47 protein-coding genes, 1 other RNA gene and 1 riboswitch (1 of these 49 running past the window's edge) are annotated in these 50,635 nt (G+C 63.7%); of the genes, 22 read left to right on the top strand and 26 right to left on the bottom strand.

Annotated elements, in window-relative coordinates:
• Positions 1-279 precede the first annotated feature (279 nt).
• From cobT to yacG, 18 genes are all read left to right on the top strand, one after another.
• Positions 280-1,320, top strand: a complete 1,041-nt coding sequence (cobT, locus tag AC1RDJ_RS20795) for a nicotinate-nucleotide--dimethylbenzimidazole phosphoribosyltransferase (protein ID WP_071325253.1) — start codon at positions 280-282, stop codon at positions 1,318-1,320.
• Between the two features lie 4 nt (positions 1,321-1,324).
• Complete coding sequence (locus AC1RDJ_RS20790) at positions 1,325-2,131, top strand: adenosylcobinamide-GDP ribazoletransferase (protein WP_493028548.1); 807 nt, start codon at positions 1,325-1,327, stop codon at positions 2,129-2,131.
• Between the two features lie 6 nt (positions 2,132-2,137).
• Positions 2,138-2,692, top strand: a complete 555-nt coding sequence (locus AC1RDJ_RS20785; RefSeq protein WP_493028547.1) for a histidine phosphatase family protein — start codon at positions 2,138-2,140, stop codon at positions 2,690-2,692.
• 44 nt (positions 2,693-2,736) lie between these two features.
• A riboswitch (cobalamin riboswitch) is annotated at positions 2,737-2,978 on the top strand.
• A gap of 83 nt (positions 2,979-3,061) precedes the next feature.
• Positions 3,062-5,056 carry a TonB-dependent receptor gene (locus AC1RDJ_RS20780; RefSeq protein ID WP_493028545.1) on the top strand — a complete coding sequence of 665 codons (1,995 nt, stop codon included), beginning with the start codon at positions 3,062-3,064 and terminating at the stop codon, positions 5,054-5,056.
• Between the two features lie 132 nt (positions 5,057-5,188).
• A complete protein-coding gene (locus AC1RDJ_RS20775) occupies positions 5,189-6,214 on the top strand; it encodes a FecCD family ABC transporter permease (RefSeq protein ID WP_493028544.1) in 1,026 nt (341 codons plus the stop codon).
• Positions 6,215-6,221: 7 nt separating this feature from the next.
• Positions 6,222-6,989: an ABC transporter ATP-binding protein gene (locus AC1RDJ_RS20770; RefSeq protein WP_071325257.1), complete on the top strand. Its 768-nt coding sequence runs from the start codon at positions 6,222-6,224 to the stop codon at positions 6,987-6,989.
• 1 nt (position 6,990) lies between these two features.
• Positions 6,991-7,623: a cob(I)yrinic acid a,c-diamide adenosyltransferase gene (cobO, locus tag AC1RDJ_RS20765; RefSeq protein WP_493028543.1), complete on the top strand. Its 633-nt coding sequence runs from the start codon at positions 6,991-6,993 to the stop codon at positions 7,621-7,623.
• Between the two features lie 7 nt (positions 7,624-7,630).
• Entirely contained in the window at positions 7,631-8,197 is a 567-nt protein-coding gene (gene cobU / locus AC1RDJ_RS20760) for a bifunctional adenosylcobinamide kinase/adenosylcobinamide-phosphate guanylyltransferase (RefSeq protein ID WP_493028542.1), read from the top strand.
• Entirely contained in the window at positions 8,191-9,144 is a 954-nt protein-coding gene (gene cbiB, locus AC1RDJ_RS20755; RefSeq protein ID WP_493028541.1) for an adenosylcobinamide-phosphate synthase CbiB, read from the top strand. Before cobU ends, cbiB begins: the two co-directional genes overlap by 7 nt.
• Entirely contained in the window at positions 9,137-10,123 is a 987-nt protein-coding gene (gene cobD, locus AC1RDJ_RS20750; protein ID WP_493028540.1) for a threonine-phosphate decarboxylase CobD, read from the top strand. The genes cbiB and cobD overlap by 8 nt, the downstream gene beginning before the upstream one ends.
• Positions 10,120-11,019: a cobalamin-binding protein gene (locus tag AC1RDJ_RS20745; RefSeq protein WP_493028539.1), complete on the top strand. Its 900-nt coding sequence runs from the start codon at positions 10,120-10,122 to the stop codon at positions 11,017-11,019. The genes cobD and AC1RDJ_RS20745 overlap by 4 nt, the downstream gene beginning before the upstream one ends.
• Positions 11,016-12,491, top strand: a complete 1,476-nt coding sequence (locus AC1RDJ_RS20740) for a cobyric acid synthase (protein WP_493028538.1) — start codon at positions 11,016-11,018, stop codon at positions 12,489-12,491. The genes AC1RDJ_RS20745 and AC1RDJ_RS20740 overlap by 4 nt, the downstream gene beginning before the upstream one ends.
• A 99-nt stretch (positions 12,492-12,590) precedes the next feature.
• Positions 12,591-14,063, top strand: coding sequence for a DHA2 family efflux MFS transporter permease subunit (locus AC1RDJ_RS20735; RefSeq protein ID WP_493028537.1), 1,473 nt, complete (start codon positions 12,591-12,593; stop codon positions 14,061-14,063).
• A gap of 73 nt (positions 14,064-14,136) precedes the next feature.
• Complete coding sequence (locus AC1RDJ_RS20730) at positions 14,137-15,333, top strand: type II secretion system F family protein (protein ID WP_493028536.1); 1,197 nt, start codon at positions 14,137-14,139, stop codon at positions 15,331-15,333.
• A gap of 105 nt (positions 15,334-15,438) precedes the next feature.
• Complete coding sequence (locus tag AC1RDJ_RS20725) at positions 15,439-16,308, top strand: prepilin peptidase (protein WP_071325266.1); 870 nt, start codon at positions 15,439-15,441, stop codon at positions 16,306-16,308.
• Positions 16,309-16,350: 42 nt separating this feature from the next.
• Positions 16,351-16,998: a dephospho-CoA kinase gene (coaE, locus tag AC1RDJ_RS20720; protein WP_071325267.1), complete on the top strand. Its 648-nt coding sequence runs from the start codon at positions 16,351-16,353 to the stop codon at positions 16,996-16,998.
• Positions 16,999-17,060: 62 nt separating this feature from the next.
• Positions 17,061-17,816 (top strand): cell division protein ZapD, encoded by a 756-nt coding sequence (gene zapD / locus AC1RDJ_RS20715; protein ID WP_071325268.1) that lies wholly within the window; start codon positions 17,061-17,063, stop codon positions 17,814-17,816.
• Positions 17,817-17,827: 11 nt separating this feature from the next.
• On the top strand, positions 17,828-18,016 hold the full coding sequence (gene yacG, locus AC1RDJ_RS20710) for a DNA gyrase inhibitor YacG (RefSeq protein WP_071325269.1): 189 nt from the start codon (positions 17,828-17,830) through the stop codon (positions 18,014-18,016).
• A gap of 123 nt (positions 18,017-18,139) precedes the next feature.
• On the opposite strand, the gene AC1RDJ_RS20705 is transcribed toward yacG, so the two are convergent.
• From AC1RDJ_RS20705 to argJ, 5 genes are all read right to left on the bottom strand, one after another.
• On the bottom strand, positions 18,140-18,562 hold the full coding sequence (locus AC1RDJ_RS20705) for a PIN domain-containing protein (protein WP_071325270.1): 423 nt from the start codon (positions 18,560-18,562) through the stop codon (positions 18,140-18,142).
• Positions 18,562-18,771: a FitA-like ribbon-helix-helix domain-containing protein gene (locus tag AC1RDJ_RS20700; RefSeq protein WP_493028535.1), complete on the bottom strand. Its 210-nt coding sequence runs from the start codon at positions 18,769-18,771 to the stop codon at positions 18,562-18,564. The genes AC1RDJ_RS20705 and AC1RDJ_RS20700 overlap by 1 nt, the downstream gene beginning before the upstream one ends.
• A gap of 120 nt (positions 18,772-18,891) precedes the next feature.
• The gene (locus tag AC1RDJ_RS20695) at positions 18,892-19,329 is read right to left on the bottom strand and encodes an NUDIX domain-containing protein (protein WP_071325272.1); all 438 of its coding nucleotides are present in this window, start codon (positions 19,327-19,329) and stop codon (positions 18,892-18,894) included.
• Complete coding sequence (locus tag AC1RDJ_RS20690) at positions 19,326-20,192, bottom strand: ATP-binding protein (RefSeq protein WP_493028534.1); 867 nt, start codon at positions 20,190-20,192, stop codon at positions 19,326-19,328. Before AC1RDJ_RS20690 ends, AC1RDJ_RS20695 begins: the two co-directional genes overlap by 4 nt.
• Entirely contained in the window at positions 20,189-21,427 is a 1,239-nt protein-coding gene (gene argJ, locus AC1RDJ_RS20685; RefSeq protein ID WP_493028533.1) for a bifunctional glutamate N-acetyltransferase/amino-acid acetyltransferase ArgJ, read from the bottom strand. Before argJ ends, AC1RDJ_RS20690 begins: the two co-directional genes overlap by 4 nt.
• Before the next feature lie 421 nt (positions 21,428-21,848).
• Here argJ and AC1RDJ_RS20680 point away from each other — a divergent pair, with 421 nt between their 5' ends.
• Positions 21,849-22,979 (top strand): alpha/beta hydrolase, encoded by a 1,131-nt coding sequence (locus AC1RDJ_RS20680; RefSeq protein ID WP_493028532.1) that lies wholly within the window; start codon positions 21,849-21,851, stop codon positions 22,977-22,979.
• 74 nt (positions 22,980-23,053) lie between these two features.
• Here the strand turns inward: AC1RDJ_RS20680 and secA are convergent, their stop codons facing one another.
• The gene (gene secA / locus AC1RDJ_RS20675) at positions 23,054-25,822 is read right to left on the bottom strand and encodes a preprotein translocase subunit SecA (protein ID WP_289889494.1); all 2,769 of its coding nucleotides are present in this window, start codon (positions 25,820-25,822) and stop codon (positions 23,054-23,056) included.
• 279 nt (positions 25,823-26,101) lie between these two features.
• Here secA and AC1RDJ_RS20670 point away from each other — a divergent pair, with 279 nt between their 5' ends.
• Positions 26,102-26,611: a DciA family protein gene (locus AC1RDJ_RS20670; RefSeq protein WP_071325276.1), complete on the top strand. Its 510-nt coding sequence runs from the start codon at positions 26,102-26,104 to the stop codon at positions 26,609-26,611.
• Positions 26,612-26,770: 159 nt separating this feature from the next.
• Here AC1RDJ_RS20670 and lpxC read toward each other — a convergent pair whose 3' ends face one another.
• The 3 genes from lpxC to AC1RDJ_RS20655 form a co-directional block, all read right to left on the bottom strand.
• Positions 26,771-27,706 carry a UDP-3-O-acyl-N-acetylglucosamine deacetylase gene (lpxC, locus tag AC1RDJ_RS20665; protein WP_071325277.1) on the bottom strand — a complete coding sequence of 312 codons (936 nt, stop codon included), beginning with the start codon at positions 27,704-27,706 and terminating at the stop codon, positions 26,771-26,773.
• A 75-nt stretch (positions 27,707-27,781) separates the two neighbouring features.
• Complete coding sequence (locus AC1RDJ_RS20660) at positions 27,782-28,624, bottom strand: DMT family transporter (RefSeq protein WP_071326693.1); 843 nt, start codon at positions 28,622-28,624, stop codon at positions 27,782-27,784.
• 192 nt (positions 28,625-28,816) lie between these two features.
• Positions 28,817-29,587, bottom strand: coding sequence for a helix-turn-helix transcriptional regulator (locus tag AC1RDJ_RS20655; RefSeq protein ID WP_493028531.1), 771 nt, complete (start codon positions 29,585-29,587; stop codon positions 28,817-28,819).
• Positions 29,588-29,705: 118 nt separating this feature from the next.
• Here AC1RDJ_RS20655 and AC1RDJ_RS20650 point away from each other — a divergent pair, with 118 nt between their 5' ends.
• A complete protein-coding gene (locus AC1RDJ_RS20650) occupies positions 29,706-30,473 on the top strand; it encodes a class I SAM-dependent methyltransferase (RefSeq protein ID WP_493028559.1) in 768 nt (255 codons plus the stop codon).
• A 48-nt stretch (positions 30,474-30,521) separates the two neighbouring features.
• Here AC1RDJ_RS20650 and AC1RDJ_RS20645 read toward each other — a convergent pair whose 3' ends face one another.
• From AC1RDJ_RS20645 to rnpB, 17 genes are all read right to left on the bottom strand, one after another.
• Positions 30,522-31,028: a peroxiredoxin gene (locus AC1RDJ_RS20645; RefSeq protein ID WP_071325280.1), complete on the bottom strand. Its 507-nt coding sequence runs from the start codon at positions 31,026-31,028 to the stop codon at positions 30,522-30,524.
• 267 nt (positions 31,029-31,295) lie between these two features.
• Complete coding sequence (gene ftsZ / locus AC1RDJ_RS20640) at positions 31,296-32,504, bottom strand: cell division protein FtsZ (protein ID WP_436501024.1); 1,209 nt, start codon at positions 32,502-32,504, stop codon at positions 31,296-31,298.
• 155 nt (positions 32,505-32,659) lie between these two features.
• On the bottom strand, positions 32,660-33,892 hold the full coding sequence (gene ftsA / locus AC1RDJ_RS20635) for a cell division protein FtsA (protein ID WP_010394955.1): 1,233 nt from the start codon (positions 33,890-33,892) through the stop codon (positions 32,660-32,662).
• 44 nt (positions 33,893-33,936) lie between these two features.
• Positions 33,937-34,755 carry a cell division protein FtsQ/DivIB gene (locus AC1RDJ_RS20630; protein WP_071325281.1) on the bottom strand — a complete coding sequence of 273 codons (819 nt, stop codon included), beginning with the start codon at positions 34,753-34,755 and terminating at the stop codon, positions 33,937-33,939.
• Position 34,756: 1 nt separating this feature from the next.
• Positions 34,757-35,725 (bottom strand): D-alanine--D-alanine ligase, encoded by a 969-nt coding sequence (locus tag AC1RDJ_RS20625; protein ID WP_493028530.1) that lies wholly within the window; start codon positions 35,723-35,725, stop codon positions 34,757-34,759.
• A gap of 1 nt (position 35,726) precedes the next feature.
• A complete protein-coding gene (murC, locus tag AC1RDJ_RS20620) occupies positions 35,727-37,130 on the bottom strand; it encodes a UDP-N-acetylmuramate--L-alanine ligase (RefSeq protein ID WP_071325283.1) in 1,404 nt (467 codons plus the stop codon).
• Positions 37,131-37,140: 10 nt separating this feature from the next.
• Positions 37,141-38,196, bottom strand: coding sequence for an undecaprenyldiphospho-muramoylpentapeptide beta-N-acetylglucosaminyltransferase (gene murG / locus AC1RDJ_RS20615; RefSeq protein ID WP_071326694.1), 1,056 nt, complete (start codon positions 38,194-38,196; stop codon positions 37,141-37,143).
• A gap of 35 nt (positions 38,197-38,231) precedes the next feature.
• On the bottom strand, positions 38,232-39,443 hold the full coding sequence (gene ftsW, locus AC1RDJ_RS20610) for a putative lipid II flippase FtsW (RefSeq protein ID WP_071325284.1): 1,212 nt from the start codon (positions 39,441-39,443) through the stop codon (positions 38,232-38,234).
• Entirely contained in the window at positions 39,443-41,020 is a 1,578-nt protein-coding gene (gene murD, locus AC1RDJ_RS20605) for a UDP-N-acetylmuramoyl-L-alanine--D-glutamate ligase (protein WP_493028529.1), read from the bottom strand. Before murD ends, ftsW begins: the two co-directional genes overlap by 1 nt.
• Complete coding sequence (gene mraY, locus AC1RDJ_RS20600; protein ID WP_071325286.1) at positions 41,020-42,195, bottom strand: phospho-N-acetylmuramoyl-pentapeptide-transferase; 1,176 nt, start codon at positions 42,193-42,195, stop codon at positions 41,020-41,022. The genes murD and mraY overlap by 1 nt, the downstream gene beginning before the upstream one ends.
• A gap of 2 nt (positions 42,196-42,197) precedes the next feature.
• Positions 42,198-43,628: a UDP-N-acetylmuramoyl-tripeptide--D-alanyl-D-alanine ligase gene (locus AC1RDJ_RS20595; RefSeq protein WP_493028558.1), complete on the bottom strand. Its 1,431-nt coding sequence runs from the start codon at positions 43,626-43,628 to the stop codon at positions 42,198-42,200.
• An 11-nt stretch (positions 43,629-43,639) separates the two neighbouring features.
• Entirely contained in the window at positions 43,640-45,148 is a 1,509-nt protein-coding gene (locus AC1RDJ_RS20590; RefSeq protein ID WP_493028528.1) for a UDP-N-acetylmuramoyl-L-alanyl-D-glutamate--2,6-diaminopimelate ligase, read from the bottom strand.
• 8 nt (positions 45,149-45,156) lie between these two features.
• On the bottom strand, positions 45,157-46,935 hold the full coding sequence (locus AC1RDJ_RS20585) for a peptidoglycan D,D-transpeptidase FtsI family protein (RefSeq protein ID WP_071325288.1): 1,779 nt from the start codon (positions 46,933-46,935) through the stop codon (positions 45,157-45,159).
• On the bottom strand, positions 46,935-47,204 hold the full coding sequence (gene ftsL / locus AC1RDJ_RS20580) for a cell division protein FtsL (RefSeq protein WP_071325289.1): 270 nt from the start codon (positions 47,202-47,204) through the stop codon (positions 46,935-46,937). The genes AC1RDJ_RS20585 and ftsL overlap by 1 nt, the downstream gene beginning before the upstream one ends.
• A complete protein-coding gene (rsmH, locus tag AC1RDJ_RS20575) occupies positions 47,201-48,178 on the bottom strand; it encodes a 16S rRNA (cytosine(1402)-N(4))-methyltransferase RsmH (RefSeq protein WP_071325290.1) in 978 nt (325 codons plus the stop codon). The genes ftsL and rsmH overlap by 4 nt, the downstream gene beginning before the upstream one ends.
• A gap of 9 nt (positions 48,179-48,187) precedes the next feature.
• Positions 48,188-48,616: a division/cell wall cluster transcriptional repressor MraZ gene (mraZ, locus tag AC1RDJ_RS20570; RefSeq protein ID WP_071325291.1), complete on the bottom strand. Its 429-nt coding sequence runs from the start codon at positions 48,614-48,616 to the stop codon at positions 48,188-48,190.
• A gap of 663 nt (positions 48,617-49,279) precedes the next feature.
• Positions 49,280-49,641, bottom strand: an RNA gene (gene rnpB / locus AC1RDJ_RS20565) — RNase P RNA component class A.
• A gap of 243 nt (positions 49,642-49,884) precedes the next feature.
• On the opposite strand from rnpB, the gene AC1RDJ_RS20560 reads away from it, so the two are divergent.
• Positions 49,885-50,635, top strand: the start of a protein-coding gene (locus AC1RDJ_RS20560; protein WP_493028527.1) for a thiamine pyrophosphate-binding protein. 953 nt of this gene lie beyond the right edge of the window; 751 of the gene's 1,704 nt are visible here — the first part of the coding sequence; its start codon is at positions 49,885-49,887; the stop codon falls past the right edge of the window.

The raw sequence follows: 50,635 nt of genomic DNA, 5'->3' as shown, positions 1-50,635 counted from the left end.
CTGTATTCGGTTACTGCTTTCGCGCCATCGACAAAGCGTTGTGTTTGTCAGCTGCGAAGAAGGAAGAGTATGAAGCAATTTGCTACGTCCGTCAACTCCTTCTTTTTACTGCATCGCCGTTTCCGGCGATCCTCAAAGCTGCATTTGACTGCGTCTCATTGGGGAGGCGAACTATAGCAAAGCACCGCACGTCCCGCAAGCGCTATTTTGCAGTTGGGCAAATATTGCCGTGTGATATCGTAGCGCCGACCGCACTCTGCCTCATCCACATAGATTCCCATGCCTATCCCACACATCTCCCCCACCGCCCATCCTGCCCTGGCCAGCGCACTCGACCATGCCATCAATAGCAAAACCAAGCCATTGGGCAGCCTCGGCATGCTGGAAACCCTGGCCCGTCAGATCGGCCTGATCCAGCAAAGCACGCAACTGGCGCTGCACCAGCCTGCCATCATCGTTTTCGCAGCCGACCATGGCGTCGTCGCCGAAGGTATTTCCGCCTACCCACAAAGCGTGACCTGGCAAATGGTGGAGAACTTCCTCGGTAACGGCGCCGCCATCAATGTCTTCGCCCGCCAGGCCGATTGCGCCCTCTATATAGTAGACGCGGGCGTGAACCACGATTTCGGTGTGCGCGATGGCTTGCTCGACCGCAAGCAAGGCCCTGGCACACGCAACTTCGCCACGGAACCGGCCATGAGCCAGGAGCAATGCCTGGCCGCCATGCAGGCCGGGATGGACCTGGTCGCCACCTTGGACGGCAACGTGCTGGGCTTTGGCGAAATGGGCATCGGCAACACCACGGCCGCTGCCGCACTGATGCACAAGCTGACCGGCACGCCCGTCGCCGATTGCGTCGGCGCCGGCACGGGCCTCTCGAAAGAAGGCGTACTACATAAACAGCAGGTGATCGAAGCGGCTGTCGCGCATCATGCGGCAGCCAATGAGCCGCTCGATGTGCTGGCCACCTTTGGCGGCTTCGAAATCGCCATGATGGCGGGCGCCATGCTGAAAGCGGCCGAACGGCGCATGATATTGCTGATCGACGGCTTCATCGTCAGCAGCGCCCTGCTGGTGGCGGCCCGTTTGCAGCCGGCCATCCTCGATTACTGCGTGTTTTCGCACTGCTCCGATGAAAACGGCCACCGCCAGCTGCTGGCCAGCCTGGGCGCGCGTCCGCTGCTGCAGCTTGATTTGCGCCTCGGTGAAGGCACGGGGTCCGCGCTGGCCTTGCCGCTGCTGCACGCGGCCGTCAATTTCATGCGCGAGATGGCCACCTTCGCCTCGGCCCAGGTCAGCGAAAAGTCCACGCCGGACTAAGATCATGGCCAATCCCCTTGCCGCCGCAGTCCACCAGTGCCGCCTGTTCTTTATCGCGCTGCAGTTCTTCACGCGCCTGCCCATCCCGCGCTGGGTGGGGTTCGAACCAGCCTGGCTGCAGCACGCCTCGCGCTACTTCCCCCTGGTCGGCGTAGTGGTGGCAGCCATATCCGGCGCCGTGTATCTGCTGGCCAGCTGGCTGCTGCCGTCGCCAGTGGCCGTGCTGCTGGCCGTCGCCGCCGGCATCTACCTGACGGGCGCCTTCCATGAAGACGGCTTCGCCGACATGTGCGACGGCTTCGGTGGCGGCTTGACGCGTGATCGCGTGCTGGAAATCATGAAGGATTCGCGCATCGGCGCCTATGGCGCCATCGGCATCCTCTGTTTGCTGGCCATCAAATGCGCGGCACTGGCCTCGCTGCCGCCAGCCGTCGTCGTGGCGACCCTGTTCATCGCCCATCCGCTCTCGCGCCTGGCCGCCGTCTCGCTGATCCGGTTCATGGACTACGCGCGCGACGAAGGCAAGGCCAAGCCGATGGCGCAGGAAATGCGCACGGGTGAATTCATCATCGCCACCGTCTGCGGCCTGCTGCCGGCCGCTGCCTGCGGCGTACTGGGAATATTTGACTGGGGCGCGCTGACCTTTGCCATCGTGGCGGCGGCCACCTGCGCATTCTGGCTGGGCCGCAAATGCCAGCGCCGCCTGCAAGGCTACACGGGCGACTGCCTGGGCGCCGTGCAGCAGGTGGCGGAAGTGGCTGCCTACCTGGCCATCCTCTCCAGCTTCCAGCCTCCCGTGCGCTTCTATTAAACACGCATGCGCCTGATCCTCGTCCGCCACCCCGCGCCGCAAGTCGCCAGCGGCACCTGCTATGGCCGCAGCGACGTGGCGGTGGCGCCGCATGACATGGCTGCCGTGCGCGCCAACCTGCAAGCAAGCCTGCCGGCACATGTGCCGCTCTACGCCAGCCCGCTGCGCCGCTGCGCCGACCTGGCGACGGCATTGGCGCAAGACCTGCCTGCCAGCGCCCTGCGCTTTGACGACCGGCTAGCCGAAATGGATTTCGGCTCCTGGGAAATGCGTCCCTGGCACGCCATCGAGCGCGCCGAGATCGACGCCTGGGCGGCCGACCTGGCCCACTACCGCCCCGGCGGCGGTGAAAATGTGCTGGCAATGGCCGCCCGCATCGATGCATTTCTGCATGACCTGTTGCGCGAACAACACGAAACGGCGGTCATCATCTGCCATGCGGGCACCATCCGCCTGCTCTGCGCATTGCAAGCCGGGCTGCCATTGGAGGAAACGGCCCTGCTGGCAGCCAATTCGGCCCATAAAATCGGCTACGGTGCGACGGTCGTCGTCGATTTCTGATATTGAATTGCCCAGCCAACCATGTCAGTCCATGCCTGCTGCACGTATAATGGCGGGGTTTTGGTGCCCGCGCTCATGTCCATGAGCGCAGTTAAACGGGAAACACGATGCCGCGATCGCGGCGAGCGTGTGCTGCCCCCGCAACGGTAAGCAAGTGTCGCCCCTCCCTACAGGAAGCGGGCGACAAGCTATCTCTGACAACCACTGTGCTTGCAATCATCGAGCATGGGAAGGTGGGATAGCTCTACTTGCCAGCCCGGATACCGGCCAGGACAGGTGGAAGTGCGGGCCTTGCCGGGCGCCGCGCCTTCCGTTGAATCTGGCTTGCGGGGACGCGAGCCGGGTGCTTTTTCCGAAGAAAACGATATCATGACTGCTCCCGTATTACACCGCCGCGCGCCGGCAATGGCGCCGCGCGCCCTGGTTTCCGCCATTTCCCTGTGCTTCATCGCCGCCGCTCCAGCATTCGCGCAAACCGCGAACAACACGCTGGACCAGATCGTTGTCACCGGCTCCCGCTTCAATAGCGACCCGGCATTGCAACCGATCGGCGCCACCGTCATCACGGCCGATGAAATCCGCCGCGCGGGCATCAGCGACGTGAACCAGGCCATCCGCAAGATCGGCGGCATCTATGGCCGCCAAAGCCTCACCGGCAGTCCTGATTTCACCCTCGACCTGCGCGGCTTCGGCGCCACCGCCAGCCAGAACACGGTCGTGGTCCTCGATGGCGTGCGCCTGTCGGAAAATGAACTGACCGATCCAGTCCTGGCCAGCATCCCCATCGACAGCGTCGAACGCATCGAAATCACGCGCGGCGGCAGCAGCGTCCTGTATGGCGACGGCGCCACGAGCGGTGTGATCAATATCGTCACCAAACGTCCAGGCAAGCAGGCTGGCCGCGGTACCGTCTTTGCCGAAGTCGGCCAACTGGGCCAGCGCGAAGTGCGCGGCTCCGTAGCCCAGACCTGGAATAACGTCACTCTCGATGCCGCTGTCGGCAAGCAGGAAACCGACAACTATCGCGACAATAACGAATACAAGCAGACCAACTTCGGCGGCGGCGCGCAATGGCAGGACAAGAATGTCCGCGCAGGTGTGCGTATCGACAGCACGCGTCAGGACAGCCGCCTCCCTGGCTCGATCACATTGGCCCAATTTGAAGACAATCCGCGTCAGGCGAAGACTCCGAAAGATTTCGGTTCAGTCGACAGCGACCGCTACACCGCCTTCGCCGAAGGCCGCCTGGGTGCCGTTGATCTGGCAGCCGAATTGTCGCACCGTGAAAAGACGGCCAAGTCCACCTATTTCAGCAGCTTCGGTCCTTCCGCCTCGGAACGCAAGGTCAAACAAAACCAGTTCTCGCCACGACTGCGCCACCTGGGCCAGTTCGACGGCATGCTCAATGAGATCGTCGCTGGCGCCGACTTCATCAAGTGGGACCTGCAGGTTGACGCTTCGTATTCCCAAGCCAAGGCAAAGCAGAAATCGCAGGCATTCTATGTGCGCGACGAATTGAAGTTCGCTGGCCCGCAAAACGTCCGCATTGCTGCGGGCGTGCGTCACGAAACCTTCGACAAGGACTTCAACGACCCTCTCGGATACTTGACGACAGCCTACAATCTCAAGCAAAACTTCAATGCATGGGATGTACAAGGCAGCTTCGATATCGTCTCGCAGGTGAATCTGTACGCCAAGGCCGGACAAAGCTATCGCGTCGCTAATGCCGATGAAAATGGCTTCACCCCTATCGCTAACAAACCATTGCAAGGCCAGACCTCGCACGACCTGGAACTGGGCGCAACCTACGACAACAGCATCATGAAGCTCGATGCCCGCATCTTCCGTCACAAGCTGACCAACGAGATCTATTACGATCCGACGGCAGGTCAATTTGGCGGGGGTGCCAACACCAACCTGGACCCGACCAAACACCAGGGTTTCGAACTCGATGCCAGCGCGAATATCGCGGCTGACTGGCGCGTCAGCGGCCACTACCAGCACGTGAAGGCCACCTTTACCGAAGGCGTCAACTCGGGCAAGGAACTGACGCTGATCCCGAAAAACACCCTGTCGGCCCGTCTGTCGTGGGTACCGAAAAACGGCCAGAGCGCGGACATCGGCGCGCAATGGGTGGATAGCCAGCGCTATGGCAGCGATTTTGCCAATACCTGCGCTGCCAAGATCCCGTCGTTCACCACCTTCGACGCCCGCTATGCACGCAAGTTCGGCGCCTGGGAAGTGGCTGTGAACGCCTTGAACCTGACGGACAAGCAGTACTTCACCAACGCCTTCAGCTGCAAAGGCGGCATCTATCCTAGCAATGGCCGCCAGATGAAACTCTCGGCACGCTACGATTTCTAAAGTGGCCAGGAGTTGATTACAATGGCCCGTACGCGCAATCGCATGCGGGCCATTTTTTTGTATACGCCCCACCAACGCATCCGAGGAAGTCCGCAGCCACTTGCACCGCTCCCGTTTCACCTAAGGCAGTACATGCACCCATTTTTCCGCAATATGCGCCACCGCGCCACCGTGATCCTCACGGTGCTGGTCGCGTGCGCAGTTGCCAGCCTGATTTTCTCCGGCATGATCGGTTCGATCGCGATTCCGCTCGCCGACCTGCCCTCCGCCCTGTTCCATGTCGCACAGGGCAAGACCGACACCCTCGCCGCCACCCTGCTCGACCTGCGCATGGGCCGCGCGCTGACCGCGTTTGTCACCGGCGCGGCACTGTCGCTGGCCGGCGTGATGATGCAGGCGCTGCTGCGCAATCCGTTGGCCGACCCGTACGTGCTGGGCATTTCCGCCGGCGCCTCCGTCGGCGCCCTGGCCGCGCTGCTGTTCATGTGCGCGCTGTGGGTGGTCGACGCGGCGGCGTTCGCTGGCGCCGTCGGCGTCTCCATGCTGCTGTACCTGTTTGCGCGGCGCGACCTGCGCGGCGGCACGGCGGCCGAAGGCGGCGCCTCGCTATTGCTGCTGACGGGCGTGATCCTGGCTTCGGCCTGCATGGCCATCGTCACCCTGATGCTGTCGATCGCGCCGGAAAGCCGCTTGCGCAGCATGGTGTTCTGGATGATCGGCGACCTGTCCGGCGCGCCGGCGCGGCTGATGCCCTGGCTGGTCCTGGGCGGCGCCATGGTCTTCGCGCTGCGCTGCGCGCGTTCGCTCAACGTCATGGCCCTGCACGCGGAAGCGGCCAGCACGCTGGGCGTGCGCGTGGGCGCCCTGCGCAAGGGCCTGTTCTTCTGTTCCGGCCTGCTCACGGCCAGCGCCGTCACCAGCGCCGGCAGCGTGGGCTTCGTCGGCCTGATCGTGCCGCATGCGCTGCGCTTCGCCTGCGGTCCCGATCACCGCCTGCTGATTCCCGCCGCCGCCCTGGCCGGCGGCACCTTCCTGGTGCTGGCCGATACACTGGCGCGCACCGTGCTGGCACCGTTGCAGCTGCCCGTCGGCGTCGTCACGGCGATGATAGGCGCGCCCGTCTTCCTGTACCAGCTGCATCGATTGCGCAGGGGATGAAACAAACATGATCCGCACCTATCAACTGGGCCTGAAGGCCGGCGCGCGCTGCCTCGTGGAAAACCTCACCTGGCGCATCCAGGAGGGCGAATGCTGGAGCGTCATCGGCCGCAACGGCGCCGGCAAGAGCACCCTGCTACGCGCACTGGCCGGATTGCGCGAACCGGATGCTGGCCACGTGACGATACAGGGCCGCGCCCTGATCGACTGGCCGCTCGACGAGCTGGCGCGCGAACGGGCGTTCCTGGCGCAGGCGCGCCACGACGCGTTCTCCTACCGCGTCATCGAAACGGTGCTGTCGGCGCGCCACCCGTATCACGACAACCACTATTGGGAAGGCAGCGACGACCAGCGCATCGCCCTGGCGGCGCTGGCGTCGATGGAAGTCGAGCACTTGGCCGAACGTGACGTGCGCAGCCTGTCCGGCGGCGAGCGCCAGCGCGTGGCCATCGCCGCGATGCTGGCGCAGGATACGCCCTTGCTGCTGCTCGACGAACCGGCCAACGCGCTGGACCTGGCACACCAGGTCAGCGTCATGGGATTGCTGGCCAAACTCTGCCGCGAACAGAATAAAACCGTCGTCATGGTAGGGCATGACCTGAACCTGGCGCACAGCGTCTCGACCCATGCGCTGCTGCTGATGGGCGATGGCGGCTGGCTGGCCGGCCCCGTGGCCGAAGTCATGCAGGCGCCAACCCTGAGCGACTACCTGGGCCACCCGATCGAAATCATCGCCCACGGCAAACGCAAGATATTCATACCGAAAGAGGACTGACATGAGCGACAACAAGAACATTGACGCGGACACCGCCGCCATCAACGAACGCCACCGCGTGCGCATGGAGAGAAAAAAGGCCATCATCGACGCGGCCATCGCCAAGGCCGACAAGGAAATCGGCATCATCATCGTCAACACGGGCAATGGCAAGGGCAAGAGTTCGAGCGGCTTCGGCATGGCCATCCGCGCCATGGGCCACGGCATGAAAGTGGGCGTGGTGCAGTTCATCAAGGGCGCCATGTCGACGGGCGAAGAGAAATTCCTGCGCCGCTTCCCCGACGAAATCAGCTTCCACGCGATGGGCGAAGGCTATACCTGGGAAACCCAGAACCGTGAACGCGACATCGAGAAAGCGGAACTGGCGTGGGAACAGGCAAAGACCTTCCTGGCCGATCCAGCCTATGGCCTGGTACTGTTTGATGAACTCAATATCGCCCTCAAGTACAAATACCTGGACGTGCACCAGGTGATTGCCGACCTGCTCGAACGCCCGGCCATGCAGCACGTGGTCATCACGGGCCGCGGCGCGCCCGATGAACTGATCGCCATCGCCGACACCGTCACGGAAATGGCCGTCGTCAAGCATGCGTATGCGGCCGGCATTGGCGCGCAACTCGGCACCGAGTGGTGACAGCGCCATGACGCGCACCCTGGTCTTCGGTGGCGCCCGTTCCGGCAAGAGCGCCTACGCCGAGCAACTGGCACGAGCGTCCGGCAAGGAGGTCATCTACATCGCCACCGCGCAGGCGGGCGACGGCGAAATGGCCACGCGCATCGCGCATCACCGGGCGCAGCGCCCGGCAGACTGGCCCACCGTGGAAGAACCGCTGCGCCTGGGCGACGCCATCCTGCGGCAGGCGCTGCCCGGCCGCCTGCTGCTGGTCGACTGCCTGACCCTGTGGCTGACGAACCTGATGTTTTCCACCGGCGAGACCTATCCGGACGTGGGTGACATCACCCTGCCCGAACTGTTTCACAGCGAGCGCGCGCACCTGCTGTACGCGCTGGCCGAAATCGAGGAAACGGGCTGCGACCTCGTGCTGGTATCGAACGAAGTGGGCATGGGCATCGTGCCGTATGGCGCCATCTCGCGCTGCTTCACCGACGAAGCGGGCCGCTTGAACCAGGCCGTCGCGGCCCTCTGCGACAGGGCCGTTTTTGTCGCCGCCGGCCTGCCGCTGCACCTGAAGGGCGGCCCATGCTGAGCGGCTTGTCGCTGCCCATGCTGGCAGGCCTGATGACGGCCGGCGTGCTGCTCGACATGCTGCTGGGCGAGACGCGCCGCTGGCATCCGCTGGTCGGTTTTGGCCGCCTCGCCAATGCGCTCGAGCGCCTGCTGAACCGGGGCCGCGGGCGCTTCGTGCGCGGCGCGCTGGCATGGATGCTCGCCGTGCTGCCGATCAGCTATGCCGCCTATTGGCTGTGCGGCCTGGCCGGTGCCGCCCTCCACGTCTTCCTTTTATATCTATGCCTCGGCTTGCGCAGCCTGCGCGACCATAACCAGCCGATCGCCGACGCGCTGGCCGCCGGGGATCTGGACAACGCGCGCCTGCTGACGGCGCGCATCGTCAGCCGCGACACGGCCAACGCCGATGCGGCCAGCCTGGCCAAGGCCAGCACGGAATCCTTGCTGGAAAACGGCAACGACGCCGTCTTCGGCACCCTGTTCTGGTTTGCCGTGGCCGGCGGCCCCGGCGCCGTGCTATTCCGGCTGGCGAATACCCTCGACGCCATGTGGGGCTACCGCAACGCACGCTACGACTGGTTCGGCTGCTGCGCCGCGCGCATCGACGACATATTGAACTACCTGCCGGCGCGCCTGACGGCCCTGTCGTATGTCTTGCTGGGCAAGCGCATGGCCGACAAGCAGCGCGCCTGGCACTGCTGGCGCAGTCAGGCGCCGCACTGGGGCAGCCCGAATGCGGGCCCCGTCATGGCCAGCGGCGCCGGCGCTCTGGGCCTGGCCCTGGGCGGCGACGCCATCTACGACGGCAAGCTGGAACGCCGCCCGCCTCTGGGCAGCGGACACCCGGCCGAAGCGCACGATATCGACCGCGCCTGGCGCCTGGTCGCCGAAACGGCCGTGCTGTGGCTGATCTGGGTGGCGCTGCTGGCGGGCCTGTCTTACCTGCGGGAGACCTATCTTGCTTGAACACGGCGGCAACCTGCGCGATGCGGTGAGCGAATATGGCCGGCCGCTGGCCGACTGGATCGACCTGTCGACCGGCATCAACCCGCACTGGTATGCGGCGCCAGCACCGGACGCCAACGCCTGGCACCGGCTGCCGGAAGCCGATCCGGCGCTGGCCGCTGCCGCCTGCGCCTACTACGGCGCACCGGCCATGCTGCCCGTGGCGGGCACGCAAGCCGCCATCCAGGCCCTGCCCCGGCTGCGCGCGCCATCGCGCGTGGTGGTGGCCGCGCCGTCGTATGCGGAACACGCGCACCATTGGGGCCAGCATGGCCACCAATTGCGCCAGATGCCGTATGCGCAACTGGCCGGCGCCGTGGACCACTGCGACGTGCTCGTCGTCTGCAATCCGAACAATCCCACGGGCGAACGCATCGCCCCCGAACTGCTGCGGGAGTGGGCCGCCAGGCTGGCCGCGCGCGGCGGCTGGCTGGTGGTCGACGAAGCGTTTGGCGATACGGAATCGCACGCCAGCCTGGGCCGCCATACGCAGCAGCCGGGACTCATCGTGCTGCGTTCGGTGGGCAAATTCTTTGGCCTGGCGGGCCTGCGCCTGGGCTTTGTCGCCGCCCAGCCCGCGCTGCTGGCACAACTGGCTGACCTGCTGGGCCCGTGGACCGTCAGCGGTCCGGCCCAGCAAGTGGCGCTGGCCGCCCTGAACGACACGCACTGGCAGCAGGCGATGCGCGCACGCCTGCAAGCACAAGGCGAACGTCTGCGGCAGCTGCTGGCGGCCCACGGCATCGCCAGCAACGGCACGGCGCTGTTTCAATGGTGGCCGGAAGAACGCGCCGACGCCTTCTGGCGCCACATGGCGGAATCCGGTATCTGGGTGCGCCTGTTCCGCCACGCCGCCCACGGCATCCGCCTGGGCCTGCCCCCCGACGAACCTGCCTGGCTGCGCCTGCAGCAGGCCCTCACCGCATGGAAGCACACATGAAAAACCTGAACATATCGCTGCTGCTGGCCGGACTGATTTCGCTGCAGGCGCATGCCGCCATCACCGTGCGCGACGACGACGGCAATACCGTCACCGTGGAAAAACCCGCGCAGCGCATCCTGGCGCTGGCGCCGCACGTCACGGAACTGCTGTTCGCTGCCGGCGGCGGCGAGAAGATCGCCGGCGTCGTCAGCTACAGCGACTACCCGGAGGCGGCTAAAAAAATCATGCAGGTCGGCGACAACCGCCAATACGACATGGAGCGCATCATCGCCATGAAGCCGGACCTGATCGTCGTCTGGATGCATGGCAGCGCCGAGCGCCAGATCGCCATGCTGCGCCAGCTGAAAGTGCCCATCTACCACAGCGAACCGCGCAAGCTGGCCGACATCCCCGACAGCATGGAGCGCCTGGGCCAGCTGATGGGGACGGAAAAAGTCGCCAGACCGGCGGCTGCCCAGCTGCGCGCCAAACTGGCCAGCTTGACGTCGCAATACGCGCAGCGTCCGCCCGTGCGCGTGTTTTACCAGGTGTGGGACAAGCCTCTCTATACCTTGAGCGGCGCCAGCATCATCAGCGATTCGATGCGCGTATGCGGCGGCCAGAATGTGTTTGCCGCGATGAAGGTGGTGGCACCCGTCGTCACGCCGGAAGGCGTGCTGCAGGAAGACCCGGAAGTCATCTTCGGCACCAGCGAGAAAAGCGATGCGCGCAGCGAAGGCGGACTGGCCATGTGGCGCGCCTTCCCGTCGATGACGGCCGTGCGCCGCAATAACCTGTTCCGCCTGAATGGCGATTTGCTGAACCGCGCCGGCCCGCGCATGATCGAAGGCACGGCCGCCATGTGCGAGCAGCTGGAGCTGGCCCGCCAGCGCCGCACGAAAGCCGTCCCATGACGCGACAAGCGCCATTTCCGGCGCTGATGGTACAAGGCACCACGTCCGACGCCGGCAAGAGCACCGTCGTCGCGGCCCTGTGCCGATTGCTGAAACGGCGCGGCGTGACGGTGGCGCCGTTCAAGCCGCAGAACATGGCCTTGAATAGCGCGGTGACGGCCGACGGCGGCGAGATCGGACGCGCCCAGGCCTTGCAGGCGCTGGCCTGCGGCATCGCGCCGCACACGGACATGAACCCGGTGCTGTTAAAGCCTTCGTCGAACACGGGCGCACAGGTGATCATCCATGGCAAGGTGCGCGCCGAGATGGATGCGCGCGACTACCAGCAGTACAAAACCATCGCCATGGGCGCCGTGCTGGAATCCTATGCGCGCCTGCGTGGGCAATACGACGCCGTCGTCGTCGAAGGCGCGGGCAGTCCCGCCGAAGTCAACCTGCGGGCGCGCGATATCGCCAACATGGGTTTTGCGGAAGCCGTCGACTGCCCCGTGATCCTGGTGGCCGACATCGACCGCGGCGGCGTCTTCGCGCACATCATCGGCACCCTGGCCTGTTTGTCCGACAGCGAGCGGGCGCGCATCGTCGGCTTCGTCATCAACCGCTTCCGCGGCGACATTTCGCTGCTGGCGCCCGGCATCGACTGGCTGGAACAGCAGACGGGCAAGCCCGTGCTGGCCGTGCTGCCCTACCTGCAAGGCCTGTTCCTCGATGCGGAAGACGCCGTCGAAGCGATGCAGGCGGAACGGGGAGCCTTCAAAGTCGTGGTGCCGCAACTGCCGCGCATCAGCAACCACACGGATGTCGACGCCCTGCGCGCGCATCCCGATATCGACCTGCAATTCATCAAGCAGGGGCAGCCGATCCCGCCGGCCGACCTGGTGATCCTGCCCGGCAGCAAAAACACGCGCGGCGACCTGGCCTGGCTGCAGCAGCAGGGCTGGCCCGCCTACCTGGCGAAACACCTGCGCTATGGCGGCAAGGTGATCGGCATCTGCGGCGGCTTCCAGATGCTGGGACAGTCCGTGCACGACCCGCTTGGCGTGGAAGGCGCCAGCGGCGTATCGACGGCGCTGGGCCTGCTCGACATGCACACGCAGCTGACGGCCGAAAAGACGCTGGAACAGGTCACGGGCCACTGCGCATTTGACGAAGCGACTGACATTGCCGTCGCCGGTTATGAAATCCACATGGGCGTCTCGCACGGCGCGGCCATGCAACAGCCGGCGTTTGTCATCGACGGCCGGCCCGAAGGGGCCGTATCGGCCGACGGACAGATCCTGGGCAGCTATCTGCACGGCATGTTCGACACGCCCGCCGCCTGCGCGGCGCTGCTGCGCTGGGCGGGACTGGAATCCGGGCATGCGGTCGACACCAGCGCCCTGCGCGAGGCCAGCCTGGAGCGCATCGCCGACGCGGCGCAAGCGCTGATGGATGCGCTCGACAAGCTGGGGAGACCGTCGACGTTTCCATGATGCACAGCAACAGCGGGCGCGGCGGCGACGTGGCGGGGCCATTTATGTGACAATTGCTGGCATACACAGGCGCAGTATCCACGACCAGGCTCCGCATCCATGACCAGTTCCCCGATTAAAAGCTACCTTCCCTGGGTGGTCGCCACCGCCCTGTTCATGGAGCAACTCGACTCCACCATCGTCAACACCGCCATTCCCGCCATGGCAGCCAGCCTGAACGTGACGCCGCTGAGCCTGAAGGCCGTCGTCACCAGCTATATCCTGAGCCTGGCCGTGTGCATCCCCATCAGCGGCTGGATGGCCGACCGCTTCGGCACGCGGCGCGTGTTTTCCGCCGCCGTCGCCATCTTCACCATCGCCTCGATCCTGTGCGGCCTGTCCGTCAATTCGCCGATGCTGGTGGCGGCGCGCCTGCTGCAGGGCGTGGGCGCGGCCATGATGATGCCGGTGGGCAGGCTCACCATCATCCGCACCTTTCCCAAGTCGCAACTGCTGGCGGCCATGAACTTCGTCATCATCCCGGCCCTGATCGGCCCCCTGCTGGGCCCCACGGTGGGCGGGCTGATCGTGCACTGGCTGTCCTGGCGCGAGATTTTCTTCGTCAACGTGCCCGTGGGCCTCGTGGCCCTGTACCTGGCGCACCGCTACATGCCCGACTATTACGGCGACAAGCCGCGCCCGCTGGACCTGATCGGCCTGGTGCTGTTCGGCACGGGCATCGCGCTGCTGTCGTGGCTGCTGGAAATCTTCGGCGAACACCGCATCGACCCCACCTCGTTTGCCGTGCTGCTGTTCATCTCGATCAGCCTGCTGGCCGCGTATGCCTGGCACTCGAGCGAAGTGCTGCATCCGCTGCTGCGCCTGACCCTGTTCAAGATCCGCACCTTCCGCGTCTCCGTGGTGGGCGGCTTCGTCACGCGCCTTGGCGTGGGCGGCCTGCCCTTCCTCTTGCCGCTGCTGTACCAGCTGGGCCTGGGCTTGCCCGCCTGGCAGTCGGGCCTGCTGATGATGCCGTCGGCCGCCGCCGCCATGGGCATGAAATTCATTTCCGCACGCGTGCTGGCCCGCTTCGGCTACCGCCAGGTGCTGATCGTCAACACGGTGCTGATCGGCGTCACCATCGCCATGTTCTCGCAGGTGGGCGTGGGCACGCCCCTGTACGTGATCGTCGCCATCAGCCTGTGCATGGGCTTTTTCAATTCGCTGCAGTTTTCCAGCATGAACACCATCGCATATGCCGACGTGGACAATGCCGACTCCAGCATGGCCAGCACCATCGCCAGCTCGATGCAGCAGCTGTCGATGAGCTTTGGCCTTGCTTTCGGCTCGCTGATCACGGGCTGGTACCTGGGCGACATGCCGCAGTCGGACCGCGCCATGCTGAGCACGGCATTGCACCACGCCTTCCTGACCCTGGCCGGCTTGACGGTGCTGTCCTCGCTGACCTTCTGGACCTTGCGCCGCGACGATGGCGAAAGCATCAGCAAGGGCACGGACATCGACGAAGAAGACGCCGCCGATGTGAAAGCCCAGGCCGTTGTGCAGACGGAAGTGCAAACGACAAAAGGCTGAGCCAGATCAAGCTTGCCGCCAGCGTCGCTGGCGCTTTGGCCTGCCGCTGCTACCTTGACGGCAGGAGGCGCACATGGCGGCCGAGCGGCGGTTTGCATGGAAAGGCACTGACCGCCATGGCAAGACGGTGGACGGCGTCCTGCGCGCGGCCGATGCCGGCGCCGCCAAGGTCGCGCTAAGGCGTCAGGGCATCCTCGCCAGCAAGGTCAAGGCCCCGCGCGCCGCGCCCGGCAAGGCCATCACGCACAACGATATCGCCCTGTTTACGCGCCAGCTGTCGACCATGATGGCGGCCGGCGTGCCGCTGCTGCATGCCTTCGACATCGCCGGCAAGGGCCACGCCAAGCCGGCCATCACGCAGCTGATGCGCGACTTGCGCAGCGATATCGAAGCGGGCAGCAGCCTGCAGCAGGCGTTCCGCCAGTATCCGCTGCTGTTTGACGAACTGTATTGCAACCTGCTGGCCGCCGGCGAGCAGGCCGGCATCGTGCAGGAATTACTGGCGCGCCTGGCCACCCACCAGGAGAAAGCCATCGCCCTGCGGCGGCAAGTGCGTGGTGCGCTGATGTATCCGCTGGCCATCGTGCTTGTCGCCATCGTCGTCACGGCCATCATCATGAGCGTGGTCGTGCCCGCCTTCCGCCAGGTCTTCGACAGCTTCGGCGCACCGTTGCCGCTGCCGACCTTGCTCGTCATGGGTTTGTCGTCCTTTTTCGTGCGCTACTGGCCAGGATTGGCTGCCGCGCTGGCCGTGGCCGCCCTGCTGCTGCGCCTGGCCTGGCGCCGCTGGCCCGCCTTGCGCCGCCACGCCCAATTGCAGGCGCTGCGCTTGCCGCTGTTCGGCCCGCTCCTGCGCAAGGCGGCGATCGCGCGCTGGACACGCACCCTGGCCGCCATGTTTGCGGCCGGCGTGCCCCTGCTCGACTCGCTCGACCTGGTGGGTGCCGCCTCGGGCCACGCGTTGTACCGGGAAGCGACGCAGCGCATCGAACGCGACATTCGCGCCGGCGGCAGCCTGGCCCTGGCCATGGAGCACGCCGGCGTGTTTCCCGACCTGCTGACGCAACTGGCGCTGATCGGCGAGGAATCGGGCGCGCTGGACGCCATGCTGTCGCGCGCGGCCGAGATCATCGAAGGGGAAATCGAAGCCACCATATCGGTCCTGGCATCGCTGCTGGAGCCGGCGCTGATGGTGGTGCTGGGCGTGCTGGTCGGCGCCCTCGTGATCGCCCTGTATTTGCCCATTTTTAAGCTCGGCGCCGTGATTTGAACGATCGCGCCGCCAAAACACCCCCATGCGCTGGCGGATGTTTTACACTGCGGCAGTGCCAGGCAATGTTTGCGCGGCAACAATCTTCACCTCAGACTAGTCACCATGCTGCAAGATACCCTGTTGTTCGCCGCGCCCGGCAACCTGCCCGTCGCCCTCGTCGCCGCCCTGTTCGGCCTGATCGTCGGCAGCTTCCTGAACGTCGTGATCCACCGCATCCCGAAAATGATGCAGCGCGACTCCGATAATTACGTGGCGGAAGAAAGCGGCCAGCCGTTACCGCATACGGACCGCTACAACCTGATGCTGCCGCATTCGAACTGCACCGCCTGCGGCCACCGCATCACGGCCATGGAAAACATTCCCGTCATCAGCTACCTGCTGCTACGCGGAAAATGCAGCGCCTGCCAGGCACCGATCTCGGCCCGCTATCCGCTGGTGGAATTGCTCACGGGCGCGCTGTCGGCCGTGCTGGTCTGGCATTTCGGCAGCGGCTGGACGGGGCTGGCCACGCTCGTCTTTGCCTACCTGCTGATCGCCATGACCTTCATCGACGCCGATACGCAAATGCTGCCGGACGACCTCACCTTCCCCCTGCTGTGGGCCGGTCTGCTGGTCAATATCAACGGTACTTTCGTGCCCCTGCAGGATGCCGTCATCGGCGCGGCCGCCGGCTATCTGGCCCTGTGGAGCGTGTACTGGGCCTTCAAGCTGGCGACAGGCAAGGAAGGAATGGGCTATGGTGACTTCAAATTGCTGGCGGCGCTCGGTGCCTGGCTGGGCTGGACCATGTTGCCGACAATCATCTTATTGTCGTCGCTGGTCGGCGCCCTGGTCGGCATCGGCCTGATCGTGTTTGCCCGGCGGGGACGCGACAAGCCGATTCCGTTTGGCCCCTACCTGGCCGCCGCGGGACTCATCGCCCTGCTGTACGGCACGCCGCTGTCGCAACTCACGCTTGGCCTGATCGGCTGATTTTCTTCGCGCAGCATGGCTGCCCCGGATTGGACAACAGATATGGAAACACAGAACGCGCCCTATTTCAGCGTAGGACTCACTGGCGGCATCGGCTGCGGCAAGAGCACGGTGGCCGACATGTTCGCCGCGCGCGGCGCCACCATCGTCGACACCGACCAGATCGCGCACAGCCTGACGGCACCGAATGGCGCGGCCATGCCGGCCCTGGTGGCGGAATTTGGCGCCGCCTATGCCGATGCGCGCGGCGCCCTGGACCGCGCCAGGATGCGCACTCTCGTATTTTCCGATGCCGATGCCAAGGCGCGGCTGGAAGCGATCCTGCATCCGCGCATCCGCCAGGCGACCTTGGCGGCGGCCGCCGAAGCGACGGGCAGCTACGTGATCTTTGCCGTGCCCCTGCTGGTCGAGTCTGGCGGATGGGTGGAGCGGGTCGACCGCGTGCTGGTCATCGATTGCCTGGAAAGCCTGCAAGTATCGCGCGTGATGGCGCGCAATGGCTTATCGGAAGAACAAGTCAAGGCCATCATGGCGACGCAGGCGACGCGCGCCATGCGTCTGGCCGCGGCCGACGACGTGATCGATAACAATGGCGATTTGGCAGCACTCGAGCCGCAGATTGCCCAGTTGCACGATTTATATCTGGCATTTTCAAAAAGAATGGCGGGAATCGGGTCGCAACGTTTGTAATTTGTCGACGCTTGGTTCAAAATCACGGGATTGTTTGCAGGTCCTTACTTAAGGGAACTATTTTGATTGTCTACGAATACCCTTTCAACGAACGCATACGTACCTTGTTGCGGCTGGAAGACCTGTACGACAAATTCAAGTTCTTCGTCCAGCAGGAACATGCAATGCAACACCATGTTGCTTTGGCAACTATTTTCGATATGCTCGAAGTGGCCGGCCGCGCCGACCTGAAATCCGACTTGCTGCAGGAGCTCGAGCGCCAGCGCCAGAGCCTGCTGGGCTATCGCAGCAATCCGAATGTGGAACCGGAAACCCTGGACGCTATCCTGGCAGAACTCGACAGTGTCAGCGGCGCCCTGGTGGCGGCGCAAGGCAAGACGGGGCAGAATATCCGCGACAATGAATGGCTGATGAGCATCCGCGGCCGTACCATCATCCCGGGCGGCGCCTGCGAATTCGACTTGCCGTCCTACTTTGCCTGGCAAAAACGCAGCTCGGAACAACGGCTGGCCGATATTCACGCCTGGTTTGCCCCGCTGGCCCCGCTGTTCGATGCGCTGGCCCTCGTGCTGCGCCTGCTGCGCGATTCGGGCGGCCCCGTGAAACTGATCGCCAATGGCGGCAGCTACCAGCAAATGCTGCAAGGCAAGGTCTACCAGATGCTGCGCCTGAGCCTGGATGAAACCAGCGGCGCCATCCCGGAAATTTCCGCCAACAAATACATGCTGTGGGTGCGCTTCACCACCCAGGGCGGCGACTTGAAACCCAAGCCGCTGGAAGACGATGTCCCATTCGAGCTCACGCTCTGCAATTTTTAACTGTAATCGCCATGACCGTAGTCAACTGCCCTACCTGTGCCGCCAAAGTCGAATGGACTGAAGCCAATAAATACCGCCCGTTCTGCTCGGAGCGCTGCAAGCAGATCGACCTGGGCGCCTGGGCCGAGGAAAAGTACACGATCCCCGCCGCCGATCCGTTCGAGGATCCACTGGCAGACGAAGACAACAAGCCGCAATAAGAACCGCGTTCAACACCGGCAGCGTGGGCGCCGGCCTGCGCTACCTTGCCAAGGCAGGGCTGCGCCGCTCAAGCACATCCCCTTTCGCCCGCTACGGCGTCATGCGACGCCGCGAAGCACGCATCAGATAAACGGATTTTCCAGGCGCAGCCCCTGCGCCACGAAACTGCCGAGTCTGCCACTGACCACCGTCAAGCCATAGGCGATGCCCATCGCCGCGATCTGCCCGTCCACGCCATGCGCATGGGCACGGCCATGCAGGCGCGCACACACGAGCGCGCAATCGAGGTCGAACTCGAGCAGGCGCGGCGCATACTCGACCAGCAGTGCTTCCAGCCAGGCTTCCAGGGCCAGCGCTTCCAATGCCGCCTCGCGCCGCCAGCTTTGCTGTATGCCCGCGCGCAATTGCGCGATGACCTGCACCGGCACATAGCGGGCCGCGGGCGCCACGCGTTCGAAAAAAGCGCCCACGCCCGCCGGCGCAGCGCTGCCGCGGCGCGCGGCAACGATCACGTCCGTATCCAGCAGATAAGCCGGATCAGGCATCAGGAGCGGCGTTCGAAATCCGTGTCGAGCCCCACGGCGGGCATGCTGCGCAAGATATCCTCGAGCGGGCGCTTCGGCAGCGGACCCAAGGCATGGCGCAGGATGTCGCGGTGTTCTTCCTCGATGCTGCGACCATGCGCGCGGGCACGCTTGTGCAGCGCCGCCAGCAGCAATTCATCGGTGTCGGTAAAGGTCAGGGTCAGCGCCATGCGTAGCTCCCGGTGTCTGATTAGAGCACTGTAGCGCAAAGCGCCGCCGATACAAGGGCAGGTCGAGGAAAGCTTGCGCCAGCCATGCAGCTCCTCGCCGCATGGCTGGCGCAAGCGGAATCAGGCCGTTGCCAGCAACGCTACCCGGCGTACCTCGTCCAGCCATTCCAGCAGGGGAATGGTGGCCGGCAGCAAGGGTTCCACGCCGACCGTGCCCTGCCAGGCGAACGCCTGCCCTTCCAGGCTTTGCGGTTCGCCGCGCCAGTGGCGGCTGATGTAGAAGTGCAGGCGCACATGGGCGTGCGGATACACATATTCCACGCCGCACCAGGGTTCGGCGCTGTCGATATATAAGCCGAGCTCCTCGACAAACTCGCGTTTCAAGGCATCGAGAATGGCTTCGCCCGGCTCCACTTTGCCACCAGGAAACTCCCAGTAGCCGTCATACGGCTTGCCGGCCGGGCGTTGGCCCAGCAGTACATCGCCATTCGGCTTCATCAGGATGCCGACGGCCACATCGACAGGCTGGATTTTTTCCTTCAAGGTCACTTCGCTCATTGTGGCAACTTCCCCGCGTAATCGCGCGCGAATTGCCAGGCCACCCGGCCCGACCGCGAACCGCGCTGCAAGGCCCAGCGCAGGGCGTCGCCGCGCGCTTCGGCGATGTGCTCCGGCGTGCAGCCGAACGAGGCCAGCCAGTGGGCGACGATATCGAGGTAATCGTCCTGCTTGAACGGATAGAACGACAGCCACAGGCCGAAACGCTCGGACAGCGAGATTTTCTCTTCCACCGTTTCGCCCGGATGCAGATCGCCATCGTCGTCCGTCTTGTAGCTGCTGTTGTCCGACATGCGTTCCGGCATCAGGTGACGGCGGTTCGAGGTGGCGTAGATCAGCACATTGTCCGATTGTGCGGCGATGCTGCCGTCGAGCGCCACTTTCAGCGCCTTGTAGCCGCTCTCGCCCTCTTCAAACGAGAGGTCGTCGCAAAAGATGATGAAGCGCTCGGGACGCGCCGCCACCAGGTCGACGATGTCGGGCAGGTCGGCCAGGTCGGCTTTATCGACTTCGATCAGGCGCAGGCCCTGGCCGGCGAACTGGTTCAGGCAGGCCTTGATCAGCGACGATTTCCCCGTGCCGCGCGCGCCCGTCAGCAGCACGTTGTTGGCCGGGCGTCCGCTGACGAACTGGCGCGTGTTCTGCTCGATCTGCGCTTTTTGCGTGCCGATATTGTGCAAGTCGTCAAACGCGATGTTCGACACGTGGGCCACGGCCTGCAAATGACTGGCAGCGCCCTGGCGGCGGCGCCAGCGGAACGCAAAGCTGTTCCAGTCCGGCGCCGGCACGGCTTGCGGCAGGATCGCTTCCACGCGCGCCAGCAGGCTTTCCGCGCGCAGCAGGAATTGATCGAGGCTGGTCATGAGCGGTAGTCGGCGTTGATCGACACGTAGTCATGCGACAGGTCGCAGGTCCACAGGGTCGCCGTGGCATCGCCGCGCGCCAGCTTGACGCGGATGGTGATTTCGCTCTGCTGCATCACGCGCTGGCCATCCTGCTCCTGGTAATCGGGATTGCGGCCGCCATTCTTGGCCACCCACACGTCGTCCAGGTACAGGTTCAGCTGGCCCACGTCGAGGTCGTCCACGCCGGCGTAGCCGATGGCGGCCAGGATGCGGCCCAGATTCGGGTCGGAAGCGAAGAAGGCCGTCTTGACCAGCGGCGAATGGGCGATGGAATAGGCGATCTTGCGGCATTCTTCCACGTTGCGGCCGTCTTCCACGGTGACCGTCATGAACTTGGTCGCGCCTTCGCCGTCGCGCACGATCGCTTGCGCCAGGAAGGTCGACAGTTCGGTGACGGCCGCCGCCAGTGCCGCGTAGTGCGGCGAGTCGATGGAATCGATCACCAGGCTGCCGGCGCCCGTGGCCACCAGCATGAACGAGTCATTGGTGGACGTGTCGCCGTCGATGGTGATGCAGTTGAACGATTTGTCGGCCGCCTGCTTGACCAGCTGATCGAGCACGCTCTGGGCCACGGTGGCGTCGAACGCGAGGAAACCGAGCATGGTGGCCATGTTCGGCTTGATCATGCCGGCGCCCTTGCTGATGCCCGTCAGGGTGACCGTATGGCCGGCGATGGTCACCGTGCGCGAGCCGGCTTTCGGCTGCGTGTCGGTGGTCATGATGGCTTCGGCGGCCGAGAACCAGTTATCGGAAGTCAGCGCGGCCACCGCTTGCGGCAGGCCGGCCACCAGGCGCTGCACCGGCAGCGGCTCGAGGATCACGCCGGTGGAAAACGGCAGGATCTGCTGCGGCGTACAGCCCAGCAGCTCGGCCAGCGCAGCGCAGCTGGCTTGCGCGTCGGCCAGGCCCGATTCGCCCGTGCCCGCATTCGCATTGCCCGTGTTGACCAGCAGCGCGCGGATCGGTGCCGCGCCTGCCGTCACGGCGGCCAGGTTGGCTTTCGAGATTTGCACCGGTGCGGCGCAGAAGCGGTTCAGGGTGAAGACGCCGGCCACGGTGGCCGTCGGCGCCAGTTTCAACACCAGCAAATCCTTGCGGTTGGGTTTCTTGATGCCGGCTTCGGCAACACCGATTTCAATGCCGGCAACGGCTTTCAGGTCGGCGGCGATGGGCTTGGGAGAATTGACGGCCATATGAGTTCTTCTGCGTGGGAAAATGGAAGCGCTATTGTAGCGCCTTCGCGGCCCGGGTGAACATGCGGCAAGGGAATCGTCGCGGCGGCCCGGGCAGCGCCGATGGGGGCCGGCAGCAAGGTCCTTGCGATTTATCAGAACGCTGCCGCCTGGCGGCGCTAAGGTATAGAAACAGACGATAGCGAGTCTGGCAAGCGCGCCGCCCAGGGAGGATGTCATGGCGCATGCTCAGTCATACCGAATGCCACGCAACGGCGCAGGACCCTCAGGCCTGCTGCACCGCCTCCTATGCCTGCTTTGCCTGCTGGCCTGGCTGACGGCCTGTACGGCCCCGCCTGGAGCAAACGATCGCGCAGTCGACCACGCCACTGAACCGTCCTCCACAGCGCCGCCGGCCGCCGAAACGCCGCCAGCCGCAGCATTGCCCCCCACGACCGGGGGGCGGCCACCATCCACCTTCCCATGGAGCAGCTCCTGGTCGGGCATCGGCGGCTTGCTCGGCAACCTGGGCAACCTGGCCGGCAGCAGCGCCACGCTGAAGTCCGACAACGATCCGCCGCCAGACGGCGCCGTGCACGTCACCGTGTATTACGCCACCGACAGGCAATACCAGCCCGCCAGCCGCAACTATGGCTGGCAGCCGAACCGCACGGTACCCTACCTGAGCTACGGCAGCGTCCTCGTCAGCATCCCTGAAAAAAGAGCGCCGGGCGAACTGCCGCTGCCGCCCTGGTACGACATCCTGTCCGGCGACGATGCGCAACAATATGTGCTGGTCAAGGGAGGCACGCGCCTGTCGCGCGCGGATTTCCTCGCCACCGTCAAGGCCAGGATACAGGCCGCCCCGGAACGCCGCGCCGCCTTCATCTATATCCATGGCTACAGCAATTCGTTCGACGACGCCGCCCGGCGCACGGCGCAGATGGCGGTCGACCTCGATATCGGCGCCCTGCCCGTGTTCTACAGCTGGCCGTCGAAAGGCACTCTGGCCGGCTACGAATACGACCAGAATTCGGTCGAATGGACGCAGGCGCACCTGCAAGCCTTCCTGGCCGACTTCGCGGAGCACTCGTCCGCCACGGATATCTACATCATCGCCCACAGCATGGGCAACCGCCCGATGACGCTGGCCCTGGCCAGCCTGCTGGAACGGCGCCCCGACCTGCTGCCCCTGTTCAAGCAGGTGGTGCTGGCGGCGCCGGACATCAATGCCGATGTCTTCCGCGACCAGATCGCCCCCCGCTTCGCCAGCCTCAGGCTCCCCGCCACCCTGTACGCTTCCGCGAACGACAAGGCGATGCGCGCCTCCTACAATTTTGCCGACTGGGACAGGATAGGCGACATCCGCGGCCCCGTCGTCGGCATACCCGGCATGGAACTCGTCGACGCCTCGGCCGTCATCATGAATTTCATGGGCCATGATTACTTCGCCAGCAACCGCGTCTTGCTGACCGATATCGCCACCATGATCAAGACGGGGCAACGGGCAAGGAACCGCGGTGGCTTGAAGGGCATTCCATCCGGCGCGCCGCAATACTGGGCATTTCCCTGAGCCGAAGCCAAGCGTGCCAGACATAAAAAAACGGAGACCGCAGTCTCCGTTCTTGTCCAGCCTATCGGCTTGGCTTAAGCAAGCTTGCCGTGGCAAGCCTTGTACTTCTTGCCGCTGCCGCATGGGCATGGGTCGTTGCGGCCCACTTTGACGCCCATGCTCACGCTCAAGTCGTCGACGTTATCCATATTGCCGCCGGCCGTAGGGGCCAGCAACTCTTCCGGCGCCGCGTTCGGGTCGAACTCGGCGTGCTGGTAGTGCACGTTTTCCACGTGCGACTGCTGCATCGCCTGTTCGGCCGCATCGACTTCTTCGCGCGACTGGATGCGCACCGTCATCACGTGCTTGGTGACGTCGTTCTTGATCATGTCGAGCATCTGGCCAAACAATTCAAACGCTTCGCGCTTGTATTCCTGTTTCGGGTTCTTCTGCGCGTAACCGCGCAGGTGGATACCCTGGCGCAGGTGGTCCAGCGCCGCCAGGTGTTCACGCCAGTGGCTGTCCACGCTTTGCAGCATGACATTGCGCTCGAAGCCGCCAAACGATTCCTTGCCGACGATATCGATCTTCGACTGGTACACGGCATCGGCCGCGACCAGCACTTTTTCCAGGATTTCTTCGTCCGTCAGGGTCGCATCGGCTTCCAGCATCTGCTGCAACGGCAGATCGAGCTGCCACTCGCCGGACAGGGTGTTTTCCAGGCCCTTGATATCCCACTGCTCTTCCACCGATTCCTGCGGCACGTACTGGTGCACCAGGTCGGTGAAGACGCCATGGCGCAAGGAGGCGATCATGTCAGAAATATCGGTCGTTTCCAGCAGCTCGTTACGCTGCTGGTAGATGACCTTGCGCTGGTCGTTGGCGACGTCATCGTATTCCAGCAATTGCTTGCGGATGTCGAAGTTGCGTGCTTCCACCTTGCGCTGGGCCGATTCGATCGAACGCGAGACGATGCCCGCTTCGATCGGTTCGCCTTCCGGCATCTTCAGGCGGTCCATCACGGCGCGCACGCGGTCGCCCGCGAAGATGCGCAGCAGCGCGTCGTCGAGCGACAGGTAGAAGCGGGACGAACCCGGATCGCCCTGGCGGCCGGCACGGCCACGCAGCTGATTGTCGACGCGGCGCGATTCGTGGCGTTCGGTGCCGATGATGTGCAAGCCGCCCGCATTGACCACGTGGTCATGCAGCGATTGCCATTCATCGCGCAGCTTCTGCGCCTGCTCCGCCTTGTCGGCGTCGCTCAGCTCGGGATTGGCTTCGATGAACTTGATCTGGTTTTCCACGTTACCGCCCAACACGATGTCGGTACCGCGACCGGCCATGTTGGTGGCGATGGTGATGGCTTTCGGACGGCCGGCCTGGGCGATGATTTCCGCTTCGCGCGCATGCTGCTTCGCATTGAGCACGTTGTGCGGCAAACCGGCCTTGGTCAGGATACCCGACAGCAGTTCCGAATTCTCGATCGAGGTCGTGCCCACCAGCACGGGCTGGCCGCGCTCGTAGCAGTCACGGATGTCGTTGAGCATCGCGTTGTACTTTTCCGCCGACGACTTGTAGACCTGATCCTGGCGGTCCTTGCGCTGCAGCGGACGGTTTTGCGGGATCACGACCGTTTCCAGGCCGTAGATTTCCTGGAATTCGTACGCTTCCGTATCGGCCGTACCGGTCATGCCGGCCAGCTTTGCGTACATGCGGAAGTAGTTCTGGAAGGTGATCGAGGCCAGGGTCTGGTTCTCGTTCTGGATCTTCACGCCCTCTTTCGCTTCGACAGCCTGGTGCAAGCCATCGGACCAGCGGCGGCCCGTCATCAAACGGCCCGTGAATTCATCGACGATCACCACTTCATTGTTCTGCACCACATAGTGTTGATCCTTGAAGTACAAGGCATGCGCGCGCAGGGCCGCATACAGGTGGTGCACGAGGGTGATGTTGGCCGAATCGTACAGCGATGCGCCTTCCGGCAGCAGGCCCATCTCCATCAGGATGCGTTCGGCTTTTTCATGGCCCGCTTCCGTCAGCAGCACCTGGTGCGCTTTTTCATCCTTGGTGTAGTCGCCCGGCACCTCGACCTTGCCCTTGCCGTCCGGCGTTTCTTCGCCGATCTGCAGGGTCAGCATGCCAGGCACGGAATTGATCTTGTGATACAGGTCGGTATGGTTCTCGGCCTGGCCCGAAATGATCAGCGGCGTGCGCGCTTCATCGATCAGGATCGAGTCGACTTCATCGACGATGCCGAAGTTCAGGCTGCGCTGCACGCGCTCGCGCGCTTCGTAGACCATGTTGTCGCGCAAGAAGTCGAAACCGAATTCATTGTTCGTGCCGTAGGTGATGTCGGAGTTGTACGCCTGCTGCTTGGCGCTGTGCTCGATTTGCGACATGTTCACGCCCGTCGACAGACCCAGCCAGGCATACAGGCGGCCCATGGTCTCGGCATCGCGCTGTGCCAGGTAATCATTGACGGTAACGATGTGCACGCCCTTGCCCGACAAGGCGTTCAGGTAGGCGGGCAACGTTGCCATCAGGGTCTTGCCCTCGCCCGTGCCCATTTCCGCGATCTTGCCATAGTGCAAAACCATACCGCCGATCATCTGCACATCGAAATGGCGCATGCGCAGGACGCGCTTGCTGGCCTCGCGGCAGACGGCGAACGCCTCAGGCAACAAGGCATCGAGCGATTCGCCACCGGCGATGCGTTCCTTGAAGGCCGGCGTCTTCGCTTGCAGCTCGGCATCCGTCAGCTTTTCGATGGTCGGCTCGAGCGCATTGATCTCGCGTACCGTTTTTTGGTATTGCTTGAGCAGCCGCTGGTTGCGGCTACCGAAAATCTGGGTCAGTAATGACATGCTTGAATTCTTGAAAAAACGCCGTTAAAAAAAGCTCGGTAGGCAACAACGAGGTAGTAATCGCGTCACCGCACGGAGTTCGACTATGGCAAAAGACGATGATTTTATCATGCGTTCCCGACATGGTTGGGGTAATGCGCCATATAACAATAGCTTAATGACAAACAAATGGCAGAAATTGCGGACATTTTCCATACTGTAAGGCAATGCGACGGGCCAGACAACGGCGCGCCGGCCGCCGCGCTCGTCATGCGCGGGCGAGTGTGATATGTTTCGGCCATGCGAACTCCCACTTATTCTCCGGCACCGCGCCGCGGCTACGGCTTTGCCCGTTCGGGCCCGGCCGCCACGGGCGCAACTGACTTTCTGCGCGGCAACGCGACGATGGCATCGCTGATGCCGACCGTCACGCGCCTGGCCGCCCTGCAAAAAGACTGCGCCAGGGCCTTGCCGGCGATGTTCGAGCATTGCGACATCCTGCAGTTCGAAAGCGGACAGCTGGTGCTGGCCACGCCCAATGCGGCGCTGGCGGCCAAGCTCAAGCAGCAATTGCCGAAACTGCAAGGGGAACTGGAAAGGAAGGGCTGGCAGATTTCAGGCATCAAGCTGAAAGTGCAGGTCATCAAGAGCATCGCGCCCATCGTGCACACGCGGGCGCTGGTCTTGCCGGAAAAGGCCATGTCGGCCCTGGAAGAGCTGAGCACTGCCCTGCCCGCATCGAAGCAGAACGAGCAGTTGATCGCGGCACTGCGCAGTTTAGTGCGCCACCACCGCGAATCAAAAGATTAAGACTGTCCGACGACATTTTGACACCTCAGAAAACCGTAGCGAGCGGAAGGGAGAGGTGGCTAAGAAGCGCAACCGTACGAAGTACGGGGGCGCCGAGCCGGTGAGCATCGCAGGCCGCCTATACCGACGCGCAGTAGGGTTAATGAGGTGTCGCTCAGATCAGGTCAGCGACCACTCGCGCTCCATCTGGCGCAGGTACGATTGCGGCGCTTCCTCGTTGGTGGCAAACGAAACGATTTCATACGATTCCGGCTGCTCGAGCAGCGCCAGCAGCAACTGGTTGTTCAGCGCGTGGCCGGACTTGTGCGCCGTGTAATAGGCCAGCAAGGGGTGGCCGACCAGATACAGGTCGCCGATGGCGTCGAGGATCTTGTGGCGCACGAACTCGTCTTCATAGCGCAAGCCATCCGCGTTGAGGATGCGGTACTCATCCATGACGATGGCGTTTTCCAGCGAACCGCCGCGCGCCAGGCCCATGCCGCGCAAGCTTTCCACGTCCTGCATGAAGCCGAAGGTGCGCGCGCGCGCCACGTCATGCACATATGACACGTCGCCGAAGTCGACCGAGGCGCGCTGCATCGTGCCATCGACGGCCGGATGATTGAATTCGATGAAGAAATCGAGCTTGAAGCCGTCGTACGGCGACAATCGCGCCCATTTCTCCGCGTCGCCCTTGCCATGGCGCACTTCCACCGGCTTGATGACCTTGATGAACTTCTTCGGCGCTTCCTGCTCTTCCACTCCCGCTTGCTGCAGCAGGTAGACGAAGGACGAGGCGGAACCATCCATGATGGGAATCTCTTCCGCATTCACGTCGATATACATATTGTCGACGCCCAGGCCGGCCGCGGCCGACATCAGATGTTCCACGGTAGACACCCTGGCGCCATCCTTGATCAGCACGGAAGCCATGCGCGTATCGCCCACGGCCATGGCGCTGGCGGGAAACTCCACCACGGGTTCGAGGTCGATACGGCGAAACACGATGCCCGTGTCGATGGCGGCCGGACGCAAGGTCAGCTCCACCTTGGTTCCCGAATGCAAGCCGACACCGATGGTGCGGACCAATTGTTTGATAGTGCGTTGTTTTAACATCCCACGATTATATCTATTTGCCGGATTTTCGTTGCGGTGCGGCATGGCTCACGCCAGAAATACCACAAGCGTTCCTCACGGATGTTCGCTTTCCGCATGCACGGCTTCACGGCGCACCAGGTAAATCCCGCTGCCGATGATGATGGCCGCGCCGATCAGCGTATATTGGTCCGGCAGCGCGCGCCACAGCAGCCAGTCCAGGGCCATGCCCCAGGCCAGGGCCGAGTATTCGAACGGCGCCACGCTCGATGCCTTGCCATGGCGAAACGCCTCCGTGATGGCCAGCTGGCCCAGGAAGCCGCTGACGGACAGGCCCGCCAGCAGCCACCAGTCCTCGCGGCGAATGCTCACCCACTCGTGCGCCGACAGGGCCACGCCGCCGATGGCCATCATCACCATCAGCCAGAAGACCATGCTTTCGCTGGCATCGCTGCGGCTCAGGATGCGCCCCGTGACGGCGGAAATGGCGTAACAGGCGGCCGAACCCAGCACCGCCAGCCCGGCCAGCGAAAAGAATCCCGAACCGTCGGGGCGCAGCGCCACCAGCACGCCCAGCAGGCCCACGGCGATGGCGCACCAGCGCGCCAGGTCGACTTTTTCCTTCAGGATAAAAACCGACAGGACCGTGATCAGCAAGGGCGCGACGAAGAACAGCGCATACGTCTCGGCCAGCGACATGCGCTTCAAGCCGTACGCGAACAGCGTGATCATCAGCACGCCCAGCACGCCGCGCAGCACATGCAGCGGCCAGCGCACTTTCAGCACGTTCCTGAAGGCGCCACGGTACAACAGGTACAGGCACACGAGCGGCAGGGACGACAGCGCGCGCAAGGCCGTCACCTGCATGGCGGGATAGTGGGCAGACAACAGCTTCATGGCTGTGTCCATCAGGGAAAACATGGCGACCGCGGCCAGCATCACATAGATGCTGCGCAGGTTCGAGGATGGGGAAGACAAAGGAAACTCCTGGCGACAATGCGGCTAACTTCGGCTGCTCGTTGCAGCTTGGACCGTCATCATGGCGACGGCCGGAGCCAGGACCCCATGGCAAGGCCATGCGGTCAGCCTGATTATAACAAGCGCGACCGTTTTACATTTTCAAAGGGACAACTACACGGGCAACAGCATCACCAGTTTCAGCTCATGCTGGCGCGCCAGGTGCAGGGTCACCTGGTTGAAGCTGAGCGGCCCCTGCTGCGCATGCTGGAAGCGGCGCAAGCCGCCATCGCGGCCCTGCACCTGCTGCGCGCCCCACCACAGGCGGAAGTCCGCGCTGGCCGCGGCCAGTTCCGCGATCAGCCCGGCCAGCGGCGCCTGATCCGCATGGCGGCCGATATCGGCGCGAAACTCCGCCACCAGCCGCTGCGCCCGCTCGGGCCAGCCGACGACCAGGGCACGCGCGCACGGCTCGAGAAACATGAAGCGCAGCTGGTTCGGCGCGACGGCATCGCCGCGCAGCCAGTCGGCGAACAGGATCGCCGCCGCCCCATTCCATGCCACGGCATTCCATGCCCGGTCCAGGATATAGGCGGGGGCAGCGATGGCGGCAACGATGGCCGCCAGTTCGGCGGCGGCGGGACCATCGCCCTCGCCTGCCCCCTGGCTGGGGTCATGCCTGTCAGCCACTTCGAACAGATAGGCGCGCTCGGCCACGCTCAGCTGCAGCACCTGGGCCAGGCGCGCCAGCATCCTGGCCGAGGCCGACACGGGCCGCCCCTGCTCCAGCCACGTCAGCCAGGTGGGACTGACGTCGCACAGCTGCGCCAGCTCTTCGCGCCGCAAGCCGGGCGTGCGCCGCCGCCCGCCACCGGGCACGCCCGCCATGGCGGGGGTGAAGGCTTCGCGCCGGGCGCGGATGAATTCGGCGAGTTTGTTCGACATGGCAGGGTTCAGGACTCAGGGTTTTATGGTAGTAGTTATACCAGTATAAGTTATGGTCTTGTTACAGGATAATTTTATGCCTATTCTGCAGGAACTTACTCACGAACCGGAGAAAACCATGCAGCAGCACGATGTTGTCGCCGAACAATTCGGCAAGACCGCCAACGCCTACCTGAGCAGCGCAATCCACGCGCAGGGCGCCGACCTGGTGCTGATGCAGGAATGCGCGCGCCGCCATGGCAAGCCCACCGTCCTGGACCTGGGCTGCGGCGCCGGCCACGCCAGCTTTGCCGTCGCCCCCGTGGCCGCCTCCGTCGTCGCCTACGACCTGGCGCAGCCGATGCTCGACGTCGTCGACCACGCCAGGGCGCAGCGCGGCTTAGCCAATATCCGCACGCAACGCGGCGACGTGGCCAGCCTGCCGTTTGCCGACGCCAGCTTCGACATGGTCGTGACGCGCTTTTCCGCCCACCACTGGAACGACGTGGCCGGCGCCCTGACCGAAGCGTGGCGCGTGCTGCGTCCGAACGGCACCCTGCTGGTGGTCGACATCGTGGCGCCGAAGACGGCCCTGTACGACACCACCCTGCAAGCCGTGGAAATGCTGCGCGACGCTTCGCACGTGCGCAACTACCGCGCCTGCGAATGGGGCGCCAAGTTCGACAACGCCGGTTTCACGCACCAGCTGCGCAGCGTGTGGAAGCTGACCATGCGGTTCGACGAATGGACGGCGCGCATGCGCACCCCGGGCGAGCGAGTGGCCGCCATCCGCAACCTGTTCGACGGCACGCCCGAGGAAGCGCGCCGGTATTTCGCGCTGCAGGACGATTACTCGTTCAGCATCGATGCGGCCATGTTCGAGGCCACCAAGCCGTCGGTACAGTAAACGTAAAAACGGCGCCGATGGCGCCGTTATCATGCAAGCGAGTAGCGCTTAAGCCAGTTGGCCCAGCAGCGTTTCCGCATTCGACACTTCAAACTTGCCGCCCTGCTCGACGTTCAATTGCGTCACGACGCCATTGTCGACCAGCATCGAGTAGCGCTGCGAGCGCGTGCCCATGCCGAACTTGCTGAAGTCGGCGTCCAGGCCCAGCGCCTTGCTGTAGGCGGCATTGCCGTCAGCCATCATGCGCACCACGCCGGTGGCTTTCTGATCACGGCCCCAGGCGCCCATCACGAACGCGTCGTTGACGGAGATGCACCAGATTTCATCGACGCCCTTGGCTTTCAGGTCGGCAGCGTGCTGCACGTAGCCCGGCACGTGCTGTGCGGAGCAAGTCGGGGTGTAGGCGCCCGGCAGGCCGAAGATGGCGATCTTCTTGCCTTTGACCAGGTCTTGCACGTTGAACGTGTTCGGGCCCAGTGCGCAGCCTTCGGTTTCGCTTTCGATGAATTCGGCCAGGGTGCCTTCTGGCAGTGTGTCGCCGATCTTGATGGTCATGTTGACTCCTTGTGTACTGTCGGTTGAAGGCGCTGCCAACTCCATGGAGTGGACAGCGCCCGTGATCTGGTTCGGCTAGCGTAAAGTCATCCCCAATCGATGATGGTGATTTCTCGAAGATGACTTATGCTGGCTCAGCGCGATAGTATGCCTGACTTGCCGTATTTGTGCAGAAAATGGCCAGGAAGGCAAAGGCAAACATCAAGAAAACGGATAAAAAAACGGCGGCCCTCAGGCCGCCGTCATCGTTGCTGACATCAGATCACCTTAGTCGGCCTGCTTGCGCAGAAACGCGGGGATATCGTACGTCTCCATGCCATTCTTTTCCATCGCACGCACCTGCTCGGAAGCCGATTCGCGGCGCCATACTGCCGGCGCCTTCATGCCGTCGAAGCCGGCAGCCGGCGTAGCCACGCCAACCGTCGTCGCCGCCGCCTGCGCGCTACCCATGGCAGCCGATGGAGTCAACGGGCTGTTGTGGGTACCGGTGCGCAGCACTTGCTGCGGTACCAGCTGGATGTTTTTCTTGGCGCGGCCCAAGCCCGTGGCCACCACGGTCACGCGGATGTCGTCGCCCATGGCGTCGTCGTAGGCGATACCTTGCGCGATCGACGCGTCCGGCGCGGCAAACGCGCGCACGGCAGCCATGACTTCCTTGATCTCTTTACCTTTCAAGCCACGGCTGGCCGTGACGTTGACCAGCACGCCGCGCGCGCCGGAGAGATCGATGCCATCCAGCAGCGGCGAAGCGACTGCCTGTTCGGCGGCGATGCGCGCGCGGTCGACGCCGGAAGCGGTCGCCGTACCCATCATGGCCTTGCCCTGCTCGCCCATGATGGTTTTCACGTCGTTGAAGTCGACGTTGATATGACCCGGCACGTTGATGATCTCGGCGATGCCGGCCACCGCGTTGTTGAGCACATCGTCGGCATGCTGCATCCATTCCAGCATGCTTTCGTCTTCGTAGATCTCTTCCAGTTTTTCATTGAGGATGATGATCAGCGAATCGACGTGCAGGGACAGCTGCTCCAGGCCTTCGTCGGCGATGTCCATGCACTTCTGGCCTTCGTACGAAAATGGCTTGGAGACCACGGCCACCGTCAGCGCGCCCAGTTCCTTGGCCACTTCCGCGACGATAGGCGCCGCGCCCGTGCCCGTGCCGCCGCCCATGCCGGCAGCGATGAAGACCATGTGCGCGCCGCGCAGCGAATCGGCGATGCGCGCGCGCGATTCTTCGGCCAGCTGGCGGCCCACGGCCGGCTTCATGCCGGCGCCCAGGCCCGTATCGCCGATCTGGATGATGTTGTGGGCCTTCGATGTCGACAGGGCCTGTGCGTCGGTATTGGCGGCAATGAACTCCACGCCCGACATGCCTTTGTTGATCATGTGTTGGACTGCATTGCCACCCGCACCGCCGACGCCGACGACCTTGATGACGGTACCTAAAGCTGTGTTATCGACCATATCGAACTCCATGATGTGCTCCTATCAGATGCGGTTTCCAAGCGCCAGGCCTCATATTGGTAGGAGAACTGGAGATTGAAAACTGCGGTTAAATATAAAATTAAGTTTATGTGTGTTTACCTGCGATGCTGCCAAAAAACCTGTCATGCCGGGCCAGAAGCACGCCCTTAAAAATTCCCTAAAAACCATTCCTTCATGCGCTGCCAGACTGCCTTCACCGAGCCGTCCTGACGCGTCACGATGTGGCCGCGCAGGTATTGCTTCTTCGCTTCCAGCAGCAGGCCAAGCACCGTGGCATAGCGCGGACTGCGCACCACGTCGGCCAGCTGTCCCCGATACTCGGGCGTGCCCAGGCGCGCCGGTTTCAGGAAAATATCTTCCGCCATTTCCACCATGCCGGGCATGATGGAAGTGCCGCCCGTGAGCACGATGCCCGACGACAGCACGCCTTCGTAACCGGATTCGCGCACCACCTGGTGCACCATCGCAAACAGCTCTTCGACGCGCGGTTCGATCACTGCCGCCAGCGCCTGGCGCGACAGGTTGCGCGGACCGCGGTCGCCCAGGCCTGGCACTTCCAGCGATTCGCCGGGATCGGCCAGGACCTGCTTGGCCACGCCATAGCGGATCTTGATTTCTTCCGCTTCCGCGGTCGGGGTGCGCAAGGCCATGGCGATGTCGTTGGTGATCTGGTCGCCGGCGATGGGAATGACTGCCGTATGGCGGATCGCGCCATCGGAGAATACCGCCACGTCGGTCGTGCCGCCGCCGATGTCGATCAGCACCACGCCCAGCTCTTTTTCATCGGGCGTGAGCACCGCATCGGCGGACGCCATCGGCTGCAGGATCAGGTCCGACACTTCCAGGCCGCAGCGGCGCACGCACTTGACGATGTTCTGCACCGCCGACACGGCGCCGGTGACGATATGCACCTTCACCTCCAGGCGGATGCCGCTCATGCCGATCGGCTCGCGCACATCTTCCTGGCTGTCGACGATGAACTCTTGCGGCACCGTGTGCAGCAATTGCTGATCGGTCGGAATGTTAACCGCTTTTGCCGTCTCGATGACGCGCGCCACGTCGGTCGCCGTCACTTCCTTGTCCTTGATGGCCACCATGCCGCTGGAATTGAAGCTGCGGATATGGCTGCCCGCGATGCCCGCGTAGACATTGCGGATCTTGCAGTCGGCCATCAGCTCGGCCTCTTCCAGCGCGCGCTGGATGGACTCCACCGTGGCCTCGATATTGACCACCACGCCTTTTTTCAGGCCCTTCGATTCGTGCTGGCCCAGCCCGATCACTTCGTGGCGCCCGTCGGACATCACTTCGGCTACCACCGCCACCACTTTCGAGGTGCCGATGTCGAGGCCGACGATCAGGTTTTTCGCGTCTTTTGTCATTTCTGTCGCCTAATGTATGGGCTATTCGTTAATTGATTATTCGGTTAAGTCGGTTTTTTAATCGGACTGCCATTTTTCTTCCTGATCGCTGCTGCCGGCCTGCCATCCTTGCCTTCGGCCGGTATCACCAGGCCTGCGGAACTGAGGGCCAAGCCGTTCTGGTAGCGCATATCGATCGTGTCGATATTTTCCAGCCGGCTCGCCAGCTGCGGGTAGATACCCACCAGCCGGTCGACCCGCGCCTTCAGGGTCGTATGATTCTGCTCGCGTCCCAGCGCCACGCTCATGCCGTTATTCAGTTTCACGGTCCACGCATAGCGGCTCGACAGCGACAGGGTCTCGGGCACCATCTTCAGCGGCGCGAACCATTTTTCCAGCTGCACGTAAGTAGCCAGCACTTCCTTCTCGCTGCCATCGGGGCCGGAAAACGCGGGCAACTCATGGTCATCCTCGGCCTCGGCCACATTGGCGGTAAACACGTCGCCCTTGACCGACAGCAGGCGTCCATCCTCGCCCCAGGTACCCAGCGCCTCATGTTCTTCCAGCGCCACGATCAGCTGGTTGGGCCACTCGCGCCGCACGCTGGCGCGGCGCACCCAGGGCACCGATTCGAACACGCCGCGCACGCTTTCCAGGTTGGTCGTGAAGAAATTGCCCTTGATGCGCCCCAGCGTGCCGCTGCGCAGGGTCAGGTAATTCACGTGGCGCAGGCCCTTGTCGTCCGCGCTTTCCACCTTGATGCTGCGCAGGTCGAACATCGGGCGCTGCGACACCCACCAGACGCCGGCCGCCACGCACACGACCAGCACCGCGGCCAGCAAGCCGTTGGCAGTCGTATTCAGGCTTTTAGCGTCATGCCACATATCAGCGTTTTCCCTTGTGCATTTTCAGGCTTGCGCCGGCGACGATTTCCAGGCACAGGTCTTCATAGCTGGTGCCTTCCGCGCGCGCCGCCATCGGCACGAGCGAATGGCCCGTCATGCCCGGCGAGGTATTCACCTCCAGCAAAAACAGCTTGCTGTCGGCCGCGCGCATCAGCACATCGACCCGTCCCCAGCCTTCGCAGCCGAGGGCGCGGTAGGCTTCCAGGGCGATACGCTCCATCTCTACGATGATCGCCTGGTCCAGCTGCGGCGGGCAGAAATACTGCGTATCGTCCGTGAAGTATTTGTTCTGATAGTCGTAATTGCCCTGCGGGGCGACGATTTCAATCGGCGGCAGCGCGCGCGCCGTGGCGCCCTTGCCCAGGATCGCGACGGTGAATTCGCGGCCCTTGATGAATTCCTCGGCCAGCACCGAATCATCGAGGCCGGCGGCGATGTCATAGGCGGCCTGGAAGGCCGACGCTTCGTTGACCGTCGTGATGCCGATGCTCGAACCTTCATGCGGCGGCTTGACGATCAGCGGCAAGCCCAGTTCCGCGGCGACCTTGGCCAGGTCGGAGCTGTCGTTCAGCACCGCGTACTTGGGCGTCGGCAACTGGTGCATCAGCCAGATCATCTTGGTGTAGACCTTGTCCATGCCCACCGAGCAGGCCATCACGCCGCTGCCCGTGTAGGGAATGCCCAGCTGTTCCAGCGCGCCCTGCAGGCTGCCGTCTTCGCCGAAGCGGCCGTGCAGCGCGATGAAGACGCGGTCGAATTTCTCGGCGGCCAGTTCGGCCAGGCTGCGTTCGCCCGTGTCGAAGCCATGCGCATCCACGCCATGGCTTTTCAATGCGGCCAGCACGCCCGCGCCGGACATCAGCGACACTTCGCGCTCGGCCGAGCGGCCGCCGAACAGGACGCCGACCTTGCCCAATTGTTTTACGTCGATAGCTGAAGCTTGGTTCACATCAGGCCTTTACAGTGTTGGATTGATACGTAGTCAGTTGTTGCGGGATGCCGCTGATGGAGCCCGCACCCATGGTCAGCACGACGTCGCCGTCGCGCGCCACGCTCATGATGGTGTCGGCCATGTCCTTCATGGACTCGACGAAAATCGGTTCGATCTTGCCGCGCGCGCGCAGCGCATGCGCCAGTGCGCGGCCGTCGGCGGCGACGATAGGCGCTTCGCCCGCCGCATACACTTCGGACAGCAGCAGCACGTCCGGTGCACTGAGCACCTTGACGAAATCCTCGAACAGATCGCGCGTGCGACTGTAGCGGTGCGGCTGGAAAGCCAGCACCAGTCGGCGGCCCGGGTAGGCGGCGCGCGCCGCGGCCAGGGTTACTTCCGTTTCCACAGGGTGGTGGCCGAAATCGTCGACCAGCGCGAAGCTGCCGCCGTTCGGCAGCGCCACGTCGCCATAGCGCGTGAAACGCCGGCCCACGCCGGAGAATTCGGCCAGGCCCTGCTGCGTGGCGGTATCGGCGATGCCGATTTCACGCGCGATGGCGATCGCCGAGCAGGCATTCTGCACATTGTGCATGCCAGGCTGGTTCAGCACCACGTCGAGGTCCGGATAGCCTTCCTGCAGCACGGTGAAATGCATTTCCAGCCCTACGGCGCGCGCATTGATGGCGCGCACTTGCGCGTCTTCCGCAAAACCGTAGGTGGTGACCGGCTTGGTCACGGACGGGATGATGGCGCGCACGTGCGGATCGTCGATGCACAGCATGGCGCGGCCATAGAACGGCAAACGGTGCGTGAACTGCACGAACGCCTGCTTGAGCTTTTCAAAATCGTGCTCGTAGGTGTCCATGTGATCGGCGTCGATATTCGTGATCACTTCGATCATCGGCGTCAGGTTCAGGAACGAGGCGTCCGATTCATCGGCTTCGGCCACCAGGTAGTCTCCCGAGCCGAGTTTCGCATTCGCGCCGGCGCTGGTCAGGCGACCGCCGATGACGAAGGTGGGATCGAGGCCGCCCTGCGCCAGCACCGACGCCACCAGGCTGGTGGTGGTGGTCTTGCCGTGCGTGCCGGCGATCGCGATGCCGCGTTTCAGGCGCATCAACTCGCCCAGCATCACGGCACGCGGCACCAGCGGGATCTTGCGCGCGCGCGCTGCCGCCACTTCAGGATTGTCCTGCGGGACGGCGCCCGACGTGACCACCGCATCGGCGTCGCCGATATTTTCAGCCGCGTGACCGAGCATGACGGTCGCGCCCAGGCTCGCCAGGCGCTGCGTCGCCGCATTGCTGCCCAGGTCGGAGCCCGACACCTTGTAGCCCAGGTTGACCAGCACTTCGGCGATGCCGCTCATGCCGCTGCCGCCAATGCCGACAAAGTGGATATTGTTTACTTTATGCTTCACAGAGCTAACCTCATGCCAGTTTTTCCAATACGTTTGCGATCGCCTCATTGGCGTCGCGCTTGCCTGCTGCCAGTGCCGCCTGCGCCATCTGCTGGCAGCTGTCGCGGTCCAGCGACGCCAGCAAGGCGCTCAGCGACGCCGCACTCATTTCCGTCTGCGGCAGGTGAATCGCCGCGCCTTGTTGCGCCATCCATTGCGCGTTGTCGCGCTGGTGGCTGGTGGTCGACGCCACCAGCGGCACGAGCACGCTGGCCACGCCGGCCGCCGTCAGTTCCGACAGGGTGATCGCGCCGGCGCGGCAGATCACCAGGTCGGCCTCGGTATAGGCCCTGGCCATGTCGTCGATGAAGTCGACCACATTGGCTTGCACGCCCGCCTGCGCATAGGCGGCATGCAGGGCGTCGATATTCTTCTTGCCCGACTGGTGCGTCACCAGCGGGCGTTCGCCCTCCGGCATCAGCGCCAGCGCGGCGGGCAGGTTGTCGTTCAGCGCTTTCGCGCCCAGGCTGCCGCCCACCACCAGGATGCGCAGCGGTCCGCTGCGTCCCGCGAAACGCGGCGCCGGCGGCGCCATGGCCAGGATCTCGGCGCGCACGGGATTGCCCGTGACGACGGCCTTGCCGGCGGCGTTGCCGAAGTCGGCGGGAAAACCGAAACACACTTTCTGCGCCAGCGGCACCAGGGTCTTGTTCGACAGCAGCAGCGCCGCGTCGGCATTGACCAGCACCAGCGGCACGCCTTTCAGGCGCGCCATCAGGCCGCCCGGCACGGTGACGTAGCCGCCCATGCCCATCACCACGTCCGGCTTGCGGCTGGCGATGAAACGGCGGATGGCAAAGAAGCTGGCCAGCATCTTGAAGCCGCCCTTCAGCGTGTGCGCCAGGCCCTTGCCGCGCATGCCCGAGAACGCAATGGCGTCCATCGGGATGCCGCTCTTCGGCACCAGCTCCTGCTCCATGCCGTGGGTCGTGCCCAGCCAGCTCACCTCCCAGCCGCGCGCGCGCATCGTCTGCGCAATCGCCAGGCCAGGGAAAATATGGCCGCCGGTGCCGGCCGCCATGATCATCAGTCGTTTAGTCGGATTCAAATTCGTCACGTTGCTCATAGCCGGCCCCCACGCATCAGGATCCGGTTTTCATAATCGATGCGCAGCAAAATCGCCAGGCCGATACAGTTAATCAATACGCCCGTGCCGCCATAGCTCATCAGTGGCAGGGTCAGGCCCTTGGTCGGCAGCAGGCCCAGGTTCACGCCCATGTTAATGAACGTCTGCACGCCAATCCAGATGGCGATGCCTTTCGCCGTCAAGCCGGCGAAGGTCTGGTCGATGGCGATCGCCTGGCGGCCGATGTCGAAGGCGCGCTTGATAATCCAGTAGAACATGCCAATCACGACCAGGACGCCGACCAGGCCCAATTCCTCGCCGATCACGGCCAGCAGGAAGTCCGTATGCGCTTCGGGCAGGTAATGCAGTTTTTCCACGCTGCCGCCGAGGCCCACGCCAAACAGTTCGCCGCGCCCGAAGGCGATCAGCGAGTGCGTCAGCTGGTATGCCTTGTTCAGCGCATTGTCTTCCTGCCACGGATCGAGATACGCAAAAAACCGCTCGCGGCGGAATTTAGACAGGGCGATGATGGTGACGAAAATCGCCGTCAGCATGGCGCCGATGCCGCCGAACCAGATCGCATTGACGCCGCCCAGGAACAGGATGCCCATGGCGATGCAGACGATCACGCCGAAGGCGCCCAGGTCGGGCTCCATCAGCAGCAGCAAGCCGACGAAGCTGACGGCCAGCGCCATCGGCATGAAGCCCTTGGTCAGCTTGTGCATGTATTCCTGCTTGCGCACCGTGTAATCGGCCGCGTACAGCACCATCACCACTTTCATCAGCTCGGACGGCTGCGGCCGCAGGCCCGGCAGATTCAGCCAGCGGCGACCGCCGTTGACCGATACGCCCAGGCCCGGTATCAGCACCATCACCAGCAGCACCAGGGTGCCGATGAACAGCCACGGCGCCATCTTTTGCCAGGTCGCGATACGGATGCGGAACACCAGCGCGCCGGCGATGATCGACACGCCGATAAACAGCGCCTGGCGCACGACAAAATAATTGTTCGTGTAGGCGGCGAACTTGCGCGCATCCGACAGCGAGATCGAGGCCGAATACACCATCACCATGCCCAGCAGCATGAGCAGCAGGACCACCCACACCAGCGGCTGGTCGTAATCCATCATTTTCGACTGCCGCGCGCGGCTATCCAGCGGCTTGGCAGCCGAGCCGGAACCGAAGCTGAAGGGCAGTTGGAAGGCCATCAGATATCCTGTCCGTTTTCCAGGGCGATGTCGCGCACGGCGTCGACAAACACCTGCGCGCGGTGCGCATAGTTCTTGAACATGTCCAGGCTCGCGCACGCCGGCGACAGCAGCACGGCATCGCCGGCCAGGGCCAGGCCGCTGGCGCGCTTGACCGCTTCCGGCAAAGTGGCGCAGTCGATGATGTCCACGCCGGCCGGTTCGAGCGCTGCGCGCAGCGCAGGCGCATCGCGGCCGATCAGCACCACGGCGCGCACATAGCGCGACACGGGTTCGGCCAGCGGCGAGAAGTCCTGCCCCTTGCCGTCGCCACCGGCGATCAGCACCAGGCGCTGCTCCGCGCCGCCGAAGGCCTTGCCCAGGCCGAACAGGGCCGCCACCGTGGCGCCCACGTTCGTGCCCTTGCTGTCATCGTAGTATGCGACTTCGTTGACGGCCGTGACCAGTTCCACGCGGTGCGGTTCGCCCTGGTATTCGCGCAAGCCATGCAGCAGCGGCGCGAACGGCAGGCCGATGGCGCGGCACAGGGCCAGCGCCGCCAGCGCGTTCGAGGCATTGTGCTGGCCGCGGATTTTCAGCGCATCGGCCGGCATCAGTTTTTTCGCCATCGTCGGCACCGGTTCCGGCGCCGGATCGTTCTTCTTGCGCTTTTTCTCGATCACTTCTTCGCTCGGCACGGCTTGCGCCAGCCAGAAGATGCCGCGTTCATTGACCAGGCCAAAACTGTCCACTTCGGCCGGCTCGCCCGTGCCGAAGGTGATGCTCTCCGCCAGCGGATTGGCCATGCGCATGACGGCGGCATCGTCGCGGTTCAGGACGCGCACGGTCTCGTCGCCGAAGATGCGCGCCTTGTCCTGGGCGTAGGCAGCCATGTCGCCATGCCAGTCCAGGTGGTCCTGCGACAGGTTCAACACCGTGGCCGCATCGGCCTGCAGGCTGAAGGTCGTGTGCAGCTGGAAGCTGGACAGCTCGAGGATCCACGCCTGCGGCAGGTTGCCGGCGACGGGCGCCGCGGCTTCTGCAGCGTCCTCGCCGTCACTCTCAGGCTGAGACACAGGCTGCGGCGCGGGCGCGGCGTCGAGCACCTCGCGCAGCACGTCCAGCGCGGCCGGGCTGATATTGCCGGCCACGCGCGTGGCCAGGCCCGCGCGCTCGCACAGCAGGCCCACCAGGCTGGTCACCGTCGTCTTGCCATTCGTGCCCGTGATGGCGATGACTTTCGGCGCATAGCCGCGCTCCGCCTTGAGGAACGCCAGCGCTTGCGCGAACAGTTCGATCTCGCCCCACACGGGAATATTCTTTTCCAGCGCGGCCGGCGCAATCTGCGCCAGTTCGCGGCCCGGCGCCAGGCCGGGGCTGACGGCGACGAAATCGACGCCATCGAGCAGGTCGGCCGTGAAGGCGCCGGCGATGAACTGCGCCTGCGGCACGGCGGCCTGCAGGGCGGCCAGGCGCTCGGGCGCTTCGCGCGTATCGGCCACGCGCACGGCAGCCCCGCTGCGGGCCAGCCACAGGGCCATGGCCAGCCCCGATTCGCCGAGGCCCAGCACCAGTGCGGTTTTAGCGTCGTACATCATCAGCGCAGCTTCAAGGTAGTCAGGCCGAGCAGCACCAGCATCATGGTGATGATCCAGAAACGCACGACGACCTGCGTCTCCTTCCAGCCTTTTTGTTCAAAATGGTGATGCAGTGGCGCCATCAGGAAGACGCGGCGGCCTACGCCATAGCGCTTCTTGGTGTACTTGAACCACGCCACCTGGATGATCACGGACAGCGTTTCGACGACGAAGATGCCGCCCATGATGAACAGGACGATTTCCTGGCGCACGATGACGGCGATGGTGCCCAGCGCGCCGCCCAGGGCCAGTGCGCCCACGTCGCCCATGAAGACCTTGGCGGGATGGGTGTTATACCAGAGGAAGGCCAGGCCGGAGCCGGCCAGCGCGCCGCAGAAGATCACCAGTTCGCCGGCGCCCGGAATATGCGGGATGAACAGGTAGCGCGCGTACGTGACGTTACCCGTCAGGTAGGCGAACAGGCCCAGGGCTGTGCCCACCATCACGGTCGGCATGATGGCCAGGCCATCGAGACCATCGGTGAAATTGACGGCGTTGCTGGTACCGACGATGACGCAATAGGTCAGCGCGATGAAACCCCAGACGCCCAGCGGATAGCTGATGGTCTTGAAGAATGGCACGATCAAGTCGGCCTTGGGCGGCAGGTCCATGGCAAAGCCGGACTGCACCCATGCGTAGATCAGGTTCCACACATGGCCTGCGTCGGGTTCCGAGACGGACACGGAAAACGCCAGGTAGAAGGCGGCGATGATACCGATCAGCGACTGCCAGAAGTATTTTTCACGCGAGCGCATGCCTTCCGGATCCTGGTGCACCACCTTGCGGTAGTCGTCGGCCCAGCCGACGGCGCCAAAACCCAGGGTGACGATCAGCACGGGCCAGATGAAGCGGTTCGACAGGTCGGCCCACAGCAAGGTGGAAATGCCGATGGCGATCAGAATCAGCACGCCGCCCATGGTCGGGGTACCGTGTTTTTTCAGATGCGTTTGCGGGCCGTCCGTACGCACGGCCTGGCCGACCTTCATGCGCGTGAGCATGCGGATCACGGCCGGACCGGCGCACAGGCCGATCAGGATGGCCGTCAGGGTCGCGAAGACGGCGCGGAAGGTGATGAAGTTAAAGACCCGCAGTGGGCCAATGTCGTCCTGGAAATAATGAGCGAGCCAGAGCAGCATGATTAGTGAGCTTCCTTGTTTTTGTTGTTTGAACCAATCAAATGCTGCACGGCCCGTTCCATTTTCATGAAGCGGGAGCCCTTGATCAATACTGTTGCATCCGAACGGCCGGACAAATGCGCATCGAGCGCCGCCAGCAAGCCGTCGAACTGTTCGAAATACTCCACGACCGTGCCTGATTCCTGGCTTGCGGCCGCCTGCGCCGGATTCACCAGATGGCGCGCCAGGCCGCCCGTCGCCAGCACGTGTTCGATGCCTTTGGCGGCGGCGTAGGCGCCGATCTCTTCGTGGAACTGCTGCCCCTGCGTGCCGACTTCGCCCATCTCGCCCAGCACCAGGATGCGCGGCGCCGCGGCCTGCGCCAGCACATCGATGGCTGCCCGCGCCGAATCCGGATTGGCGTTGTAGCTGTCGTCGATGATGGTGGCGCCATTGGCGGCACGTTTTTTCTGCAGGCGGCCGTTCACCGGCGCGAACGCCTCCAGGCCCTGCTTGATATGTTCGATGGCGATGCCGGCGCCGACGGCGCATGCCACGGCGGCCAGCGCATTGCGCACATTGTGTTCGCCCGCCGCCTGCAAACCGACGAAGAACTGGCGCAAGCCGCCGTCCTGCGCGCGCACGCTGACGAACAGGTCGCTGCCAAAATCCTCTGCGGCGCGGTGCGTGCAGCTCACTTCCGCATCCTTCGACAGGCCGAAGGTGATGACCGTGCGCGCGCCGGCCAGCTCGCGCCACAGGGCGGTAAATTCATCGCCGTGCGGGAAGACGGCCACGCCGTCATGCGCCAGGGCGGCCAGCGCCGCGCCGTTTTCGCGCGCCACGGCTTCCACCGTATGCATGAATTCCTGGTGTTCGCGCTGCGCGTTGTTGACCATCGCCAGGGTCGGCGCGGCAATCGCGGCCAGACGGGCGATCTCGCCAGGGTGGTTCATGCCCATTTCGATGACGGCTGCCTTGTGCTGCCCGCTCAGGCGGAACAGGGTCAATGGCACGCCGATTTCATTATTCAGGTTGCCGCGCGTGGCCAGACGGCCTTCTTCGCCAAAGGCCGCCGCCAGGATGGAAGAAATCATCTCCTTGACGGTGGTCTTGCCGTTGCTGCCGGTAACGCCGATGACGGGCAGGCTGAAACGGCGGCGCCAGTAATTGGCGATGCGGCCCAGCGCCACCAGCGTGTCGGCGGCGACGATGGCCGGCACCTTGCTGCTGTCCCAGCCTTCCGGCAGGCGCTCGACCAGCACGGCGGCGACGCCCCTGGCGGCCACCTGCTCGAGGAAATCGTGGGCATCGAAATTCTCGCCGCGCAGGGCAACGAACAGCGAGTCGGCAGGCGCGCTGCGGCTGTCGGTCGACACACCCGAAAAACTGGCGTCGCCCGTCAGCTGTGCGCCATCCAGCGACGGCATCAGTTCAGCCAGGCTTGCGTGCATCAGGCTATCCATCAGTTCGTCCTCATCATCGTCAGGCGCGCGGACAGGGCCAGCTGCGCATGGTCGGCATCGGAGAACGGCAGTTTCTTGCCCTTGATTTCCTGGTACGGCTCGTGGCCCTTGCCCGCCAACAGGATGACATCCGGCTTGGCCGCATGCTTGATGGCCGACAGTATGGCGGCGGCGCGGTCTTCGATGGCCTGCGGCTGCGGGCCATTCGCACGCATGCCGGCGACGATCTGCGCGATGATGGCATGCGGGTCTTCGCTGCGCGGATTGTCGCTGGTGACCAGCACGTGATCGGCCAGCTGCGCGATGGCGCCCATCTGCGGGCGCTTGCCCGGATCGCGGTCGCCGCCGCAGCCGAACACGCACCACAGCTGACCGCCGCGTTCCTGCGCCACCTGGCGCAAGGCGGCCAGGGTTTTTTCCAGCGCGTCAGGCGTATGCGCATAGTCGATGACGACCATCGGCGCTTCCTGTCCGCCCACCTGCTGCATGCGGCCCGGCGCCGGCTGCAGGGATTCGATGCCGTCGATGGCCGCGCGCAGGCCGGTGCCGTGCGCCAGCAGGGCGCCCAGCACGGCCAGCGCGTTGCTGATATTGAAGTGGCCCACCAGCTGCGTCTTGACCAGCGCCACGCCAAGCGGGCATTCCAGGTGGAAGTCGGTGCCGGCATTGCGGCTGCGGAACTGGCTGGCACGCAGCATCAGCACGCCCGGCAGGTCGGGCAAGGCTGCCGCATCCTGCAAGGTATAGCCGATGACGGGATACTCGCCGGTCAGCTTGCCGTCCACGTGGCGCGCCAGGCGCAGGCCCATGGCGTCATCCAGGTTGATGACGGCCGTTTTCAGGCCGGGCCAGTCGAACAATTTGACTTTCGCCGCCTCATAGGCCGCCATGTCGCCGTGGTAATCGAGGTGGTCGCGCGTCAGGTTGGTAAACATGGCGACGTCGAAATGCATGCCGGCCGCGCGTTCCTGGTCCAGACCTATCGACGACACTTCGATGGCGACGGCTTGCGCGCCGGCGTCGCGCATGGCGGCGAGCTTGCGCGCCAGCAGCACGGCGTCGGGCGTGGTGTAGCCGGTGACGTCGAAGTCGATCTCGCCGCGCGGCTTGCACAGGCCCACGCCCAGGGTGCCGATCACGGAGGACGTTTCACCGAGGCGCGCCAGGGCCTGCGCCAGCCACAGCGCGCACGAGGTCTTGCCATTCGTGCCCGTCACGCCGGCGCTGAACATGGCGCTGTCGGGCATGCCGTAGAACGCATGGGCGATGGGGCCGGCCTGGCGTTTCAGGTCGGCCACTGCCAGCTGCGGCACGGTCCATGCGGCGTCCCAGTCGGCGCCATCATGCACGATGGCGGCGGCGCCCTGCGCGATGGCGGCGGCGATGAAATGGGTGGCGCCGGCATAGGCGAAAAACACGTCGCCGCGCTGCACGCGGCGCGAATCGGACGTCAGCTGCCCGGACGGGGCAGCCGCTTTGATCCACAAACTGATTTCTTGTATGGTCATGAGTGACTTCACATGGCCTCCGGACCGGCATTGGCAGGAACCACGATTTCGGTAACGGAGGAATCGGGCGGTACGTTCATCGCGCGCAGCGCGTTGGTCGCAATCGCCGCGAAAGCGGGAGCGGCAACCTGGCCACCATAGTGGGCCGGGCCGGTCGGTTCATCGATCATCACGGCAATGATGAAGCGCGGCGCCGACATCGGCACCATGCCCACGAAAGAGCCGATATATTTGCGCGGCATCGCGTAGCGGCCGTTTTCCACCTTGTAGGCCGTGCCCGTCTTGCCGCCGACGCGGTAGCCGGCAACCTGGGCGCGCTTGGCCGAGCCGTGCGCGCCCGACACCACCAGCTCGAGCATGGCGCGCATTTCGGCGGCCGTTTTCGGCTTGATCACTTGCTGGCCCACAGGCAGTTCATTGACTTTCTGGAACGACAGGGGAATCGTGTCGCCATCGCGCGCGAACATCATGTAGGAACGCGCCAGCTGGATCAGCGACACGGAAATGCCGTTACCGTAGCTCATGGTCGCCTGTTCCACCGGGCGCCAGGACTTATACGGACGCACGCGGCCGGCCACGGCGCCGGGGAAGCCCCATTTCGGCTGCTGGCCGAAGCCCACCTTGGTAAACATTTCCCACATTTCCTGCGACGGCATGCCCAGCGCGATTTTCGAGGTGCCGATATTCGACGACATTTCGATGATCTCGGAAACATTGATCACGCCGTGCGGCTTGGTGTCGGTAATCGTGCGGTCGGCGATGGTGTAGCGGCCCGGACCCGTGTCGATCAGGGTACCCGGCTTGACCCGGCCCGTGTCGAGCGCCAGCGAGACCGTGATCGGCTTCAGGGTCGAACCAGGTTCGAAGGTATCGGTCATGACGCGGTTGCGCAGCTGCTGGCCGGTGAGCTTGCGGCGGTCGTTCGGGTCGTAGCTCGGGTAATTGGCCAGGGCCAGCACTTCGCCCGTATGCACGTCGAGCACCACGGCGCCGCCCGCCTTGGCATTGAACTTTTCCACCGCTTCCTTCAGCTGCGTGAAGGCGATGTACTGGATCTTGCTGTCGACGGACAGGGTCAGGTCCTTGCCGTCATGCGGTTCGTGGATGAAGCCGATGTCTTCGACGATATGGCCCAGGCGGTCCTTGATCACGCGGCGGCTGCCGGTGGTGCCGACGAGGGTTTTCTGCTGCGCCAGTTCCATGCTTTCCTGGCCCACGTCTTCCACGTTGGTAAAGCCGACCACGTGGGTCATCACTTCGCCCTGTGGATAAAAGCGCTTGTATTCCTTGCGTTCGTCGATGCCGTCGATGCCCAGCTTGGAGATCTTGTCGGCCACGTCCATCTCGACCTGGCGCTTCAGGTAAACGAAGCTGCGGTCCGAATCGAGCTTCTTGCGCAATTCGTTGACGTTCATTTCCAGCAGGCCGGCCAGCGCATTGATTTTTTCGGGTGTCGCCTGCAGCACGTCGTCGGGAATGGCCCAGATGGCCTTCACGGGAACGGACGACGCCAGCACCTGGCCATTGCGGTCGGTGATCTTGCCGCGCGTGGCAGGCAATTCCAGCGTGCGCTCATAGCGCGCCTTGCCCTGCTTTTGCAGGAACTGCGTCGAGACGCCCTGCAGCCACAAGGCGCGCGCGCCCAGGCCGGCGAAAGCGAAGAACAGCAGGAACAGCACGACGCGCGAACGCCAGACGGGCAGACGCACTGCCAGTACGGGGTTTTTCGAGAATGGCACGCCCTTCGACGCCGCCACCCGGCCGTTGCTGTTACCGCCCAACTTCATTATTCGCCCTCCGTCAGGTACTGCGTGCGTGCCGCCGTCAGCGGCGTCATGCTCAGGTCGCGCCGCGCTATCGATTCGATGCGCTCATGCTTGCCCAGGGTGGACTGGTCCAGCTGCAGCTGCGCCCAGTCGATGTCGAGCTGGCGCGACAGCGCTTGCGCGCGCTCCAGGTCGATCAGCAGGTGGCGCGCCTGGTACTGCGCGTTCACCAGCGACAGGCCGCAGCACACCAGCAGGGCCGACAGCACGACACTGAGCTTGCCAGTCATCGGGCGCCGCCGCTTGCAGGTGCCGCCAGCGGCAGGCGTTGTGCCACGCGCATCACGGCCGAGCGCGAACGCGGGTTCGCCTCGATCTCGGCGTCGGACGGCTTCATCTTGGAAATGAGCTTCATCTCCGGCTGCGGCAAGTCGACGGCGCGGATCGGCAGGCGGCGGTCAGGCTGCTCCACATTCGCCTTCGAGGCGAAGAAGCGCTTGACCATGCGGTCTTCCAGCGAGTGAAAACTGATCACGGCCATGCGCGCGCCCGGCGCCAGGCAGGCATACGCCTGATTCAGGCCGATCTCGAGATCCTCGAGCTCTTTGTTAATGAAAATGCGTATGGCCTGAAAGGTGCGGGTAGCGGGGTCCTTACCCTTCTCGCGGGTCTTGACGGCGCCTGCCACGATGCTGGCAAGCTGTCGTGTGCTTGAAATTGGCTGGACTGCCCGGCCAGCAACAATCGCCTTTGCAATCTGAAAAGCAAACCGTTCTTCCCCATAATCGCGTATCACCTTTTCTAAATTCTGCTCGGTTTCCACCGCCAGCCATTCGGCCGCGGAGATGCCGCGCGTGGTATCCATGCGCATGTCCAGCGGTCCGTCGTTGCGGAAGCTGAAGCCGCGCGCCGCGTCGTCGACTTGCGGCGACGAGATGCCCAGGTCGAGCAAGATGCCATCGACCTGCCGCACGCCGCGTTCGGCCAGACTGGCCGTCATGGTGGCGAAACTGTCGTGGACTATGTCAAAACGGGGGTCGGCGATCTGTTCGGCCGTGGCGATGGCCTGCAAATCCTTGTCGAAACCGATCAGGCGCGCGTCTGCAGCCAGGCGCGACAGGATCAAACGGCTATGCCCGCCGCGGCCAAACGTGCCGTCGACGTAAATACCGTGCGCGCGGTCGCCCGACAGGTCGAGCGCATCGACCGCTTCATCGAGCAGCACCGTGCGATGCTGAAATTCCGGCACCGTGAGTTGTGTCATTACGGAGCCTTAGAAAGAAAAATTGGAAAGTACATCAGGGGTGCCGGCATCGATCGCCTGCTGTTCTTGCTCGGCCAACTTGGCGGCATCCCATATTTCAAAGTGGCTGCCCATGCCGATCATCATCACTTCGCGCGACAGCCCGACGGCGTTGCGCAATTCAGGGGAGATCAGCACGCGGCCGGCCGAGTCCAGCTCGACGTCAACGGCGTTGCCGAGGAAGATGCGCTGCCAGGCGCGCGCCGACATGGGCCAGGTGGCGATTTGCTGGCGGTGGCTTTCCCACACGGGACGGGGGAAAAACAGCAGGCAGCCATCGGGGTGTTTCGTCAGGGTCAGGCGACCTTCGCATTGAATCGCCAGCGCGTCACGGTGCTTGGCAGGGATAGACATCCTGCCTTTGGCATCGAGACTGATTGCGGACGCGCCTTGAAACACGGAAGACCTTTTTTGAGCTTGGCTTGCGACGCCTTGGCGTCACGCAGAAAAGGGAAAAATTCCCACAAAAACACACTTTTTCACACAGTTGCCCACTTTAGAGTAAGCAAAGATAGTGGTCAAGCGGTTTCCGATTGGCAAAACAGGAATTTTAGTAATGAAATTAAGGACTTAGCGCATATCGTTGAAGGAGTCTCAAATAAAAATATATCGATAAATTAGATACTTATGAAAGATAGTGAATGTGCTACCTCATCTGCACACATGTGTTTTCCTACCGTAAACATCGAAAAAGACGAAATGAAAAAATTGAATTTTTTACAGTTAGTTGACACATGACAATAGTTTCGTCGTGCGAGCACAACGGTAATCGAGTGCCTGGAAAGACTTGGTTTATGGCAAAAAAATCAGCGCACAATGCCCCGCTTGCCCGATTTTCCGGGGGCCGGCCATACCCGCGAAAACTTTTTTTGCAATGCAGCAATTAATTAAACTTCAGAAACTTTAACCAATTGTTCATTTTTAGTTGTATATACAACTTTATCTTAAGCACTATATTTTTAGAAACAAAAAAGCCCCGTTGCCGGGGCTTTTTGGTCATGCCGGCGGTGCGAAAAACACCGTCGCCGAACACCTCTTGGCATGCCAAAGGGTAAAGAATTCAAGTGAAGCAGGCCGGTAGGCCGGATTTTGTTACGGCGCCTTCCCTTGCAGGTCGGCGCTATGACAGTCATTCCTCTAGGCGCCAGATTACTCGGGCGCTCAAGCTTTCTACCCGCACGCTCCGCGAGCAGCATCATCGCGTGCCTATTTGAAATTGCACCAGGTGGAGGTTACCGCGTTTCACCGTAACTTAATACGCTCGTCTCTGTGGCCCTATTCCTCGCCTTATACTCCCCCGACATACAAGTACGCCGGGTCGGCTTTCGGCGGACGGCCGTTAACCGTCACCCCGCTCTATGGAGTCCGGACCTTCCTCCCGCCAGCGCATTGCTGCGCCAGCCAGCGACTGTCTGGCCTGCTTCACCCGCCATTGTACCGCGCCGCAGCATGTTTCTGCAAAAAGGCCTGCGCGCACGCGGCGCCGCTCGCCAGCCGCGCCTTGCCGGGCTGCCCGTCCCGGGGGATTGTGTAATTCGGTGTCGCCATTTCAAAAGCCGGGCCAAATCGGCTCACATAGAATGGCGCAAGCTGCGCGTATACCAGGCGCATGCGCTTCGCTTGCCCGATTTTTCTTTGCCACCCAACTAGAATATAAAGAGCCGAACATGACGCAACAATCCCGTACCGGCGGCCAGATCCTGGTCGATGCCCTGCAGATCCACGGTGTCGACACCGCCTTTGGCGTGCCTGGCGAAAGCTACCTCGACGTGCTCGACGCCCTGCACGATTCGGGCATCCGCTTCATCATCAACCGCCAGGAAGGCGGCGCCGCCTTCATGGCCGAAGCCTACGGCAAGCTGACCGGCAAGCCGGGCATCTGCTTCGTCACGCGCGGCCCGGGCGCCACCAACGCGTCGATCGGCGTGCATACGGCGTACCAGGATTCGACGCCGATGATCCTGTTCATCGGCCAGGTGGGCAACGATTTCGTCGACCGCGAAGCGTTCCAGGAAATCGACTACCGCCGCATGTACGGCCAGATGGCCAAATGGGTGGCACAGATCGACCGCGCCGAGCGCATCCCCGAATACCTGGCGCGCGCCTTCCAGGTGGCCACCAGCGGCCGCCCCGGCCCCGTCGTGCTGGCCTTGCCGGAAGACATGCTCATTTCCATGGCGGCCGTGGCCGATACGCGCCCTTACCAGCCCGTGCAGGCGGCGCCGTCCCATACCCAGATGCAACAGTTGCGCAGCATGCTGGCCGGCGCGCAGCGCCCGCTGCTGCTGCTGGGCGGCACCACCTGGACGCCGCAGGCGTGCGCCGACCTGCAGCAGTTCGCCGAAGCGAATCACTTGCCCGTCGCCTGCGCCTTCCGCTTCCAGGACTTGCTCGACAATGCGCATCCGAACTACATCG

Source organism: Janthinobacterium sp. GW822-FHT07H10, from assembly GCF_058798675.1.
This window is presented reverse-complemented; position numbering and strand designations above follow the sequence as displayed.

Bases quoted from the DNA above. Each gene is read 5' to 3' on its own strand.
- AC1RDJ_RS20670 (WP_071325276.1), top strand. From the start codon at position 26,102: ATGCGAACTCCCACTTATTCTCCGGCACCGCGCCGCGGCTACGGCTTT.
- murD (WP_493028529.1), bottom strand. From the start codon at position 41,020: ATGATGTACGACGCTAAAACCGCACTGGTGCTGGGCCTCGGCGAATCG.
- secA (WP_289889494.1), bottom strand. From the start codon at position 25,822: ATGTCATTACTGACCCAGATTTTCGGTAGCCGCAACCAGCGGCTGCTC.
- AC1RDJ_RS20790 (WP_493028548.1), top strand. From the start codon at position 1,325: ATGGCCAATCCCCTTGCCGCCGCAGTCCACCAGTGCCGCCTGTTCTTT.
- AC1RDJ_RS20590 (WP_493028528.1), bottom strand. From the start codon at position 45,148: ATGACCATACAAGAAATCAGTTTGTGGATCAAAGCGGCTGCCCCGTCC.
- ftsW (WP_071325284.1), bottom strand. From the start codon at position 39,443: ATGGCCTTCCAACTGCCCTTCAGCTTCGGTTCCGGCTCGGCTGCCAAG.
- coaE (WP_071325267.1), top strand. From the start codon at position 16,351: ATGGAAACACAGAACGCGCCCTATTTCAGCGTAGGACTCACTGGCGGC.
- AC1RDJ_RS20630 (WP_071325281.1), bottom strand. From the start codon at position 34,755: ATGTGGCATGACGCTAAAAGCCTGAATACGACTGCCAACGGCTTGCTG.
- ftsL (WP_071325289.1), bottom strand. From the start codon at position 47,204: ATGACTGGCAAGCTCAGTGTCGTGCTGTCGGCCCTGCTGGTGTGCTGC.
- AC1RDJ_RS20690 (WP_493028534.1), bottom strand. From the start codon at position 20,192: ATGACCAGCCTCGATCAATTCCTGCTGCGCGCGGAAAGCCTGCTGGCG.
- mraY (WP_071325286.1), bottom strand. From the start codon at position 42,195: ATGCTGCTCTGGCTCGCTCATTATTTCCAGGACGACATTGGCCCACTG.
- AC1RDJ_RS20650 (WP_493028559.1), top strand. From the start codon at position 29,706: ATGCAGCAGCACGATGTTGTCGCCGAACAATTCGGCAAGACCGCCAAC.
- yacG (WP_071325269.1), top strand. From the start codon at position 17,828: ATGACCGTAGTCAACTGCCCTACCTGTGCCGCCAAAGTCGAATGGACT.
- cobU (WP_493028542.1), top strand. From the start codon at position 7,631: ATGACGCGCACCCTGGTCTTCGGTGGCGCCCGTTCCGGCAAGAGCGCC.
- cobT (WP_071325253.1), top strand. From the start codon at position 280: ATGCCTATCCCACACATCTCCCCCACCGCCCATCCTGCCCTGGCCAGC.
- AC1RDJ_RS20655 (WP_493028531.1), bottom strand. From the start codon at position 29,587: ATGTCGAACAAACTCGCCGAATTCATCCGCGCCCGGCGCGAAGCCTTC.
- lpxC (WP_071325277.1), bottom strand. From the start codon at position 27,706: ATGTTAAAACAACGCACTATCAAACAATTGGTCCGCACCATCGGTGTC.
- argJ (WP_493028533.1), bottom strand. From the start codon at position 21,427: ATGGCCGTCAATTCTCCCAAGCCCATCGCCGCCGACCTGAAAGCCGTT.
- AC1RDJ_RS20735 (WP_493028537.1), top strand. From the start codon at position 12,591: ATGACCAGTTCCCCGATTAAAAGCTACCTTCCCTGGGTGGTCGCCACC.
- AC1RDJ_RS20740 (WP_493028538.1), top strand. From the start codon at position 11,016: ATGACGCGACAAGCGCCATTTCCGGCGCTGATGGTACAAGGCACCACG.
- AC1RDJ_RS20660 (WP_071326693.1), bottom strand. From the start codon at position 28,624: ATGCTGGCCGCGGTCGCCATGTTTTCCCTGATGGACACAGCCATGAAG.
- AC1RDJ_RS20700 (WP_493028535.1), bottom strand. From the start codon at position 18,771: ATGGCGCTGACCCTGACCTTTACCGACACCGATGAATTGCTGCTGGCG.
- murG (WP_071326694.1), bottom strand. From the start codon at position 38,196: ATGATCATGGCGGCCGGCACCGGCGGCCATATTTTCCCTGGCCTGGCG.
- AC1RDJ_RS20595 (WP_493028558.1), bottom strand. From the start codon at position 43,628: ATGCACGCAAGCCTGGCTGAACTGATGCCGTCGCTGGATGGCGCACAG.
- AC1RDJ_RS20775 (WP_493028544.1), top strand. From the start codon at position 5,189: ATGCACCCATTTTTCCGCAATATGCGCCACCGCGCCACCGTGATCCTC.
- rsmH (WP_071325290.1), bottom strand. From the start codon at position 48,178: ATGACACAACTCACGGTGCCGGAATTTCAGCATCGCACGGTGCTGCTC.
- AC1RDJ_RS20705 (WP_071325270.1), bottom strand. From the start codon at position 18,562: ATGCCTGATCCGGCTTATCTGCTGGATACGGACGTGATCGTTGCCGCG.
- cbiB (WP_493028541.1), top strand. From the start codon at position 8,191: ATGCTGAGCGGCTTGTCGCTGCCCATGCTGGCAGGCCTGATGACGGCC.
- AC1RDJ_RS20725 (WP_071325266.1), top strand. From the start codon at position 15,439: ATGCTGCAAGATACCCTGTTGTTCGCCGCGCCCGGCAACCTGCCCGTC.
- AC1RDJ_RS20730 (WP_493028536.1), top strand. From the start codon at position 14,137: ATGGCGGCCGAGCGGCGGTTTGCATGGAAAGGCACTGACCGCCATGGC.
- AC1RDJ_RS20770 (WP_071325257.1), top strand. From the start codon at position 6,222: ATGATCCGCACCTATCAACTGGGCCTGAAGGCCGGCGCGCGCTGCCTC.
- AC1RDJ_RS20785 (WP_493028547.1), top strand. From the start codon at position 2,138: ATGCGCCTGATCCTCGTCCGCCACCCCGCGCCGCAAGTCGCCAGCGGC.
- ftsZ (WP_436501024.1), bottom strand. From the start codon at position 32,504: ATGGAGTTCGATATGGTCGATAACACAGCTTTAGGTACCGTCATCAAG.
- cobO (WP_493028543.1), top strand. From the start codon at position 6,991: ATGAGCGACAACAAGAACATTGACGCGGACACCGCCGCCATCAACGAA.
- ftsA (WP_010394955.1), bottom strand. From the start codon at position 33,892: ATGACAAAAGACGCGAAAAACCTGATCGTCGGCCTCGACATCGGCACC.
- AC1RDJ_RS20780 (WP_493028545.1), top strand. From the start codon at position 3,062: ATGACTGCTCCCGTATTACACCGCCGCGCGCCGGCAATGGCGCCGCGC.
- AC1RDJ_RS20695 (WP_071325272.1), bottom strand. From the start codon at position 19,329: ATGAGCGAAGTGACCTTGAAGGAAAAAATCCAGCCTGTCGATGTGGCC.
- AC1RDJ_RS20585 (WP_071325288.1), bottom strand. From the start codon at position 46,935: ATGAAGTTGGGCGGTAACAGCAACGGCCGGGTGGCGGCGTCGAAGGGC.
- AC1RDJ_RS20645 (WP_071325280.1), bottom strand. From the start codon at position 31,028: ATGACCATCAAGATCGGCGACACACTGCCAGAAGGCACCCTGGCCGAA.
- AC1RDJ_RS20745 (WP_493028539.1), top strand. From the start codon at position 10,120: ATGAAAAACCTGAACATATCGCTGCTGCTGGCCGGACTGATTTCGCTG.